Source organism: Aliiroseovarius sp. S1339 (assembly GCF_023195695.1).
GTDB lineage: Bacteria > Pseudomonadota > Alphaproteobacteria > Rhodobacterales > Rhodobacteraceae > Aliiroseovarius.
On the sequence record NZ_JALPQG010000008.1, the window covers coordinates 1 to 55,723 of the forward strand.

57 protein-coding genes, 3 tRNA genes and 1 pseudogene (1 of these 61 cut by a window edge) are annotated in these 55,723 nt (G+C 59.1%); 31 read left to right on the plus strand and 30 right to left on the minus strand.

What is annotated here, in order from left to right; genetic code table 11:
- Positions 1-152 precede the first annotated feature (152 nt).
- Positions 153-944, minus strand: coding sequence for a hypothetical protein (locus MUY35_RS12645; protein ID WP_248369061.1), 792 nt, complete (start codon positions 942-944; stop codon positions 153-155).
- Positions 945-1,117: 173 nt separating this feature from the next.
- Positions 1,118-1,538, minus strand: a pseudogene (locus MUY35_RS12650) (transposase); the annotation flags it as partial.
- A 102-nt stretch (positions 1,539-1,640) separates the two neighbouring features.
- Between MUY35_RS12650 and napF the strand changes: the two are divergent.
- Genes napF through MUY35_RS12685 form a run of 7 tightly spaced genes read left to right on the plus strand, consistent with a single transcriptional unit; the run spans position 1,641 to position 8,015 of the window.
- The gene (gene napF, locus MUY35_RS12655; RefSeq protein WP_248369063.1) at positions 1,641-2,231 is read left to right on the plus strand and encodes a ferredoxin-type protein NapF; all 591 of its coding nucleotides are present in this window, start codon (positions 1,641-1,643) and stop codon (positions 2,229-2,231) included.
- The gene (locus MUY35_RS12660) at positions 2,225-2,491 is read left to right on the plus strand and encodes a chaperone NapD (RefSeq protein WP_248369065.1); all 267 of its coding nucleotides are present in this window, start codon (positions 2,225-2,227) and stop codon (positions 2,489-2,491) included. Before napF ends, MUY35_RS12660 begins: the two co-directional genes overlap by 7 nt.
- A gap of 17 nt (positions 2,492-2,508) precedes the next feature.
- Positions 2,509-4,998, plus strand: a complete 2,490-nt coding sequence (gene napA / locus MUY35_RS12665) for a nitrate reductase catalytic subunit NapA (protein ID WP_248369067.1) — start codon at positions 2,509-2,511, stop codon at positions 4,996-4,998.
- Between the two features lie 29 nt (positions 4,999-5,027).
- Entirely contained in the window at positions 5,028-5,906 is an 879-nt protein-coding gene (napG, locus tag MUY35_RS12670) for a ferredoxin-type protein NapG (RefSeq protein WP_248369069.1), read from the plus strand.
- Entirely contained in the window at positions 5,903-6,829 is a 927-nt protein-coding gene (napH, locus tag MUY35_RS12675; RefSeq protein ID WP_248369071.1) for a quinol dehydrogenase ferredoxin subunit NapH, read from the plus strand. Before napG ends, napH begins: the two co-directional genes overlap by 4 nt.
- A gap of 23 nt (positions 6,830-6,852) precedes the next feature.
- Positions 6,853-7,272, plus strand: a complete 420-nt coding sequence (locus MUY35_RS12680; protein WP_248369074.1) for a nitrate reductase cytochrome c-type subunit — start codon at positions 6,853-6,855, stop codon at positions 7,270-7,272.
- Between the two features lie 29 nt (positions 7,273-7,301).
- Positions 7,302-8,015 (plus strand): NapC/NirT family cytochrome c, encoded by a 714-nt coding sequence (locus MUY35_RS12685; protein WP_248369076.1) that lies wholly within the window; start codon positions 7,302-7,304, stop codon positions 8,013-8,015.
- 101 nt (positions 8,016-8,116) lie between these two features.
- On the opposite strand, the gene MUY35_RS12690 is transcribed toward MUY35_RS12685, so the two are convergent.
- Genes MUY35_RS12690 through MUY35_RS12700 form a run of 3 tightly spaced genes read right to left on the minus strand, consistent with a single transcriptional unit; the run spans position 8,117 to position 10,322 of the window.
- Positions 8,117-8,911: a substrate-binding domain-containing protein gene (locus tag MUY35_RS12690; RefSeq protein WP_248369078.1), complete on the minus strand. Its 795-nt coding sequence runs from the start codon at positions 8,909-8,911 to the stop codon at positions 8,117-8,119.
- On the minus strand, positions 8,908-9,624 hold the full coding sequence (locus tag MUY35_RS12695; protein WP_248369081.1) for an ATP-binding cassette domain-containing protein: 717 nt from the start codon (positions 9,622-9,624) through the stop codon (positions 8,908-8,910). Before MUY35_RS12695 ends, MUY35_RS12690 begins: the two co-directional genes overlap by 4 nt.
- Complete coding sequence (locus tag MUY35_RS12700; protein WP_248369083.1) at positions 9,618-10,322, minus strand: ABC transporter permease; 705 nt, start codon at positions 10,320-10,322, stop codon at positions 9,618-9,620. Before MUY35_RS12700 ends, MUY35_RS12695 begins: the two co-directional genes overlap by 7 nt.
- Before the next feature lie 302 nt (positions 10,323-10,624).
- On the opposite strand from MUY35_RS12700, the gene hpaE reads away from it, so the two are divergent.
- The 5 genes from hpaE (at position 10,625) to MUY35_RS12725 (ending at position 15,888) form a co-directional block, all read left to right on the plus strand.
- Positions 10,625-12,133: a 5-carboxymethyl-2-hydroxymuconate semialdehyde dehydrogenase gene (gene hpaE, locus MUY35_RS12705; protein WP_248369085.1), complete on the plus strand. Its 1,509-nt coding sequence runs from the start codon at positions 10,625-10,627 to the stop codon at positions 12,131-12,133.
- A gap of 28 nt (positions 12,134-12,161) precedes the next feature.
- On the plus strand, positions 12,162-13,007 hold the full coding sequence (hpaD, locus tag MUY35_RS12710; protein WP_248369087.1) for a 3,4-dihydroxyphenylacetate 2,3-dioxygenase: 846 nt from the start codon (positions 12,162-12,164) through the stop codon (positions 13,005-13,007).
- A gap of 9 nt (positions 13,008-13,016) precedes the next feature.
- The gene (locus MUY35_RS12715; protein WP_248369090.1) at positions 13,017-13,871 is read left to right on the plus strand and encodes a fumarylacetoacetate hydrolase family protein; all 855 of its coding nucleotides are present in this window, start codon (positions 13,017-13,019) and stop codon (positions 13,869-13,871) included.
- Entirely contained in the window at positions 13,868-14,671 is an 804-nt protein-coding gene (gene hpaH / locus MUY35_RS12720; RefSeq protein ID WP_248369092.1) for a 2-oxo-hept-4-ene-1,7-dioate hydratase, read from the plus strand. The genes MUY35_RS12715 and hpaH overlap by 4 nt, the downstream gene beginning before the upstream one ends.
- A gap of 92 nt (positions 14,672-14,763) precedes the next feature.
- Entirely contained in the window at positions 14,764-15,888 is a 1,125-nt protein-coding gene (locus tag MUY35_RS12725) for an aminodeoxychorismate synthase component I (RefSeq protein WP_248369095.1), read from the plus strand.
- 99 nt (positions 15,889-15,987) lie between these two features.
- On the opposite strand, the gene MUY35_RS12730 is transcribed toward MUY35_RS12725, so the two are convergent.
- A tRNA-Tyr gene (locus MUY35_RS12730) sits at positions 15,988-16,071 on the minus strand.
- A 146-nt stretch (positions 16,072-16,217) separates the two neighbouring features.
- On the opposite strand from MUY35_RS12730, the gene rlmB reads away from it, so the two are divergent.
- From rlmB to MUY35_RS12745, 3 genes are all read left to right on the plus strand, one after another.
- Positions 16,218-17,003, plus strand: a complete 786-nt coding sequence (gene rlmB / locus MUY35_RS12735) for a 23S rRNA (guanosine(2251)-2'-O)-methyltransferase RlmB (protein WP_248369098.1) — start codon at positions 16,218-16,220, stop codon at positions 17,001-17,003.
- Positions 17,004-17,106: 103 nt separating this feature from the next.
- Positions 17,107-17,547: a YHS domain-containing (seleno)protein gene (locus tag MUY35_RS12740; RefSeq protein WP_248369102.1), complete on the plus strand. Its 441-nt coding sequence runs from the start codon at positions 17,107-17,109 to the stop codon at positions 17,545-17,547.
- A gap of 186 nt (positions 17,548-17,733) precedes the next feature.
- The gene (locus tag MUY35_RS12745) at positions 17,734-18,216 is read left to right on the plus strand and encodes a CoA-binding protein (RefSeq protein ID WP_248369105.1); all 483 of its coding nucleotides are present in this window, start codon (positions 17,734-17,736) and stop codon (positions 18,214-18,216) included.
- A 45-nt stretch (positions 18,217-18,261) separates the two neighbouring features.
- On the opposite strand, the gene MUY35_RS12750 is transcribed toward MUY35_RS12745, so the two are convergent.
- The 3 genes from MUY35_RS12750 to hisA are packed head-to-tail and all read right to left on the minus strand — an operon-like array spanning position 18,262 to position 20,058.
- A complete protein-coding gene (locus MUY35_RS12750; protein ID WP_248369108.1) occupies positions 18,262-18,576 on the minus strand; it encodes a phosphoribosyl-ATP diphosphatase in 315 nt (104 codons plus the stop codon).
- The gene (gene hisF, locus MUY35_RS12755; RefSeq protein ID WP_248369111.1) at positions 18,573-19,334 is read right to left on the minus strand and encodes an imidazole glycerol phosphate synthase subunit HisF; all 762 of its coding nucleotides are present in this window, start codon (positions 19,332-19,334) and stop codon (positions 18,573-18,575) included. The genes MUY35_RS12750 and hisF overlap by 4 nt, the downstream gene beginning before the upstream one ends.
- 1 nt (position 19,335) lies before the next feature.
- Positions 19,336-20,058: a 1-(5-phosphoribosyl)-5-[(5-phosphoribosylamino)methylideneamino]imidazole-4-carboxamide isomerase gene (gene hisA / locus MUY35_RS12760; RefSeq protein ID WP_248369115.1), complete on the minus strand. Its 723-nt coding sequence runs from the start codon at positions 20,056-20,058 to the stop codon at positions 19,336-19,338.
- 143 nt (positions 20,059-20,201) lie between these two features.
- Between hisA and MUY35_RS12765 the strand changes: the two genes are divergently transcribed.
- A complete protein-coding gene (locus MUY35_RS12765; RefSeq protein WP_248369118.1) occupies positions 20,202-20,585 on the plus strand; it encodes a DUF2147 domain-containing protein in 384 nt (127 codons plus the stop codon).
- Positions 20,586-20,632: 47 nt separating this feature from the next.
- On the opposite strand, the gene hisH is transcribed toward MUY35_RS12765, so the two are convergent.
- From hisH to MUY35_RS12785, 4 genes are all read right to left on the minus strand, one after another.
- The gene (gene hisH / locus MUY35_RS12770; RefSeq protein ID WP_248369120.1) at positions 20,633-21,271 is read right to left on the minus strand and encodes an imidazole glycerol phosphate synthase subunit HisH; all 639 of its coding nucleotides are present in this window, start codon (positions 21,269-21,271) and stop codon (positions 20,633-20,635) included.
- Positions 21,272-21,295: 24 nt separating this feature from the next.
- On the minus strand, positions 21,296-21,883 hold the full coding sequence (gene hisB / locus MUY35_RS12775) for an imidazoleglycerol-phosphate dehydratase HisB (protein WP_248369122.1): 588 nt from the start codon (positions 21,881-21,883) through the stop codon (positions 21,296-21,298).
- Positions 21,884-21,973: 90 nt separating this feature from the next.
- Positions 21,974-22,690 (minus strand): hypothetical protein, encoded by a 717-nt coding sequence (locus MUY35_RS12780; RefSeq protein ID WP_248369124.1) that lies wholly within the window; start codon positions 22,688-22,690, stop codon positions 21,974-21,976.
- Between the two features lie 165 nt (positions 22,691-22,855).
- Entirely contained in the window at positions 22,856-23,749 is an 894-nt protein-coding gene (locus MUY35_RS12785) for a LysR family transcriptional regulator (protein ID WP_248369126.1), read from the minus strand.
- A gap of 229 nt (positions 23,750-23,978) precedes the next feature.
- Between MUY35_RS12785 and MUY35_RS12790 the strand changes: the two genes are divergently transcribed.
- Positions 23,979-24,341, plus strand: a complete 363-nt coding sequence (locus MUY35_RS12790; protein WP_248369128.1) for a helix-turn-helix transcriptional regulator — start codon at positions 23,979-23,981, stop codon at positions 24,339-24,341.
- 141 nt (positions 24,342-24,482) lie between these two features.
- On the opposite strand, the gene MUY35_RS12795 is transcribed toward MUY35_RS12790, so the two are convergent.
- The 6 genes from MUY35_RS12795 to tldD all read right to left on the minus strand — a co-directional run bounded on the left by MUY35_RS12795 (position 24,483) and on the right by tldD (position 32,094).
- Positions 24,483-24,557, minus strand: a tRNA-Gly gene (locus MUY35_RS12795).
- 45 nt (positions 24,558-24,602) lie between these two features.
- A tRNA-Gly gene (locus MUY35_RS12800) sits at positions 24,603-24,677 on the minus strand.
- A 236-nt stretch (positions 24,678-24,913) separates the two neighbouring features.
- Positions 24,914-28,354 carry a pyruvate carboxylase gene (locus tag MUY35_RS12805; RefSeq protein ID WP_248369131.1) on the minus strand — a complete coding sequence of 1,147 codons (3,441 nt, stop codon included), beginning with the start codon at positions 28,352-28,354 and terminating at the stop codon, positions 24,914-24,916.
- Positions 28,355-28,509: 155 nt separating this feature from the next.
- A complete protein-coding gene (gene dprA, locus MUY35_RS12810; protein ID WP_248369524.1) occupies positions 28,510-29,679 on the minus strand; it encodes a DNA-processing protein DprA in 1,170 nt (389 codons plus the stop codon).
- Between the two features lie 55 nt (positions 29,680-29,734).
- The gene (locus MUY35_RS12815) at positions 29,735-30,673 is read right to left on the minus strand and encodes a hypothetical protein (protein WP_248369134.1); all 939 of its coding nucleotides are present in this window, start codon (positions 30,671-30,673) and stop codon (positions 29,735-29,737) included.
- The gene (gene tldD, locus MUY35_RS12820) at positions 30,670-32,094 is read right to left on the minus strand and encodes a metalloprotease TldD (protein ID WP_248369137.1); all 1,425 of its coding nucleotides are present in this window, start codon (positions 32,092-32,094) and stop codon (positions 30,670-30,672) included. Before tldD ends, MUY35_RS12815 begins: the two co-directional genes overlap by 4 nt.
- Before the next feature lie 211 nt (positions 32,095-32,305).
- Here tldD and coxB point away from each other — a divergent pair, with 211 nt between their 5' ends.
- The 10 genes from coxB (at position 32,306) to MUY35_RS12870 (ending at position 41,259) form a co-directional block, all read left to right on the plus strand.
- Positions 32,306-33,163 carry a cytochrome c oxidase subunit II gene (gene coxB, locus MUY35_RS12825; protein WP_248369526.1) on the plus strand — a complete coding sequence of 286 codons (858 nt, stop codon included), beginning with the start codon at positions 32,306-32,308 and terminating at the stop codon, positions 33,161-33,163.
- Between the two features lie 101 nt (positions 33,164-33,264).
- Positions 33,265-34,206, plus strand: a complete 942-nt coding sequence (gene cyoE / locus MUY35_RS12830; RefSeq protein ID WP_248369139.1) for a heme o synthase — start codon at positions 33,265-33,267, stop codon at positions 34,204-34,206.
- A complete protein-coding gene (locus MUY35_RS12835; RefSeq protein WP_248369142.1) occupies positions 34,206-34,370 on the plus strand; it encodes a hypothetical protein in 165 nt (54 codons plus the stop codon). The genes cyoE and MUY35_RS12835 overlap by 1 nt, the downstream gene beginning before the upstream one ends.
- Positions 34,367-34,942, plus strand: a complete 576-nt coding sequence (locus MUY35_RS12840) for a cytochrome c oxidase assembly protein (protein ID WP_248369144.1) — start codon at positions 34,367-34,369, stop codon at positions 34,940-34,942. Before MUY35_RS12835 ends, MUY35_RS12840 begins: the two co-directional genes overlap by 4 nt.
- A 26-nt stretch (positions 34,943-34,968) precedes the next feature.
- Entirely contained in the window at positions 34,969-35,769 is an 801-nt protein-coding gene (locus MUY35_RS12845; RefSeq protein WP_248369146.1) for a cytochrome c oxidase subunit 3, read from the plus strand.
- 83 nt (positions 35,770-35,852) lie between these two features.
- Positions 35,853-36,551 carry an SURF1 family protein gene (locus MUY35_RS12850; RefSeq protein ID WP_248369148.1) on the plus strand — a complete coding sequence of 233 codons (699 nt, stop codon included), beginning with the start codon at positions 35,853-35,855 and terminating at the stop codon, positions 36,549-36,551.
- A gap of 1 nt (position 36,552) precedes the next feature.
- Entirely contained in the window at positions 36,553-37,938 is a 1,386-nt protein-coding gene (gene thrC, locus MUY35_RS12855; RefSeq protein ID WP_248369150.1) for a threonine synthase, read from the plus strand.
- Positions 37,939-37,944: 6 nt separating this feature from the next.
- The gene (locus tag MUY35_RS12860; RefSeq protein ID WP_248369152.1) at positions 37,945-39,207 is read left to right on the plus strand and encodes a pitrilysin family protein; all 1,263 of its coding nucleotides are present in this window, start codon (positions 37,945-37,947) and stop codon (positions 39,205-39,207) included.
- A complete protein-coding gene (locus MUY35_RS12865; RefSeq protein ID WP_248369154.1) occupies positions 39,207-39,791 on the plus strand; it encodes a GNAT family protein in 585 nt (194 codons plus the stop codon). Before MUY35_RS12860 ends, MUY35_RS12865 begins: the two co-directional genes overlap by 1 nt.
- A gap of 64 nt (positions 39,792-39,855) precedes the next feature.
- Positions 39,856-41,259 (plus strand): FAD-binding oxidoreductase, encoded by a 1,404-nt coding sequence (locus MUY35_RS12870; RefSeq protein ID WP_248369156.1) that lies wholly within the window; start codon positions 39,856-39,858, stop codon positions 41,257-41,259.
- Between the two features lie 155 nt (positions 41,260-41,414).
- Here MUY35_RS12870 and MUY35_RS12875 read toward each other — a convergent pair whose 3' ends face one another.
- From MUY35_RS12875 to MUY35_RS12890, 4 genes are all read right to left on the minus strand, one after another.
- On the minus strand, positions 41,415-41,954 hold the full coding sequence (locus MUY35_RS12875; RefSeq protein WP_248369528.1) for an adenine phosphoribosyltransferase: 540 nt from the start codon (positions 41,952-41,954) through the stop codon (positions 41,415-41,417).
- 70 nt (positions 41,955-42,024) lie between these two features.
- On the minus strand, positions 42,025-42,894 hold the full coding sequence (locus tag MUY35_RS12880) for an S-methyl-5'-thioadenosine phosphorylase (RefSeq protein WP_248369158.1): 870 nt from the start codon (positions 42,892-42,894) through the stop codon (positions 42,025-42,027).
- Positions 42,895-43,002: 108 nt separating this feature from the next.
- The gene (locus tag MUY35_RS12885; RefSeq protein WP_248369160.1) at positions 43,003-43,671 is read right to left on the minus strand and encodes a CatB-related O-acetyltransferase; all 669 of its coding nucleotides are present in this window, start codon (positions 43,669-43,671) and stop codon (positions 43,003-43,005) included.
- Positions 43,672-43,770: 99 nt separating this feature from the next.
- On the minus strand, positions 43,771-44,376 hold the full coding sequence (locus MUY35_RS12890; RefSeq protein WP_248369162.1) for a flavin reductase family protein: 606 nt from the start codon (positions 44,374-44,376) through the stop codon (positions 43,771-43,773).
- A gap of 71 nt (positions 44,377-44,447) precedes the next feature.
- On the opposite strand from MUY35_RS12890, the gene MUY35_RS12895 reads away from it, so the two are divergent.
- Positions 44,448-44,966, plus strand: a complete 519-nt coding sequence (locus MUY35_RS12895; RefSeq protein WP_248369164.1) for an N-acetyltransferase — start codon at positions 44,448-44,450, stop codon at positions 44,964-44,966.
- Here the strand turns inward: MUY35_RS12895 and MUY35_RS12900 are convergent.
- The 7 genes from MUY35_RS12900 to MUY35_RS12930 form a co-directional block, all read right to left on the minus strand.
- Positions 44,938-45,243, minus strand: a complete 306-nt coding sequence (locus tag MUY35_RS12900; protein ID WP_248369167.1) for a hypothetical protein — start codon at positions 45,241-45,243, stop codon at positions 44,938-44,940. The two genes, MUY35_RS12895 and MUY35_RS12900, sit on opposite strands and share 29 nt — an antisense overlap.
- A 98-nt stretch (positions 45,244-45,341) precedes the next feature.
- A complete protein-coding gene (gene ptsP / locus MUY35_RS12905; protein WP_248369170.1) occupies positions 45,342-47,591 on the minus strand; it encodes a phosphoenolpyruvate--protein phosphotransferase in 2,250 nt (749 codons plus the stop codon).
- A gap of 304 nt (positions 47,592-47,895) precedes the next feature.
- Positions 47,896-49,131, minus strand: a complete 1,236-nt coding sequence (locus tag MUY35_RS12910) for an aspartate kinase (protein ID WP_248369173.1) — start codon at positions 49,129-49,131, stop codon at positions 47,896-47,898.
- Positions 49,132-49,239: 108 nt separating this feature from the next.
- Entirely contained in the window at positions 49,240-49,692 is a 453-nt protein-coding gene (locus tag MUY35_RS12915; protein WP_248369176.1) for a DUF1178 family protein, read from the minus strand.
- Between the two features lie 92 nt (positions 49,693-49,784).
- Positions 49,785-50,195: an NUDIX hydrolase gene (locus MUY35_RS12920; RefSeq protein WP_248369179.1), complete on the minus strand. Its 411-nt coding sequence runs from the start codon at positions 50,193-50,195 to the stop codon at positions 49,785-49,787.
- A 296-nt stretch (positions 50,196-50,491) separates the two neighbouring features.
- Positions 50,492-52,210, minus strand: a complete 1,719-nt coding sequence (metG, locus tag MUY35_RS12925; RefSeq protein WP_248369182.1) for a methionine--tRNA ligase — start codon at positions 52,208-52,210, stop codon at positions 50,492-50,494.
- A 104-nt stretch (positions 52,211-52,314) separates the two neighbouring features.
- Entirely contained in the window at positions 52,315-53,538 is a 1,224-nt protein-coding gene (locus MUY35_RS12930; RefSeq protein ID WP_248369529.1) for an MFS transporter, read from the minus strand.
- A 214-nt stretch (positions 53,539-53,752) separates the two neighbouring features.
- On the opposite strand from MUY35_RS12930, the gene MUY35_RS12935 reads away from it, so the two are divergent.
- The 3 genes from MUY35_RS12935 to tatB all read left to right on the plus strand — a co-directional run.
- The gene (locus MUY35_RS12935) at positions 53,753-54,874 is read left to right on the plus strand and encodes an ABC transporter ATP-binding protein (protein ID WP_248369531.1); all 1,122 of its coding nucleotides are present in this window, start codon (positions 53,753-53,755) and stop codon (positions 54,872-54,874) included.
- A 177-nt stretch (positions 54,875-55,051) separates the two neighbouring features.
- On the plus strand, positions 55,052-55,267 hold the full coding sequence (locus MUY35_RS12940; RefSeq protein WP_248369185.1) for a twin-arginine translocase TatA/TatE family subunit: 216 nt from the start codon (positions 55,052-55,054) through the stop codon (positions 55,265-55,267).
- A gap of 26 nt (positions 55,268-55,293) precedes the next feature.
- Positions 55,294-55,723, plus strand: partial view of a Sec-independent protein translocase protein TatB gene (gene tatB / locus MUY35_RS12945; protein WP_248369187.1) — the 5' portion only. It continues 254 nt past the right edge of the window; the window shows 430 of its 684 coding nt (coding positions 1-430); it begins with the start codon at positions 55,294-55,296; the stop codon falls past the right edge of the window.

Below are 55,723 nucleotides of genomic sequence, written 5' to 3' on the forward strand. Positions count from 1 at the left end.
GTCGCGCCAATGGTACTGCGTCTTAAGACGTGGGAGAGTAGGTCACCGCCAAACCTAGAAAAGAGCTAATTCTCTCAATACGATAACAATACAAAACAAACCGCCGCGCCCAGAAATGAGCGCGGCGGTTTTGTGTTGGGGAGGGGGGGGAGCTACTCAAACTCCGTCGCGCAGGACAGAAAGCGTTCCACGTCCTGCTTGATGGCGGCCCAGCGGGGCAGATACGGCAGTTGGAAGTTAACCTTCACATCAAGTTCAGAGGCTCTAAAGCGCATATTGCAGCTGGGATAGCGAATACGTTCATTCTGAGTTGAGCAGGCAATTGCAGTCTTTGGCTGGTTTGACTCATCCAAATCAAAATAGACATTCTGGTCCAGATAGCCCTGAGGAGGAACCACTTTGGTCAAACCGTATGGACCCGGTGTGACCGGGAACTCTTCCATCGGACGCCTCTCGTCAAAACGTCCACCCATCATCGAGATCATAAGCGAGACAATCTCTCGGAGTTCAATGTAGTCACCGACAAGAAGGCGCCCGTATTGTCGCGCATGGGCGTTGTAAGGTTGGGCGCGATGAATCGCTGATGTCTGAGAGCGTGTTACGGGCAAAAAGTTGTCGAGAATAATTCGAAATAGCTGGGCTGTGTGGTGCACACCTTCTTCATGATCCGGCCTGTCTTCCAGAAAGATCTTCGGCACCCGCATTGGTATCAGCTTGTTTTCAAGATCCATCTTGATGAACCATTCCACCATCGCGTTCTCGCCGCCGAAGAACTGGCAGGGATCAGATGGAGGGGTGTTTAACAGTTCATCGACGGTGAATGTGTTGCGCGATGATGTGGTGGCTTCTGGTTGATGCAGCGCCAGAGGAAGCGTCAGCGCCGATACAGCGAGGGCTGTGATCCACAAAGGGCCGGAAAGTCTCGTGAGGCGCGTGTTTGGCATGTGTCAATGCCTCCGGATACAATCAACTCGAACAAGCCATTGTTATCGTGACGTGCGCCCGATGTGAACGTGGCTTTGCACAACATCCTCACTCCCCCGTCGCACACCGTGCCGTCCTTCGTCAACCTCATCAACTCTTTCTGGAAAACGTGGCGGCCCGTTCCGACGCGGATGCCCCGTTCCATCAGGAAGCCGCGCCCCTGATTTATCGGGCGAGTCCTTTCGGTCACAAGACGCTCGCGGGCCCTGTGCAGGGCCTGAAGATCGAGCTGCTCTTCCGATTTGATCGCGACAAACGACATGGTCGCACGGCTAGCGGCCACGGCGATTGCTTCCGCATCGCGGTCATCGTTCTTGTGGACCTTGGCGTAGGGGCGGACATAGAGCGGCGACATTAGTCGAGGTTCATGCGTATGCTGAAGACAAAACCGTCCGATGTGATGCGCGCCACCACAGGCTTCCATCGCCACAACACATGGTGGCAATCCTTCCAGAAAGTCCAACAGGCGATGTCGCTGGATACGCCTGCGGAACACAACTGCCCCCCGTTACGTCCAGCCCCGCAAGGCTGCAAACGGTCTTGTCCAGATCAATTTATCCACCTATGCCCGCAACAATAGCTGCGATTTGGTCGGAAGGCAGTTCGTCCCATTGGGTCACGTCAACCCGATGCAATCTTGACTTAAGTCAAGTAAAATGGCGACGGTCTGGTTTAATTTTTTCAAGCAAACAACGGGTCCGAGTCTCTTCGACCCGAGATACATTGGCAGGCTGAGTTCCGTGACCAAGGTGGCATCCAGACGCGCTTTTCTAAAAGGAGCGGTCAATCGTGCGACAGCGCCCCGACCCCCCGGCGCAATCGCAGAGATCGCCTTTGTCGAAGCCTGCACACAATGTGGCGACTGCGCCAGAGCCTGCCCTGAACACATTGTCATCCGTGACGAGGCTGGATATCCGGCGCTCAACTTCCAGACCGATGGTTGCACCTTCTGCGGCAAATGTATTGCGGCCTGCGACGACGCCGCGTTGCGCGCTGATATGCCGTGGGCGTGGCAGGCGGTGGTGGCTCAAACCTGCCTGTCGCTCAATGCGGTGCAATGCCGGGCTTGCGAAGACCATTGCGACGCCGGCGCGATCCGCTTTCGGCTTTTGCCAGAGGGGCGCGCTGAGCCCAAGATCGACCCCGATACTTGTACCGGTTGCGGCGCCTGTATCGCCCCTTGCCCGGTGTCAGCGCTTGCCTTGCACCAGACTGATCATTCTTCAACGGAGACACGCCCATGCTGAATATCTGCGGCTGCCTTGTTCAAACTATGCCTGAAATGACAGGCGATGTTGCCGCCGCGATCAATGCGACGGAAGGCGGCGAAGTTCATGCCCATGAAGATGGCCGCATCGTGGTCACAGTCGAGGATACCGCAGAAAAACGCGCCTCGGATCAGATCATGGATATGCACCAAATTCCCGGCGTGATCACCATCACGCTGACCTATCACCATTTCGAAGAGCTTGACGATAACGAGCCTGCTTCGACCACGAAACACTGACCCTCGGGAGAATTATTATGACCGTGTCCTCATCCCGCCGCGCCTTCCTGAAGGCCAGCGCCGCAGCCGCCACCGCCTCGGCGGCTGGCATTACATTGCCCAACGCGGCTAGCGCACAGATCAAAGCCCCTGACATCCGTTGGGACAAGGCTGCTTGCAGGTTCTGTGGTACCGGCTGTTCGGTGCTTGTGGGCGTCAAGGATGGCCGCGTTGTGGCCACTCAGGGCGATCCCGAAGCGCCGGTGAACCGCGGTTTGAACTGCATCAAGGGCTATTTTCTCTCGAAGATCATGTATGGCTCTGATCGTCTGACCACGCCGTTGTTGCGCAAGTCGAATGGAGTGTATGACAAAGAAGGTGAATTCGAACCGGTTAGCTGGGACGAAGCCTTTGATATTATGGCGCAAAAATGGAAAGATTCCATCGCCAAAAAAGGGCCAACAGCGGTCTCGATGTTTGGCTCGGGTCAATGGACGGTCTGGGAGGGCTATGCCGCCGCCAAGCTGATGAAGGCGGGGTTTAGGTCGAACAATATCGACCCCAATGCGCGCCACTGCATGGCCTCGGCTGTGGCCAGCTTCATCCGCACCTTCGGCATTGACGAGCCGATGGGCTGTTATGACGACCTGGAACATGCCGATACGTTCGTTCTTTGGGGGTCTAACATGGCCGAGATGCACCCTATCCTGTGGTCGCGTCTGACCGATACGCGCCTGACCAAGCCGGGTGCCGAAGTGCATGTGCTTTCGACCTTTGAACATCGCAGCTTTGAGCTGGCCGATAATGGCATGATCTTCGTGCCGCAGACCGATTTGGCGATCCTCAACTATATCGCCAATTACATCATACAGAACGGCGCGGTGAACGAAGAGTTCGTCAAGAACCATGTCAACTTCACCAAGACCGCCACCGATATCGGCTATGGCCTGCGCGACAATCATCCGCTGCAGGAAGCTGCCGCGAACGCCAACTCTGGCAAGCTTGAACCCATGACGTTCGAGGAATATGCCGAGGCGGTTTCGAAATACACGCTCGACTATACGGCCGAGCTGTCGGGGGTTCCGGCCGCCAAGCTGGAACGTCTGGCCCAGCAATATGCTGATCCCAACCGCAAAGTGATGTCGCTTTGGACCATGGGGTTCAACCAGCACACCCGCGGGTCTTGGGTCAATTCGTTGATGTATAACGTCCACCTACTGGTCGGCAAGATTTCGGAGCCCGGCAACTCGCCGTTCTCGCTGACCGGTCAGCCGTCGGCCTGTGGCACGGCGCGCGAAGTGGGCACATTCGCCCACCGTCTGCCCGCAGACATGGTGGTGATGAACGAAAGGCACCGCGAGATCTGCGAGACCGCGTGGAATATCCCCGCAGGCACCATTCCGGAAAAACCGGGCTTTCATGCCGTGCTTCAGCACCGCAAACTAAAGGATGGCGATCTGAACTGCCACTGGGTTCAGTGTACCAACAACCTGCAAGCCGCGCCCAACATGAACGAAGAAGGCTTGCCCGGTTATCGCAATCCGGAAAACTTCATCACCGTCTCGGACCCTTACCCGACTGTCACGGCGTTGGCCGCCGATCTTATCCTGCCCACCGCGATGTGGGTCGAGAAGGAAGGCGCTTATGGCAATGCCGAACGTCGCACCCAGTTCTGGCGTGAGCAAGTCAGCGCGCCCGGCGAGGCCAAGTCGGATGTCTGGCAGGTCATGGAGTTCGCCAAGCGGTTCACGACCGAAGAGGTCTGGCCCGAAGAGCTGCTGGCCAAAAAGCCCGAGCTGCGCGGCAAGACCCTGTATGAGGTGCTGTTCACCAATGGCGTGGTCGACAAATTCCCGACCAGCGAGGTTGCCGAAGGCTTTGGTAACCACGAGTCGGAAGATTTCGGCTTTTACGTGCAGAAGGGCCTGTTCGAAGAATATGCCTCGTTCGGTCGTGGTCATGCCCATGACTTGGCGCCGTTTGAGACCTATCACAAGGCGCGCGGTTTGCGCTGGCCCGTCGTCGACGGCAAAGAAACGCTGTATCGGTTCCGTGAAGGCTATGACCCTTACGTGAAGGAAGGCGAGGGCGTGAAGTTCTATGGCAAGCCCGACGGTAAAGCCAACATCATCTTCGCACCTTACGAGCCCGCCGCAGAAGTGCCGGACGAGGAATTCGACCTGTGGTTCGTCACCGGTCGCGTGCTTGAACACTGGCACTCCGGCTCGATGACCCGCCGGGTGCCCGAGCTGCATCGTTCCTTCCCGACTGCCGTGGTGTTCATGCACCCCGACGATGCCAAGGATCGCGGTTTACGCCGGGGTCAGGACATCGAGATCAGCACCCGTCGCGGTGCGGTCCTCAGCCGGGTGGAAACACGGGGCCGCAACAAGATGCCGCGCGGTGTCGTATTCATGCCGTGGTTCGATGAAGGCCAGTTGACCAACAAGCTGACGCTGGACGCAACTTGCCCGATTTCCAAGGAAACCGACTTCAAGAAATGCGCCTGCAAGGTTCAACGCGCCTGATCTGACACTGCTAGACCGAGACCAAAGCCATGTCCGCTAACAAGCCAGCCAAAGCCAAGCCTAAGCCCATCGACCGTCGCCGTTTCCTTCAGGATACGGCACGGGCGGCGGCTGGGTGTGCGGTGGCGGGCATGGCAATCTCTCATCTGGCGACGGACGCGCGCGCCCTTCCGGCCCGCGCGATCCGCCCGCCGGGTGCCTTACCCGAAGACGACTTTCTGGCTGCCTGTATTCGCTGTGGCCTTTGCGCGCGCGATTGCCCCTATGACACGCTGAAACTGGCCGAACTGGGCTTTGATGGCCCGGCCACCGGCACGCCCTATTTTACCGCCCGCGATATTCCCTGCGAGATGTGCGATGACATTCCTTGTGTGGTTGCGTGCCCCACTGGTGCGCTTGACCATTCCCTGACCAACATTGACGATGCTGATATGGGCATTGCCGTGCTGATTGATCAGGAACGCTGCCTGAACGCGCTCGGCTTGCGCTGTGACGTGTGCTATCGCGTCTGCCCGGTGATCGACGAAGCCATCACGCTGGAACGGCGCCACAACGAGCGGTCGGGCCACCATGCGATCTTCATGCCCACGGTTCATTCCGATGCCTGTACCGGCTGCGGAAAATGCGAAAAATCCTGCGTTCTGCCCGGAGAATCCGCGATCAAGGTGCTGCCGCGCCGGATCGCCACCGCAGAGGCCGCCGAACATTACAAACTGGGCTGGGAAGACCGCAATCCACTGGTGGATGAGATTATAGACCTGCCAGACCGACTGCCAGGTCCGGGTACCGACAACCTTGTTGCGCCCGGCGGCTATCTGCCCGGCACCGAAGGCTTGCCTGATCCAAATATGGACGGCGGCTTTACCCCAACCTTCAAACTGCCCGGCACCGGAGGCACAGGCCAATGAGTGCGAAAACCAAGCTTCCCGTTGGTCAAGAGGCGATCCAAGACAAAGGGTGGCTCAAGGCGCATAAATACCTGCTGTTGCGCCGCGCCTCTCAGATGTTCTTCCTGGGGCTGTTCCTTCTTGGACCGTGGTTTGGTCTGTGGTGGGTCAAAGGCAATCTTGCCGGTTCGCTGACATTCGATGTGCTGCCGCTGACCGATCCGTTTGTCTTGGTGCAAATGCTGGTGGCCCAACACTGGCCCGAAATGACCGCCATTACAGGTGCCGTAATTGTCGCCGTGGCCTATGCGCTGATTGGTGGGCGGGTGTATTGTTCGTGGGTCTGCCCGATCAACCCGGTCACCGATGGTGCCCATTGGTTGCATGACAAGCTGGGGCTGGCCAAAGGCTGGCAGCCCAAGCGCAACACGCGCTACTGGGTGCTTGGCATGGTACTGGTCGTCTCTATGCTCACTGGCACAATCGCTTGGGAATTCGTCAACCCGATCAGCATGCTGCACCGCGGTTTAATCTTCGGCATGGGCTTTGCCTGGGCCTTCGTGCTGGCAGTGTTCCTGTTTGATCTGTTCGTGTCACGGCGCGGATGGTGTGGACATCTTTGCCCGGTGGGGGCGTTTTACGGCCTTCTGGGTGCGCGTCCCGTGCTTAGGGTCAGCGCCACCGAACGCGCCGCCTGCGACGATTGCATGGACTGCTTCGCCGTCTGCCCGGAAATGCACGTCATCACACCCGCCCTGCGTGGCAGTGAAGACGACACGCCAATCATCACCAGCCAGGACTGCACCAATTGTGGTCGCTGCATCGACGTCTGCGCGCCGCAGGTGTTCCGCTTTACCACTGCCTTCGACACGACGCCCGCGCCCGCCCGCGCGGCGCGACCCGCATCACCTAAAAAACCATCCAAGGCCAGTCGCGCGGCCTGAGATAAATCAACGGGAGACACCCCATGAAGAAAACCATTATCACTGCCCTTGTTGGCTCTGCCCTGCTTGTTGGGGCCGCCAATGCGCAAAGTTCGGTCGAAACCCTGCGGGACGGAACGCTGGATGAAGCGATCCCTGCAAACCGAAGTTATGGTCTGGATGAAAAGCGCTTCACGCGCAATTACCGCCAGCAGCCGCCGCTCATCCCGCATGCGGTCGATCAGTATCAGGTCGACCTAAAGACCAACCGCTGCCTGAGCTGTCATGACTGGACAACTGCAGGCGAGCGCAGCTCGCCGACCCTGTCGATGACCCACTATCTTGATCGCGACGGCAATCAGCTTGACACGGTCGCAGGCACCCGCTGGTTCTGCAGCCAATGCCATGTGCCCCAGGTTGATGCCCCCGCGTTGGTCGACAACACGTTTAAAGCGTCGAACTAAGCGGCTGAAAGAGAAAAAGGATTACCGACATGTCTGCATCAAACCCCGGTTTTATCCGCCGCTTCTGGCGGGCTCTCTGGAGCCGCTTGGGGGCACTTTCACTGGGCTCTCTCATGATCTTGGGCTTTGCCGTTGGGGTGTTCTTCTGGGGCGGTTTCCATTGGGCGCTCGAAGCCACCAACACTGAGAAGTTCTGCATTACCTGCCACGAGATGCGCGACAACGTTTATGCCGAATATCAGGGTACGGTGCACCAGAACAACAGTTCAGGTGTGCGCGCCACTTGCCCGGATTGCCACGTGCCCAAGGAATGGGGCCCGAAAATGGTGCGCAAGATCAAGGCCAGCCAGGAACTTTACGGCCATTTCATCACCGGCGTCATCGATACACCCGAGAAGTTTGAAGATCATCGCCTGTATCTTGCGGGGCGGGTCTGGACTGCCATGAAAAAGACCGACAGCCGCGAATGCCGCAATTGTCACAATTTCGAGTTCATGGACTTCACCCAGCAACAAACCCGCGCCGGGGACAATCACCAAAAGGCGCTGGACGAAGGCAAGACCTGCATCGACTGCCATCAGGGCATCGCGCATGAATTGCCCGAAGGTTGGATGGATCGCTATGGTGAGATTGAAGAGGAATTCGCAAGCCGCAACCTATTGCCTGGCGCGGACGGATCCAAATCTGCGCCTAATGGCAGCAGCGAAATCGCCAGCTATCTGAGCTCCGAACCAGCTCATTGATCGTCAAATCAGAGATGGGGTGAGCGCCAAAACGGTGCTCACCCCTATCGGTTTGGAAACCTCTGGCGCGCGATACCAGTGTTGGCTAGGTCAAAGTCGCGCTATTCGGCATTGAAAACAAACAAGGTTTCGCCGTTGATCTTATAGCCATTGATCAGGTCTTTCGCGACGTCGGACACCAGCCAGGCCTCTAATTCAGCGGCCAGATCAGTTTTTACGTGCGGATGCTTTTGCGGGTTCACCGGCAAAAAGGCATACTGATTGAAAAGCGCGGGGTCACCAGCATAGACAAGCGCCAGATCGGCCTTGTTTCCGAAATTCAGCCAGCTCGCGCGATCTGACATGATATAGGCATTCATGCCCGCCGCCGTGTTCAGAGCCGCCCCCATTCCTGCGCCGACGGCGTTATACCAATCTCCCGCTGGCTCGACATCGACAGCGGCCCAAAGGCTTCGTTCTTTCTTGTGGGTTCCACTGTCGTCGCCACGGCTAACAAAGGGGGCTGACGCCGCTTCGATGCGCCTCAGGGCATCTGCGGCGCTTGTTGCGTCGGCCAGTTTGGCCTCATCCGTACTGGGGCCAATGAAAACAAAATCGTTATACATGATCTCGCGGCGATGGGTGCCAAAGCCACCTGCCAGAAATTTTTCCTCGGCCTTCAGAGAATGCACAAGGATTGCGTCCACATCGCCCGCTTCACCCAGCTTGATCGCCTGACCAGTCCCGACGACCAGAAGCTGAACTTCGATGCCTGTGTCTTCTTTGATCTGCGGCAGCAAGATATCTGCCAGACCCGAGTTGTGGAACGACGTCGTCACCGCGAGCTTCATGTCATCGGAAAGGGCTGCACCTGTCATAGCCAACGATGCAATGGCCGATATGATAATCCGTTTCATTCGACAATGTCTCCTTTCAGAAATGCATTCGCTTGCGCAGTTTCTGGCCCTGCAAAAAACTGTTCCGCGCTGCCGTGCTCATGGATTTTTCCGTTGAGCAGAAACAGGACTTCAGTTGCAAGTCGGCGTGCTTGGCCCATGTCATGGGTCGACATGATCAACCGTGTGCCCGCCGCTGATGTGCGGATCAGGATGGCTTCGATCTCGCGTGTGGCGCGCCCGTCAAGCGATGCGCAGGGCTCGTCAAGAAACAGCAGTTCCGGCTTGGTGATCAAAGCGCGGGCCAGCGCAAGTTTCTGCCGCTCTCCGCCCGACAGAAACGGCGCGGGGCGTGCAAGCATATCGCCCAGCCCAACCTCGTGCGCGGCGGCGGTGGCGCGCGCATTGGCGTCGGTGCGCGACATCCCGGTCAAACGCAGCGGATAGGCCAGATTGCCCAGAACAGAACGGCGCATGATGATCGGAGACTGAAAGACGAAGGCCTGACGCCGCCGTGCCTCTATGTCGTCGCAAGCCCAATTTATTGAACCGCTGCCCAGCCGGGCAATCCCGTGCAACATCCTCAGAAGTGAGGTTTTCCCGGCACCGTTTGGGCCAATCACAATTGTCACGCCCTGACCCTCTTGGATCAGATCGACAGGACCCACCAGCACCTTTCGACCACGGCGCACAGATGCGCCTTCGACAACCAGAGGAAACAGTTTGCTTACCATCGGCCTTCCTGCTCTGTGCGGCTGATATAGTGGATGGCCAAATTTACAGCGATCGCCATGAAGATCAGAACGAAACCAAGGCCCAAGGCCAGCGCGAAGTCACCTTTGCCGGTTTCCAGGGCGATTGCGGTGGTCAACACGCGGGTGTGGTGATCGATATTTCCGCCCACCACCATGATCGCCCCGACTTCACCAATGGCGCGACCAAACCCGGCCAAAGCCGCCGTCAGCAACGCCCGGCGACCGTCCCACAACAGCGCCTGAATGCGCTGGCGCTGTGTTGTGTTCATCGAGATCAGAAGGTCGTGATAGTCCGACCAAAGTTCGCGCAAGGCCTGATGCGCAATCGACGCGATAAGCGGTGTGATGATGATAACTTGCGCGATGATCATCGCCGTGGGGGTAAACAACAGCCCCAATACCCCGAATGGACCAGAGCGGCTGAAGAAAACGTAAACGATCAAGCCAACCACCACCGGCGGCAGCCCCATAAGCGCGTTCAGCACTGCAATGGTGACCCGACGTGCGCGAAACCGACGCACGGCCAGAAACGCGCCAAGGGGCAAGGCAATTGCGCATGCAATTACCAGCGCAGTCATCGTGACGCGCAGAGACCTGAGCGTAATTTCAACGAGATCCGCATCCAATGTCACCAACAGCCAGAACGCTTGGGACAAGCCCGACCAGATATCAATCATGCCTTTCCCCCTGAGTCTTGACCAGACAGGTCTGTTGCGGTGTTCGGCCTTCAGAAGATCAACCACACAAAACGAAACAAAAAAACCCGATTTTTGGGTCGGAAAGGTAAATGTGGACATTTTGAACGAGACTTTGTTGGTTTGACCTGTGGACCGGACCCATTGTTGAGGGCTCGCGCTTCTTGTGATGCTTTCCTCAGACACCGCTCGTGCCGGGTTGACAATGGTTCTTGCAGATAGTTAACATGTGAAGCAAGTAGCAAGCGCGGCCCACCATCTCGCGTTTAGTAACAGGGGGCGACATGGCCGCGTTAGACGAAAACCTTAAGAAGCTGGGCGGTTATCTGGCGCAATTTCGCGTTGGCGGCATCCAGAACCGCATCGGTGGTGTTGACTGCGTAGGTGCAGGCGGCACATTCGCCAACCACTCGCCCGTCGACAAAAGCTTGATTTGTGACGTGGCGCACGGCACGGCTACCGATATCGACGCCGCCGCACAGGCCGCCCATGCAGCCTTTGCCAATTGGCGCGATATGCCAGCGGTTGAGCGGCGCAAGATCCTTTTGAATGTCGCAGACGGGATCGAAGCGCGCGCCGAGGAAATCGCCCTGTGCGAATGCTGGGACACCGGGCAAACCCTGCGTTTCATGTCCAAAGCTGCACTGCGCGGGGCCGAGAACTTTCGCTATTTTGCCGATCAGGTGGTGCAATCGCGTGACGGCCAGCATCTGAAGTCTCCGACCCTGATGAACGTGACGACGCGCGTGCCCATTGGCCCTGTCGGCGTTATCACCCCGTGGAACACGCCCTTCATGCTGTCGACCTGGAAGATCGCGCCTGCGCTGGCGGCAGGATGCACCGTCGTTCACAAACCGGCCGAAGCGTCCCCGCTGTCCGCCCGCCTGCTGGTCGAGATTGCCGAAGACGCTGGCCTGCCCCCTGGTGTGCTGAACACGGTGAACGGGTTTGGCGAGGGTGCGGGCAAAGCCCTGTGCGAACACCCGCTGATCCGTGCGATTGCGTTCGTGGGCGAAAGCCGCACGGGGTCGCTGATCACAAAGCAGGGGGCGGATACGCTGAAGCGTAACCATCTGGAATTGGGCGGTAAAAACCCGGTGATCGTCTTTGACGACGCCGATCTGGATCGAGCGCTGGATGCGGTGATCTTCATGATCTATTCGATCAACGGCGAACGCTGCACGTCGTCCTCTCGCCTGTTCGTTCAGGACACCATTCGCGAGGCATTCGAGGCGAAGTTGGTGGAGCGGGTGAACAACATCAAGGTCGGCCACCCTCTGGACCCGGCCACCGAAATCGGGCCGCTCGTCACAGAAGAGCATTTCAACAAGGTCACCTCCTATTTCGACATCGCGCGCGAAGATGGCGCGACCGTGGCGGCCGGGGGAAAGACAGTCGGTGATCAGGGCTATTTCGTGCGCCCCACGCTGTTCACCAATGCCACCAACGACATGCGCATCGCGCGCGAGGAAATCTTTGGCCCCGTCCTGACCTCGATCCCGTTTTCGACAGAGAACGAGGCGCTTTCCATGGCCAACGACACCCAATACGGGCTGACCGGCTATCTGTGGACCAACGACCTGACCCGCGCACTGCGCTTCACGGACAAGTTGGAAGCGGGTATGATCTGGGTGAACTCGGAAAACGTGCGCCACCTGCCGACGCCGTTTGGCGGGGTGAAAGCCTCGGGCATCGGGCGCGATGGTGGCGATTGGTCTTTCGAGTTCTATATGGAACAAAAGCACATCGGTTTCGCCACCGGGGATCACAAGATCATGCGACTGGGTGCCTGACACGGCCCCGACAGAAGGAAACGACCCAATGGGACAGATTGTCCAAGCTGCCAAAATCACCCACGTGCCCAGCATCTGGATGTCGCACACGATGGAGCAATACAAAGGCATTCGCCAGCCCGCCATAGATGGCTATGCCAAGCTGCGCCAAGACGCGATTAATCGCGGGGTCGAGACCTTCATCATCTTCGACACCCACTGGATCACCAACCAAGGCTTTCACCTGAACGCCAAGCCGCATCACAAGGGGCGCTTCATCAGCCACGAACTGCCCCACATGCTGGCGGATATGGAGTTCGACTATCAGGGCGATAGCGAATTGGCGGCGTCGATCCTGTCGGTGCTGGAGGAACGGGGCGAACGGGCCATGGGCCATGCGCAGCCCGATCTGGGTATGGAATACGGCACGCTTCTGCCGATGCATTTCATCAACGAGGGCGTGAATGCCCGCGTGCTGCCGGTGGCGGTGAACCAGTTTTCGTCCATCGAGGAAAACCGCCGTTGGGGCGCTGCGATTGCCGAAGGTATCCGCCGGTCGGACCGCAAAGTCTCGGTGCTTGCGTCTGGCTCGCTGAGCCACGATTTCACGCCGAATGAACGCTCGGTTGACGGGCTGAACTCCGTCAATGGCGAGTTCAATCGCCAGATGGATTTGCGCGTGCTGGAGCTGTGGGAGAAAGGTAAGTGGGCAGAGTTCCTCGACCTGCTGCCGGACTATGCTGTCAAATGCACCGGCGAGTGTGCGATGAACGACACGGCGCTGTTGTTCGGCGCGCTGGGCTGGAAGGATTACGAGGGCGAGATCGACATCTACACCCCGTATTTTGGCAGTTCCGGCACCGGTCAGGCCAATATCAGCTTCTCGGTTCAATAGGATTTCACCATGAAATTTGCGACCTTTACCGCCGATGGCGAAAGCTTCTACGGCGCGGTCATGGATGCAGGCGCGGTGGCGTTGTCGCCCGACTTTCCGCACTGGCCCACGCTTTACGACGCGATTGCAGCGGGCGGGCTGGATGATCTGGCGCAGGCTGCGCAGGGCCGGGCGGTGACGCATAACGACTTCGCCTATGACATGGTGATGCCCAACGCGCCCCGCATCCTGTGCGTCGGCGTGAACTTCCCCGACCGCAATGCAGAATACAAAGACGGCAGCGCGCAGCCGAAATACATGTCGCTGTTTCCCCGCTTTGCCAGCGGCTTCACCGGCCACAACCAACCACTCATCCGCCCGCCGGAAAACCATACGTTGGATTATGAAGGCGAGGTGGCGATTGTCATTGGCAAGGCGGGCAGGCGCATTCCGGCGGTGGATGCCTACGACCATATCGCGGCGCTGACACTCTGCAACGAAGGCACCATCCGCGATTGGGTGCGGCACGCGAAGTTCAACGTGACCCAAGGCAAAAACTGGGACCGTTCTGGTGCCATCGGGCCATGGCTGGTTCCGTTCACCGACGCCGACCAATTGGACAAAGCGCGCATTCAGACGCATGTGAACGGAGAGCTTCGCCAAGACGACACGCTTGACCGCATGATGTTCCCGATCCGCGAGGAAATCGCCTATATCTCGACCTTCATGACGCTTCAACCCGGCGATATCATCGTGACCGGCACGCCCACCGGGGCAGGGGCGCGGTTCGATCCGCCGCGCTATCTGGTGCCCGGCGATGTGGTCGAAGTTTCGGTGGAAGGTATCGGCACCCTGCGCAATACAGTTGAGGACGAAGCGGTATGACGCCGGACGACCACGCCACCGCAGCTGCCGATTTGCTGAACGCCGAACGGACGGGCCGACAGATTGGCCTGCTGTCCCTGCGCCACCCGGATATGGGCATGGACGACGCCTATGCGGTGCAAAACGCGATCTATCGCCAGAAACTGGCCGAGGGGCGGCGCGTGATCGGGTGGAAGATCGGCCTGACCTCGAAAGCCATGCAATACGCCTTGAACATCGACATCCCGGACAGTGGGATATTGTTCGATGACATGCTGTTTGACCATGGCGGGTCTATTCCCAAAGGCCGCTTCATCCAACCTCGCATTGAAGTCGAGATTGCCTTTGTGATGAAGGTCGCGCTGGGTGGTGCGAAGGTGACGCGCGATGACGTGATTGCGGCCACGGACTATGTCGCCCCGTCGCTCGAAATCCTCGACACGCGGATCAGGCGGGTGGACCCGGACACAGGCAAGGCCCGGACCGTCTTCGACACGATCAGTGACAATGCAGCCAATGCGGGCGTCGTGTTGGGTGCGGACCGTCACCCGGTTGAAGCCTTTGATCTGCGCTGGGTCGGCGCGCTGACCTTCCGCAATGGCGAGATTGAAGAGACTGGATTAGGCGCGGGCGTGCTGAATGACCCGGTCGAAAGCGTTGTCTGGTTGGCCCGCCGCATGGCGCAATACGGCCAAAGCATCGAGCCGGGGCAGGTGATCTTGTCGGGCAGCTTCATCCGCCCTGTCGAATGCCCACCCGGCACCGATATTCACGCCGATTTCGGGTCGTTCGGGTCGGTTGATATCCGCTTCGACGGTTAGACGCCGCATTTGCACGCGCGGTTGGCGCTTCTGGTTGCGCGGCGCTGTCCGTGGCAGGATAGTTCAGGTCCGACGCCACCGGAGAGACACTCGTGAAGCTGCGCTTTGATCATGGGCCGGACGATACGCCCTGCCAGTTCGACACGCCCCAGCGGCTGATCGTGGCGCAGAACGCCTGCGACGTTGCCCGCGCGTTGGTTGAACTGGACGCGGCGCGTGCGCAAGGGGCTTGGGTGGCAGGGTTTGCGAGCTATGAGCTTGGCTATGCTCTGGAACCACGACTTGCCCCTTTGATGCCCAAGACCCGACGCCTGCCGCTTCTGCAGTTTGGCGTCTATGACGACCCGTGCCTGCCCGTGGCCGTCGCGCCCGGCCCTGCGCAACTGTTGGATTTGCGGCCCGACTGGTCAGACGCGCGCTATGCGACCGCGTTCCAGCGCGTGCATGACTATATCTGTGCGGGCGATACCTATCAGGTGAACCTGACCTTTCCGATGCACTGCACTGCGTCAGGCCGGCCGCAAGCGATCTACGCGGCACTGGCGGGTCTGCAACCCGTGCGCCACGGCGTGTTGGTCGAGGCCGAGGGTCTGCCCACGATCCTGTCGCGCTCGCCCGAACTGTTTTTCCGCACAAACGCGATTGGCCAGATCGAGACGCGCCCGATGAAGGGTACCCAGCCGCGCAGTGCCGACCCGATCGAGGATGCGCGCCGGGTGCAATTCCTGCGCAGTGACGAGAAAAACCAGGCCGAAAACTTGATGATCGTGGACCTTCTGCGCAACGACATCTCGCGGATTTGCGAGGCCGGAAGCGTTTGCGTGCCGGAGCTTTTCACGGTGGAAAGCTATGAAACCGTGCATCAAATGACCTCGCTTGTGCGTGGACAGATGCAGCCGGGTAGGGGACTGAGCGATATCTTCCGGGCGCTGTTTCCCTGTGGGTCGATCACCGGCGCACCCAAACCGCGGGCGATGGAGATCATTGCGGAACTGGAAGACACGCCGCGCGACATCTACTGCGGCACCATCGGCTGGGCCGCCCCCGATGGGCGGTCTGACTTCAACGTGGCGATCCGCACGTTGATGGTGGAAAATGGCGACGTGACCCTGAATGTGGGCGGCGGCGTGGTCTATGACAGCACGTCCGCGTCGGAATACGAGGAAGCCTTGTGGAAAGTGCGCTTTGCAATGCAGTTGACGAAGACACCAACCTGAACGGGCGTCTCTGTTGCACCGGATAAGAGTGTGCATCGGTGCGCACGGCGCTGATCAAACCTGCCGCGGAAGTCATTGAAGAAAGTGGAGGGGGGGAAGTGGTGGGCGACCCTGGAATCGAACCAGGCGTGCGTCTCCGCGAGGGAGTTACAGTCCCCTGCCACACCTTGCGGCCTGTCGCCCACTAAGCCCCGCGCGTACTGCGCCGAACGTGGGGCTGATTATCCCGCCCGCGCCGAAGGGTCAATACGAAAATTCGCCCAATTGCCCTTGTCTCGCCGCAGCAATCGCCGCATTGTCCGGGCCTTGCGAAAAGAAGGGCGAACGGCATGACGAAAAAGCCGAAATGGGTGGTTCAGAAGGAAAAGACGCGGCGCGATGCGGCGTTGGAAACAGTGTGGCTGTTTGGGCTTCACGCGGTGCGCGATGCTTTGATGAACCCGAACCGCGAACGGTTGCGCCTTGTCGTCACCAAAAACGCTGCCGATAAACTGGCCGAGGCGATTGCGACATCTGACATGGAACCCGAGATGGCGGATGCGCGAAAGTTTCCCGCGCCGCTCGACCCGAATTCGGTGCATCAGGGGGCCGCTCTCGAGGTTAAGCCGCTGGCGTGGGGCAATTTTGCTGAACGCGTGATGGGCGGTGCGGGTGGTTTACCCATTGTGGTGTTGCTGGACCGGGTGACCGACCCGCATAACGTCGGCGCGATCCTGCGCTCAGCTGAGGTGTTCGGCGCAAGCGCCGTCATCGGAACCGCGCGCGGGTCAGCGCCTGAAACCGGTGCGCTGGCGAAAACAGCGTCGGGCGCATTGGAGCGGCAACCCTATCTGCGCATCCGCAATCTGGCCGACACGATGGTCGAGCTGCGCGAAATGGGCTTTGTTATTCTGGGTCTGGATGGCGAGGCAGACGAAACACTGGAGGCCGCGCTGAGTGCGCGCCCGGATCGGCCTGTTGCGCTGGTTTTGGGCGCAGAAGGTCCGGGGTTGCGCGACAAGACAAAAGCCACCTGCGATCAGCTGGTCAAAATCCCATATGCCCGCGATTTCGGATCGTTGAACGTGTCGAACGCGGCGGCGGTGGCGCTTTCTTGCACACGGGCGACCCGGTGATCACTTCCGCTTGAGGGGGGCTGCTTTTTTCTGCAGATAATGGTTTGATGCGAATGTGGAGGGGTGCCACTTGACGACCAAACGATTTACACGACGCATAATTGTGTCTGGACTGCTTGCTGCACCGATTGCGGCAGGCTTTCGGGTGACGCGTGCAAATGCGGCGACCTCTGCTGTCTACATTGAAGATGGCGTGGCTTGGGACGGTCACGATCCTGTTGCCTATTTCACCACGGATGGGCCCTTGGCGGGCAGTCAAGATTTTGCCTATGATCACAACGGGGTCACGGTGCTGTTTGCCAACGAGGAACATCGCGCGATGTTTGCCGATGACCCGATGCGATATTCGCCCCAATATGGCGGTTATTGCGCCTATGCCATGAGCAAAGGACAAATTGCGCCGACCATTCCCGAGGCGTGGACCGTTTATGACGGCAAGCTTTATCTGAATTTCAGCCTTCAGGCGCGTGAGCTGTGGTTAGCGGATATTCCGGGCCATATTGAGAAAGCCGACGCATTTTGGCCCGATGTGCTCAGCGGCTAGGCGGTGGCCAGCTTTCACAACCACTTCACAAGTTCTTGACAACATCTTCCCATATCGTGGCTTGCGCATATGTATTTAGCGAGAGCGGGCTGTGGAACGCCCGGTTTCTCAATTCACTGTCCCTCGTTCCACCAACTTGCGCCCGGCCTTTTGGTTTCGGGCGCATTTTTCTGTCTGGGGATTGGAATGGGTCGCGTGCAAGGTTATCAGTCGCATATGACACAAGAAAACACAGACACCCGCCTGAGATCCATCCTAACCTCGACCCGCGTGATCGGGCTGGTGGGATTGTCCCATAAACCGGAACGCGCGAGCCACGAGGTGGCCGGTTTTCTGGTGCGGAAGGGATATCGCGTGATTGGCGTCAATCCGGGGTTGGCGGGGCGCGAGATGTTCGGCGAAACCGTGGTGGCGACGGTCAGCGAACTGCCACCAGAGACGGATATGATCGACCTGTTCCGCCGATCAGACGCGGTTGAGCCAGTTGTTGACGAGGCACTGGAGGCTTTGCCAGGGCTCAAGACGGTCTGGATGCAATTGGGTGTTCAGAATGCCGCCGCGCGCGCAAAGGCAGAGGCCAGAGGAATAGCCGTGATCGAGAACCGGTGCCCGAAGATCGAATATCCGCGCCTGTTAGGCGACGCCGTGCTGGGTGATCTGGTGGGCTAGCCGCTCACCCCGGGATGTTTTAACCAAAAGAAGCGGGCGGGCGTCTCAGCTTTTACGACCAGCTTTTTCGGCGATGCCAGAGGTGCCTTCGCGCCGTTCCAGTTCGGCCAGCACATCGGACAGGGCGACATCGCGGGCGGCAAGCATGACCAGCAGGTGATAGAGAACGTCGGCAGCCTCTGCGGTCAGGTTTTCACGGTCGTTTTTGACGGCGGCGATGATGGCCTCAACAGCCTCTTCCCCGAATTTTTCGGCACATTTTTCCGGCCCCTTGGACAGGAGCTTTGCGGTCCACGAGGTGTCGGGGTCAGCGCCCTTGCGCGCCTCAATCGTGGAGGCAAGTTGGTCGAGAATGGTCATGACAACCTCATTGGGATACCGGCCGCTTGCATGTGTTCCTTGGCTTCGCGGATTGTGTAGTCGCCGAAATGGAAGATGGAGGCGGCAAGCACGGCGGACGCGCCGCCTTCGGTGACGCCTTCGACCAAGTGATCCAGCGTGCCGACGCCGCCTGAGGCGATCACCGGCACGTGCACCGCGTCTGATATGGCGCGGGTCAGCGACAGATTGAAGCCCGCACGCGTGCCGTCGCGATCCATCGAGGTCAGCAGGATTTCACCCGCGCCTTTGGCTGTGACTGTTTTCGCGAATTCAACTGCGTCGATGCCGGTGGCTTTGCGCCCGCCATGGGTGAAGATTTCCCACTTTCCTGGGGCAACGGTTTTGGCGTCGATGGCCACAACAATGCACTGGCTGCCGAACCGGTCGGCGGCCCGCGCGATCACGTCAGGGTCCGCCACGGCGGCAGAGTTGAAGCTGACCTTGTCGGCCCCAGCGAGCAGCAGATCACGCACATCGTCAGGGCTGCGCACGCCGCCACCGATCGTCAGCGGCATGAAGCATTGTTCCGCCGTGCGGGTGGCCAGATCATACATCGTGCCGCGGTTTTCATGGGTTGCTTTGATATCAAGGAAGCAAAGCTCATCGGCCCCGGCGGCATCATAGGCGCGCGCCTGTTCCACCGGGTCGCCCGCGTCGATCAGGTCGACAAAGTTGACGCCTTTCACGGTGCGACCTTCGGCCACGTCAAGGCAGGGAATGATGCGCGTTTTGAGCATATCAGGCCTTTAGCACGTTCAGGGCGTCGTTCAAATCAATCGCGCCGTCATAAAGGGCACGGCCAGAGATTGCGCCATCCAGTTTTGCGCCGCAGTTTTTCAGGGCGCGCAGGTCGTCAAGCGAGCTAACGCCGCCCGATGCGATCACCGGAATCGACACGGCGCGGGCCAGATCAGCCGTCGCCTGAACATTCGGGCCTTGCATCGCGCCGTCGCGGTTGATGTCGGTATAGATGATGGCGGCAACGCCTGCGTCTTCGAACGATTTGGCAAGGTCGGTGACCATCACGTCGGTTTCTTCGGCCCAGCCTTTCGTGGCAACGCGGCCGTTGCGCGCGTCGATCCCCACGGCAACCTTGCCGGGGAAAGCGCGCGCAGCTTCGCGCACCAGATCGGGGTTTTCGACAGCGACTGTGCCAAGGATCACGCGGGCAAGGCCCTTTTCGATCCAGCCTTCGATGGTGGCCATATCGCGGATGCCGCCACCCAGTTGGGCGGGGACGTCGATGGCGGCAAGGATGGCCTCGACTGCCGCGCCGTTCACGGGTTCGCCTGCGAAAGCACCGTTCAGGTCGACGAGGTGAATCCATTCGCAGCCCGCATCCTGAAACACGCGCGCCTGTGCGGCAGGGTCGTCGTTGAAGACGGTGGCCGCCTCCATCTCGCCGCGCAGAAGGCGCACGCATTGGCCGTCTTTAAGGTCGATGGCGGGGTAAAGGATCATGGCGCGGCTCCGGGATCATGGGCATGGCTTTTCACCGCTTTTGGCATGGTCTGTTGGGAATGCCAAGCCGCCCCTCCCGTCACGTCACACTTGCCATAAACGCTTTCTCGGGGTCAGGATATTTCAAATTTAGGGAGGATTGTATGAAACGTATAGTAATGGCGCTTGCGCTGAGTGTTGGCATGGCGGCTCCGGCTTGGGCAGATGCGGTAGAGGGCGTGTGGAAAACACAGGTGGACGACGGGGCCTATGCCCACGTGACCGTTTCGCAATGCGGGGCGGCGCTGTGTGGTGTGATCTCGCGCACCTTCAATGCCAGCGGCGAATACAAGTCCGAGAATATAGGCAAGAAGCTGGTCTGGGACATGCAGCCCAATGGTGGCGGCAAGTATTCGGGCGGCAAGATCTGGCAGCCATCGACCGGCAAGGTCTTCAAATCCAAAATGACGCTTTCAGGCAGCTCGTTGAAGGTTGAAGGCTGCGTCGCGGTTTTCTGCAAGAAACAAACGTGGTCGCGTGTGAAGTAAGCGGACGATGCAAAGTTGACGAAGGGCGCCGCTATCGGCGCCCTTTTTTATGGTTTCCAGCCGAGGAAATTCGCGATCATCTGAAGTCCCGCCGCCTGACTTTTTTCCGGGTGGAACTGCATACCGATCAGGTTGTCACGCCCGATGATTGCAGTGATGTCGCCCGCATAGTCGCAATGGGCCAGACGGTGCGCGCCATCATCCACCACGAAGTGATAGGAGTGCACAAAATAGGCGTGATCGCCCGTCTTAACGCCCTCTAACACAGGGTGGGGTTGGTCAATCACCAGATCGTTCCACCCCATATGCGGCACTTTCAACGAGGGGTCCGCTGGAGTGATCTTGCGCACATGGCCGCCGATCCAGTCGAACCCGGCTGTATCCTGGTATTCGTGGCTAACCGTGGCCAGCATCTGCATGCCGACGCAAATCCCCATGAAGGGGCGGGCTTGCCGGATCACGGCCTCTTCCAGCGCCTCATAGATGCCGCGATGGTCGGACAATTGCTGACGGCACGCCGGGAACGCGCCGTCGCCGGGCAGCACGATGCGGTCGGCGCGGGCCACGTCCTCGGGCTTCGTCGTGACAATAACCTCGCCTGCATTCGTTTCCGCCGCCATGCGTTGAAACGCTTTTTCGGCCGAGTGCAGGTTGCCGCTGTCATAGTCGATGATCACGGTCAGCATGGGATGCTCCGGGGATATAGCGGCTTAAAGCGCGCCTTTGGTCGAGGGGATGGCGTCCGCTTTGCGCGGGTCGGTTTCAACGGCCAAACGCAACGCTCGGGCGACGGCCTTGAAGCCTGCCTCGGCCACGTGGTGGGCGTTGAAGCCGTGCAACTGGTCCACATGCAGCGTGATGCCGCCATGGGTCGCCAGCGCCTGAAAGAACTCGCGCACCAGCTCGGTGTCGAACGTGCCGATCTTCGGGGCGGTGAAGTCCATGTTCCACACCAGATAAGGACGGCCCGACAGGTCGAGTGCTGCCCGCACCTGCGCGTCATCCATCGGCAAGTGGCATTCACCATAGCGGCGGATACCTTTTTTGTCGCCAAGCGCTTGCGTCAGGGCTTGTCCCAATGCAATGCCAGTATCTTCAACCGTGTGGTGGTCGTCGATGTGTAAATCGCCCTTGGCACGCACGGTCATGTCGATCAGTGAATGGCGCGACAGTTGGTCCAGCATGTGGTCAAAAAACCCCACGCCGGTCTGGTTGTCATAGCTGCCGGTTCCATCAAGATTGACCTCAACCGAGATATCCGTTTCCGCAGTTTTGCGGGTGATCGTTGCGCGCCGCATCGGGTCGTCCTTCTTCTGCCTGCGCCCCTTATAGGGGGGCAAGGGGGCGCAGGAAAGGCGGCAAATACCGTCCCCGTCGTGGTGTGGTAATCACGCGGCCTGCGACAGCATGAAGTCACGCGGACATAGCGTGATCAGATGGCTCAGATCATCGCGACCCATATAGGTCATGAAGCCTTTCAATGCCGAATTGCTGCCATTGGGATACCACGCCAGCGCGCCGGGGTCGGTGTGCATGTAGCCTTCGCGTTCTGCCAACCCGCGAAACGCATAGCGTTCGGGCATGAAGCCGAAGATGTAGTCGGGCGACCAGCGCAGCACGCAGGTGGCAAGCGCAAATCGGGCCAGCAATCCGGGCAGCCCCGTTCCGCGATAACGGTCATCTCCTTTCACCCACAATTCGCCGTGATAGACCGTTTTACCGCTGATGCGTTTTGCGCCGGGACCGGGTTTGTAACAGCTGCGCTCAAGGTCCAGATCAAGGCCCGTGGGTGGGAAATCGACGAACCGTTGATCCAGATAGTCCGACAACGCAAGCCCACCAAGGTTGAAAAGGCGCATGGCCTGCGTGTGAACCAGCTCGCCTTTTTCGTTCCAGCCGACAATCCAGAAGCCGGTATCTTCGTTCAGATCGTGGCGCTTGGGGTCAAACGGCGCACCGAGCGGTTGATGGGTGCGATGCGCATTGATGTGGCGTTCGTAGAGGTCGAAATCCGACCCCATTTCAATCGTCATGCCATGTTCATGGGCCATATCGCGGATCGCGGTCACAAATTGTGCCCCGGCAAAGGTGTCGTGAATGGTCATTATGATCTCCCATGCGTACGTGTTTCATGGGAATTTTAACCGATGCGGGAATATTATCGAATCGTTTCGGCAAAATTCGCGATATGGGGAGAAATCGAGCGATTATATGTGCAAACCGTGGCACATAGCGTGTCATTGTGCGGCATTTTTGCGCCGCCGGAGCCGCTAATCTAAGGTGTCACGTCCCGGCGGCGCGACATTCATGGTGAATTGCTCCTCCATCGCATCTCGATTCTCGTCGCTCAGATTTGCGATCTTCACGTTGCGGGTGCGGTCGATCAGTGTGGCAAGGGCGAATTCCCCGTCGGCAAATCGACAGGCCATCGCCAACCGTTGATAGCTGATTGCTTTCAGGTCGTCGTTTTCGCCATGGCCGATGCGTGTGTGGATATGGTCCAGCCGTATGCCACGGGTTGTCGCCACATCATGGAAGGGTTTGGCCAGCAGGTTAGCAAACCCTGGGCCGCCGGGCAGGTTGGCGATGCCTTTGCCGACCGAGGATCGGTATTTCTGCCACCCAAACCACGTCGCATAAGAGGATTTTTCGCCCACTTCAGTGCAGATCCAGTCGCCATTGTCTTCGTTGAAGCGAAACACCATCAGATACGGGCGCAGCGGGGCCAGCGCTGGGCTTTCAAGTGCCCCTTCCGACTGGGCCCAAGCATGAAACCCAAACTGGATCAGCGGCGAGCCCATGTCCCAAATGGCGGTCAACGGATGTTGTTGCAGGTAATAGGGAACCTGACCGATTTGCATGCCCAGATAGAACAGCTCGTTAACGTGTTTGCTTTCATCGTGCAGCCAAGCTTCGCTGCGCGCGATCAGTTCTTCCGCTTCGCGCAACGCGTTTTTGCCATCCTCGGTCAGGCCGTATTGGCGGTTGTCGAAGGTAAAGAGCGGACTGCCCTTATACTCTTCCAACAACGCGATGTGGCGCCGGACTGTTTGTCGGGTGCTTCCAAGCTCGCGCACGGATTCGGAAAGGTTCAATGTGCGCGCCAAAGATGCAAACGAACGCAGCATCTCGAACAAAAGCGACGGGCTGTTCCGATGGCTCATATTTGCACCTTGCCGGGGTTCACCAAACTGTTTCCGCAATGGAATTGGAATAATTCCATTCAGCTTAGCGCAGAAAAAATCGTTTTTAAATAGATATTTGGCAAGTTGGGTAAATAAATCATCCATTATGGGTAAATTAATGTACCCATCCTGTGCATGACTCACCACTTGGGTCAGGCGACCAAACCTGACATTCTCCTTTAACGGGAAGCAATTAAATGGTGAGAAAATGGTCCATCCAGTCGATGTCCATGTGGGTAAGAAAATAAGAGAAGTCCGTCTGCTGCGCGGCCTGACTCAGGTAAAAGTAGCGGAGCAGTTGGGACTGTCGTTCCAGCAGCTTCAAAAGTACGAAACGGGATACAATCGTGTCTCGGCCAGCAAAATGTTCGAGATTGCGCAGCTTCTGAATGTTCAACCGGGGTATTTCTTTGAGGGGCTGGCAGATGCCGGCACCTCGGAAGACGAAGCCATGGATGAACGCACAGCAAAGGCTGCACAGGCTTTGTCCTCGATTTCGGATGTGAAGGTGCGAAACCAGATCCAATCTATGATCCACGAACTGGCAAATCGTCAGTCGTTGAGCGCCTGAATTAGCACTACCTTTCTGAGGGGGAAGGGACGTGGTGGAGAGGGGACGTGCCATGCGCGTCCCTTTTTCGTTAGTTTACGCAAAACAGGGTCCGCTGACGCCGATAATCGTGTGCAGTCACATCTGTCCGAGAAGTCCCATTGGAGCGGGCGAGGCGATTCGAACGCCCGACCCTAACCTTGGCAAGGTTATGCTCTACCCCTGAGCTACGCCCGCATCCTGATGGGTTTGTTCAGCCAATGGCCGAACCGGGGAACCGAATGGAGCGGGCGAGGCGATTCGAACGCCCGACCCTAACCTTGGCAAGGTTATGCTCTACCCCTGAGCTACGCCCGCATCCTTCGGTGTGCCGTGAGATATGAAATCCACAGCAAGGCTGCAAGGGGAAAATCGCCAACGGTGCGGTTTTTTACCAATGCGCGCCCTCAACTTTGCCATTCTGACACTAGCGCGGCGTGAAACTATGCTCTGGACTTGTTTTGCGGCTCACATGTTCTGAACCGATTGGTGCGATCAACAAAAAAAGGCCGCCGATGTTTTAACGGCCTTCGGTATTTTTCTAGGCGAAGGTTCTATTCCAGCTCGACCATAAGGTCTTTGGCGTCGATCTGCCCCCCCACCTGAACGTGGACGGCTTTGACGATAGCATCCCGTTCGGCGTGAATGCCGGTTTCCATCTTCATCGCCTCAATGGTCAGCAGAAGATCACCTTCATGCACCGGCTGGCCCGCGCTGACCGCGACCGTTGCCACAACGCCGGGCATGGGCGCGCCGATATGATCTGCGTTGTCCTCCTCGGCCTTGGGGCGTTTGACGGTGGTGGCTTTGATAATCCGGTTGGGCACGCGGATCACGCGTGGCTGGCCGTTGAGTTCAAAGAACACTTTGACGTCGCCATCTTCATTGGTTTCACCCACGGTTTGAAGGCGGATTTCAAGGGTTTTGCCCGGGTCGATCTCGGTCGAAATCTCTTCACCCGGCTCCATACCATAGAAAAAGGTTCTGGTGGGCAAGGTGCGCACTGGGCCATACAGCCGGTGACGGCCCATGTAATCAAGGAAAACCTTAGGATACATCAGGTATCCGTTTAAGTCCTCGTCGTCGATGGTCAGCCCGCCAAGTTCTTCCGACAAACTGGCGCGAGCGGCTTCCAGATCGACCGGCTTGAGGTGCTTGCCGGGGCGGTCCCGGTTGGGTTTTTCGCCCTTCAGCACCTTATGAACAATGGAGTCGGGGAAGCCGCCCGGAGGTTGACCCAGATTGCCGCGCATCATGTCGACCACGCTGTCGGGGAATGCCACGTCGGTTTCGGGGTCTTCGACCTGCGCACGGGTCAAGCCTTGGCTGACCATCATCAGCGCCATGTCCCCAACCACTTTTGAGGATGGCGTGACCTTCACGATATCGCCGAACATCTGGTTCACGTCAGCATAGGTCTGCGCAACCTCGTGCCACCGATCCTCAAGGCCGAGTGAACGCGCCTGCGCCTTCAGGTTGGTAAACTGCCCGCCGGGCATTTCGTGCAGGTAAACTTCCGACGCGGGCGCGGCCAGACCGCTTTCGAAAGCGGCATATTGCGCGCGCACACCTTCCCAATAGTTTGAGATTTCGCGGATCGCCGAGATATCCAGCCCGGTGTCGCGATCGGTGTTGCGAAGTGCTTCGACCACGGACCCCAAACAAGCTTGCGAGGTGCCACCGCTGAACGCATCCATTGCCGCGTCCACAGCGTCGACGCCCGCGTCGGCAGCCGCCAGTATCGTTGCGCCTGCAATGCCGGAAGTGTCGTGGGTGTGGAAATGGATCGGCAACCCGACCTCGTCTTTCAAGGCCTTGACCAAGACGCGCGCGGCTGCGGGTTTCAGAAGGCCCGCCATGTCTTTCAAGCCCAGAACGTGCGCGCCTGCGGCCTCAAGCTCTTTCGCCATGCCGACATAGTATTTCAGGTCATACTTGGCGCGGTCCGCGTCAAGAATATCGCCGGTATAGCAAATGGTGCCTTCGCAGACCTTGTTGGCCTCGATCACCGCGTCCATTGCGACGCGCATGTTTTCAACCCAGTTCAAGCTGTCGAAAACACGGAATACATCGACGCCGGTCAATGCGGCTTGATGCACGAAGGCTTGCACCACGTTGTCGGGGTAGTTGGTATATCCCACGCCGTTAGAGGCCCGCAGTAGCATTTGGGTCATCACGTTTGGCATCGCCTCGCGCAGGTTGCGCAGGCGTTGCCACGGACATTCCTGCAAGAACCGATAAGCCACATCAAACGTTGCGCCACCCCAGCATTCGACCGAGAAAAGGCCGGGCAGGTTGGCGGCATAGGCCGGAGCCGCCTCGATCATGTCGATCGAGCGCATCCGGGTCGCCAACAGCGATTGGTGCCCATCGCGCATCGTCGTGTCGGTGATCAACAGTTTTTTCTGCGCTTTCATCCAATCGGCCACGGCTTGCGGGCCTTTTGCGTCCAGCAGGGTGCGGGTGCCTGCGGCCGGTTCGGTTCGTGGGGCAGGGCGTTTCGGGGGTTTCAGATCTTCGGCTGGCGCAACGCGGCCTTCGGTTTCTGGGTGCCCGTTCACGGTGATATCCGCGATATAGGTCAGAACCTTCGTGCCCCGGTCGCGACGCTTAATGAACTGGAACAGCTCGGGCGTCTCGTCGATGAACGTCGTGGTGTATTGGTTGTTCAGGAAGGCCGGGTGTTTCAGCAGGTTTTCAACAAACGCGATGTTGGTGGATACGCCGCGCACACGGAATTCACGCAGGGCGCGGTCCATCCGGGCGATCGCCTTCTCGGGCGTCTGCGCCCAAGCGGTGACCTTGGTCAAAAGGCTGTCGTAATAGCGCGTGATGACGCCGCCCGCATAGGCGGTGCCGCCATCCAGCCGAATACCCATACCAGTCGCTGAGCGATAGGCGGTAATGCGGCCATAATCGGGGATGAAGTTGTTTTGCGGATCTTCTGTGGTGACGCGCGTTTGCAGCGCGTGGCCGTTCAGGCGAATGTCATATTGGCTGGCCTTGCCGGTTGCCTCGGCCAGTGATTTGCCTTCCGCGATCAAGATCTGAGCCTGAACGATGTCGATGCCGGTCACTTCCTCGGTGACGGTGTGTTCGACCTGCACGCGGGGGTTCACTTCGATGAAGAAAAACTTGCCGGATTCCATATCCATCAGAAATTCGACTGTGCCCGCGCATTCATAATTCACATGGGCGCAGATTTTGCGGCCAAGTTCGCAAATCTCTTCGCGCTGGGCTTCGGACAGATAGGGCGCAGGCGCGCGTTCGACGACCTTCTGATTGCGGCGCTGAACCGAGCAGTCGCGTTCATAAAGGTGATAGATATTGCCGTGGCTGTCACCTAGGATTTGCACCTCAACGTGGCGGGCGCGGGTGATCATCTTTTCCAGATAGCCTTCACCATTGCCGAATGCTGCCTCGGCCTCGCGACGGCCTTCCAGCACCTTTTCTTCCAATTCGTCAGGGCCGTGGATCGGGCGCATGCCGCGTCCGCCGCCGCCCCAGCTGGCTTTTAGCATCAGCGGATAGCCAACCTGCTCGGCTTCCTTGCGGACCGCGTCCATGTCATCGCCCAGAACGTCTGTGGCGGGAATGACGGGCACCCCCGCTTCGATGGCAACCCTACGGGCGGACGCTTTGTCGCCAAGCGCGCGCATCGTGGCGGCCTTGGGGCCGATGAAGGTGATGTTATTTGCTTCGCACGCATCCACGAAATCCGGGTTTTCGGACAGCAGGCCATAGCCGGGGTGGATCGCGTCGGCGCCGCATTCCTTTGCCACGCGAATGATCTCGTCGATAGACAGGTAGGCTGCGACCGGCCCCATGCCTTCGCCGATGCGGTAGGCTTCATCAGACTTGAACCGGTGCAGGCTCAACTTGTCTTCTTCGGCATAGACTGCGACGGTTTTCTTGCCCATCTCGTTGGCAGCACGCATCACGCGAATGGCGATCTCGCCCCGGTTGGCAATCAGGATTTTCTGAAAGTCCCTCATCTTACTCTCCCCCGTTTTTGGCCGATGAGCCAATTTGGGTGAAAGTCGTAGGCGGTGCTGCATTGCAGCGCAATAGGGTTTGTGGGGATTGCGCAAGGATTATGTCAAAATTGGTAATATTTCTTTACCAGAATGACTCATGCTTGTTTCTTGGTTCACTGGGCCTTGGACAGCAAGCCGCCGGGCTGACGCATGATTCGCCCCTCAAGCTCCAGACTGACAAGCTCGGGCAGGATGTCGCCAGACCCCGCGCCGGTCAGGTCGCCCATATCCCGGATCAACTGGTCCTCGGCCAAGGGGCTGGGGCCAAGTCGGGACAGGATCTGGCTGTGCAGTTTTGATGTCTCAGACTGGGTTCGTTTGTTGCGCGGCGTGGGTGCGTCCATGTCGCTGTGGGTGGGGTGATCTGTGGTTTCCTGTTCCACGGTCGCAGGAATGGCAGGGCCAATCGCTTCAATCACATCCTGTGCGCCGCGCACCAAGGCCGCGCCGTCGCGGATCAGGAAATTGCAGCCAGAAGCGCGCGCGTCGAACGGGTGGCCCGGCACTGCCAGCACATCGCGTCCCTGATCCAGCGCGTTGCGCGCGGTGATCAATGACCCCGACTTGGCGGCCGCTTCGACCACCACGACCGCGCGGGCCAAGCCCGAGATCAGCCGGTTGCGGCGCGGGAAATGGCGGGCCTGCGGGGCCAGACCGGGCGGTTGTTCGGACAGGCGCAGGCCTTGGTGCGCAATCTCTTCGCCCAAAACCGTGTTGTCTTTGGGATAGATTACATCGACGCCGCCCGCCATCACGGCAACGGTGTTGCCAGCCTCAAGCGCGACTTCGTGCGCCACGGTGTCGACGCCACGCGCCAGCCCGGACACGATTGTAAAACCAGCCTCGCTTAATTCGCGCGACAATTTGCGGGCCATCCTAAGCCCGATTGATGACGCGTTGCGCGCGCCAATCAATGCAATCATCGGGCGGTGCAACAAAGATACGTCGCCCATCGCCCAGAAAAACGGGGGGGGATCGGGAATTTCTGACAATAGCTCCGGGTAGTCCGGCGTGCCCCATGCCACCATTTTGGCACCCGCGAAACGCGCGCGGCGGTGTTCGTCCTCTGCGACCTCGACCGGGCAGGGGGCATAGCCTTTTACGCCCGCTTCTGCGGCCACGTCAGGCAGCGCCCGAAGCGCTTCTTGCGCGGATCCGTGTTCTGCCAGCAGCCGAAAGAATGTTGCCACGCCGACCCGGCGCGATCGCAAGAGACGGATCCAAGCCAGTTCATCTTCCTCTGACTGAGGGGAGGGTGTGGGGTGAGTTAGGGAAGGTGACATTTCCATGGGCATGATTGATTCCGTCTCTTGCGGATTAACCATGCGACGGCATTGGTTAACGGGTGGTGAACGCGCGCCAGATGGCCCAAAAAAAGACCAAGGCCCCCGCAATCATTGCCAGCCCGGCAACCTCCTCGATCGGGATGTGCCAGCCGTTTGTCCAAACAAGCCAATAGGTTACGCTTGCTGTGGCCGGGACGATAAGCGTTAAGCCGTAGGTGGTCAGCCTCACCGGGCCAGACGGCAAGCGCCAGTCGGACTCGCTAAGGCGTTCTGATTTTCGGACGAGCAGCCACCAAGTTGCGCCTGCGATCACCATGATACCGACCGAAAACGGCAAGCCAGCCGTCGCCATCAGCAGCCCGAGCGCAACGGTTACACCTGCGATGCCCCATTTTTCCGGGCGGGTCGCCTGCCATGGCCCGCTACGATCCAGAAGAGCCATTCCCCCAAGCCAGATCGCGGCGCTGGTACAGGCGAAAAACAAGAAAACTGCTGGGGATAATCGTGGCATGGTTGGCTCGCCCCATGTCCACGTTGCCCACACGCCCCACGCAATGCCCATAGTGGTGAACAGCAAAGCCAATGCAACACAGCCGAGTCGCCGCATCGCAAACCGCACGATGAACAGCCCCAGCAACACATCAACCATCGCGTGCCAGCTGATCGAGGGCCAGACCCAGGAAATCGGCGGAGCCTCGTACACGATCGGGATGATTGTGCCTTCGGTCACCCAGCCGAAAATGCATCCGGCCAAGATGATTCCGGCCAGCCCAAGCCGTTCAGCATAGGGCAGAACCAGCAAAAGCCCCCACGCGAAGAATGCGTAATAGGTGGTCAACTCCAGCAGTTCCACAGCCGCAGCGCTGGGCCGGGTCAGGATGTCGGTGACGGTTTTGGTTGGGCCGTCGTTCAGAAAGAACAGTTCTGAATAGAACATCAACACCAAAGCTGCGCCCACAATCGATAAAGATCGCGCGCGCAGGTCACTCACGCAGCCGAACCGCCCACGGTTAGCCCGCCGATCAGCAGCGACGGCTGGCCCACGCCCACGGGAACGGATTGCCCGGCCTTGCCGCAGGTGCCGACGCCGGGGTCCATTGCCATGTCATTGCCAATGGCGCGGATCTGTTTCATTGCCGCAGGGCCGTCGCCGATCAGGGTCGCGCCCTTGACCGGCGCGCCCACCTTGCCGTCCTCGACGCGGTAAGCCTCGGTGCAGCTGAACACGAACTTGCCGTTGGTGATGTCGACCTGCCCGCCGCCGAAACCAACCGCATAGATGCCGTCTTTCAACTCGCCCAGCACGTCCTCGGGTGTGGCGGTTCCGCTTTCCATGATGGTATTGGTCATGCGCGGCATAGGGGCATGGGCATAGCTTTGTCGCCGCCCGTTGCCGGTGGGTGCGACGCCCATCAGGCGGGCGTTCTGGCGGTCTTGCATGTAACCGACCAGCACACCGTCCTCGATCAACACCGCACGGCCCGTTGGCGTGCCTTCGTCATCGACGGTCAGTGACCCACGTCGATCAGGAATTGTGCCATCATCGACAACCGTGACACCCTTCGCCGCAACTTGCGTGCCAATAAGGCCCGAGAATGCGGACGTGCCTTTTCGATTGAAATCACCCTCAAGCCCGTGGCCCACGGCCTCGTGTAACAGGATGCCGGGCCAACCATTGCCAAGCACCACGTCCATCACGCCGGCGGGGGCGGGGACGGCTTCGAGATTGACCAAAGCAATACGCAGCGCCTCGCGGGCCGAGGCTTGCCACGTTGCAGGTTCCATTAATCCCGTCAGACCTGCGCGCCCACCGCCGCCAGACGAACCGCTTTCGCGCCGCCCGTCCTTTTCAACAATGACCGAGACATTAAGTCGCGTCATGGGCCGGGTGTCCGACACCAAAGCGCCGTCGGGGCGCAGGATATGCACCTCCTGCAAGCTGGCCGCGATGGTGGCCGAGACCTGCACGACGCGTTCATCAAGGTCGCGGGTGAAGGCGTCGATTTCGCGCAGGGCCTCGACCTTCAGGCCGAAGCCTGCGTCAGCCATGGGATCGGCGTCGGTATAGAGCTTCTGGTTGGTGCGTGCGGGCGCGTTAGCCCATGTGCCGCCGCCGTCGCCAACCGCAAGACGCGCGGTCGCTGCTGCACGCTGCAAGGCTGCTTCGCTGATTTCAGTGGAATGAGCATAGCCCGCTGTTTCGTCCTTGATCGCGCGCAGTCCGAAGCCTTCGGATGCGTCATAGCTGGCCGTTTTCAATCGGCCATCGTCAAAAACAAGCGCCTCGGATCGCATCCGTTCTAGAAAAAGTTCGCCGTCATCGGCACCAGCTGTCGCCTCGGCCAGTATGGATCGGGCGCGTTCGGCGTCCAGATGGGTCTCAAACGGGCGAAACGGTGTGGCGTCTGACATTGGGGGACCTCGAAATAGCGCTAATCGTGCGAATTGATGCTTAACCTGAGAAGATTTTTCCTTGTTCCCAGCTTTCTAATATGGTTTCTCACCAAAGAGAAACAAGGATTCCCGCGCCAGCGCCCGGGAGAGGTATGAGCGAGCGATTGCCGCGCCGACCGATGGGTCAGCACACAGGCCGCGCCGCACAGGGAAGAGAAAGACGAACATGATGCGTTTCAGCAGCCTTTTCGCCACTGCAACTGCCATTCTGACCGCCGGTCAGGCGATGGCTCAGGAAAATCTGGAAATCATCGGTAAGCCGGTCGACGGCTCCATGAGCTTCCAGCCATCCGCGACCAGCGTGGCGCAGGCGGCGCAGGGGCTGGATGACATGATCAACTATATCATCTTTGCCATCACAATTTTCGTGACTTTGCTGCTGGCCATTGTGATTGTGCGCTTCAATCGTCGGGCGAACCCTGAACCGTCAACTTTCACCCACAACACCCCGATCGAAATCATCTGGACGTTGGTTCCGGTCGTCATTCTGGTGTTCATCGGTGCATTCTCACTGCCGGTTCTGTTCCAACAACAGGTCATTCCCAAAGGGGATGTGGTGATCAAGGCAACCGGATATCAGTGGTATTGGGGCTATGAATACCCCGAGCACGAATTTGGCTTTGACAGCTTCCTTCTGGCGCGTGAGGAGCTTGAAGACCATGGCTACAGCCAAGCTGAATATCTTCTCGCGACTGACACCGCCATGGTTGTTCCCACCGGCAAGAAAGTCGTTGTGCAGGTTACTGGCGCTGACGTGATCCATTCGTGGACCATTCCGGCCTTTGGCGTGAAGCAAGACGCCGTTCCGGGCCGACTGGCCGAGCTGTGGTTTGAAGTCGATGAAGGCAAAGAAGGCATCTATTTCGGTCAATGTTCCGAGCTGTGCGGCAAAGACCACGCCTATATGCCGATCACCGTCAAAGCCGTCACCCAAGCCGAATATGACGCTTGGCTGAAAGGTGCCGTCGACGAATATGCAGGCGACCTGCAATCGCTGCCGACCGTTCAGGTCGCGACCGCCGAGTAAATCTTTCCGGGGTGGCAGGCTTGTGCCCGCGCCCTGATCCTGCCGCCCCGCCGGGGCGGTTTTCGTAAGTCAAACACCCTAGCCAGACTGCATAGAAAACAATGAGCGACGCCAGCATCCAAACCAACACCGACACCCGCGAAGCCGGGTTTGGCGACTATTTCGCGCTGCTGAAGCCGCGCGTTATGTCGCTTGTCGTGTTTACGGCCTTTGTGGGTCTGCTGGTCGCACCGGTTGGTGTGAACCCCGTGGTTGGGCTGGCCGCGATCCTGTTCATCGCCGTGGGTGGCGGTGCCTCGGGTGCCCTAAATATGTGGTGGGACGCGGATATCGACCGCAAGATGCGCCGCACGCAATCACGCCCGATCCCGTCCGGTAAAGTGACCGAAGGCGACGCGTTTGCCATCGGCATGACTTTGTCGGTCATGGCTGTCGTGATGCTGGGCTTGGCGGCAAATGTTGTGGCCGCAGCCCTTCTGGCCTTCACGATTTTCTTCTACGTCGTGATTTATACCATGTGGCTAAAGCGTTGGACGCCGCAAAACATCGTCATTGGTGGCGCAGCTGGCGCGTTCCCTCCGATGATTGGCTGGGCCGTTGCGACCGGCGGCATCAGCGTTGAAAGCGTTTTGATGTTCGCCCTGACCTTCGCCTGGACGCCGCCCCATTTCTGGGCGCTGGCACTGTTCACCAAGGGTGATTATGCCAATGCTGGCGTGCCGATGCTGACCGTGACCCACGGACGCCCTGCGACCCGCGCGCACATTCTGGGCTATTCGCTTGTGCTGGCTGTGGTAGCGATTGCGCTGGGCCTGACCTCGATCGGTGGGCCGGTCTATATGGCCGTGGCTGTGGTTCTGAACGCGATGTTCATCAAAGGCGCGTGGGACGTGTTCCGCCGCGATGACGCGCAGTCCGATGCCGACAAGCACAAGGCTGAACGCGGCTTGTTCAAGCTGTCGCTGGCCTATCTGTTCCTGCACTACGGCGCCCTTCTGATCGAAGCGTCACTGAAACCGTTTGGTTTGGGGGGCTGGGGCTGATGGCGATCAAGGTTGATCACGAACTGCATAAACGCCGCCTGAGCCGAAATGTCGGTGTCGGCGTCGCATTGATCCTGTTTGTCGGGCTGGTCTATGGGCTGACCGTCGCCAAGGTCAGCGATATTTACAAACCCGAGCCGACAAGCACCGAGGTTAGCCAATGAGCCTGTCGCGCCCCCAGAAAACCGCCGCCAAGATGGTCGGTGTGGTGGTCCTGATGGGGTCGCTGTCTTGGGCGTCGGTGCCGTTTTATGACTGGTTCTGCCGGGTCACGGGCTTTGGCGGCGAAACCGCTGTTGCGACGCGCGGCTCGGATGTGGTGCTGGACCAAACGGTTCTGGTGCGGTTTGACGCCTCGAAAGAACGCGGAATGCCGTGGGAATTCAAACCCATGCAGCATGAAATGGAGATCAAACTGGGCGAAACGGGCTTGGCCTTTTACGAGGCGTACAACCCCACCGACCGCCCCGTGGCGGGCACCGCCAGCTATAACGTCGCGCCTTTTTCGGCCGGCGGATACTTCACCAAGATCGACTGCTTCTGCTTTGAAGAGCAGGTGTTGCAGCCGGGCGAACGCGTGACCATGCCGGTCACCTTCTATGTGGACCCGGAAATCCTTGATGATCGCGAGGCGAAATACCTCAAAGCCATCACGCTGTCTTACACATTCCATGAAACAGAATTGCCCGAAGAGGTCGCGCAGCTTGCGCCAACCGCGACGGCAGTGCAAAACTGAGCCAGAAGAACAGGGACTATACGCTTATGGCACATGCAAAGAACCACGATTATCACATTCTGCCGCCTTCGGTTAACCCGTTTCTTGGGGCTGTGGCAGGCTTCATCATGCTTTTCGGGGCAGTCCAATGGATGGCCAATGGCGTTCCGTGGATTTTCTTCATCGGCTTGGCCGGGGTGCTTTACGTGATGTACGCGTGGTGGTCGGACGTGGTCCACGAAGGCGAAACCGGCGATCACACATCGGTTGTGAAAATCGGCCTGCGCTACGGCGTGATCCTGTTCATCATGTCCGAAGTCATGTTCTTCGTGGCGTGGTTCTGGAGCTTCTTCAAACACGCGCTTTACCCGATGACCGAAGGCTCGCCCGCCATTGACGGTGTCTGGCCGCCTGAAGGGATCGAGACTTTTGATCCCTGGCATCTGCCGCTGATCAACACGCTGATCCTGCTATTGTCCGGTGCGGCAGTGACATGGGCGCACCACGCGATTGCGCATGAAAACAACCGCAAGGATCTGGTTACAGGGCTGGCGTTGGCCGTGCTTCTTGGTGCGATCTTCACGGTGTTCCAAGCCTATGAATACAGCCACGCGGCTTTCGACTTTGCAGGCAATATCTATGGCGTAAACTTCTTCATGGCGACGGGCTTTCACGGCTTTCACGTGATTGTCGGCACGATCTTCTTGTTCGTCTGCCTTGTGCGGGCAATGCAGGGCCAATTCACCCCTGAAAGTCATGTCGGGTTCGAAGCCGCAGCTTGGTACTGGCACTTCGTTGATGTCGTGTGGCTGTTCCTGTTCGCCGCCGTCTATATCTGGGGCGGTTGAACCTAACCCGCAAATAGTCCTATTGCGGGGCGCAGGGGGCAACCTCTGCGCCCCTTTCGCTTGAAGCGCTTTTGGAAACCGGCATGAACCTTCGCCTGATCCTGACTGCCAGCCTTAGCATCGCCATCTTGGCGGTGTTTCTGGGCCTTGGAAAATGGCAGCTGGATCGGTTGCAATGGAAACAAGACGTGTTGGCCGACATCGAAGCGCGGATCGGTGCGGACCCGGTGGATTTGCCCGCACAGCCCGATCCTGCCCGTGACAAATACCTGCCGGTGAAGGTTACGGGCACAATGGGCAACGAAACGCTGCGGGTGTTGGTCAGCAGCCGGGATGCGGGCGCTGGATACCGCCTGATCTCGGCACTTACGACGTCTGATGGCGCGGTCCTTATTGACCGTGGCTTCATCCGCGTGGCCGACACAATGCCTGCGAGGCCTGCGGGCGAGATCACGGTCGAAGGCAACCTGCATTGGCCGGATGACCGCAACAATGCCACGCCTGACAATCAACCGACGGATAACATATGGTTTGCCCGCGATATCGGCCAGATGGCCGCGGCTTTGAGCACACGCCCCATCTTGATCACCGCCCGCCAGACAACCCCGCCCGAAGCTGCGATCACCCCAATGCCCGTGACCAGTGCTGGCATTCCCAACGACCATCTGGAATACGCGATGACGTGGTTTTTGATGGCCGCGACATGGGTGATGATGACAGGCTTTGCGCTTTGGCGTATGAAGCGGCGAACACGTGACACTCGCATCCCAAGGAACGACTGAAATGCGCTATATCTCTACCCGTGGTGACGCCCCGGACCTCGGCTTTGAAGATGCCATGCTGACGGGTCTTGCCCGCGACGGCGGCCTTTACGTGCCCGAGACCGTGCCAACCATGAGCGCAGGCGACATCGCCGCCTTGGCCGGGTTGCCGTATGAAGAGGTCGCCTTTCGCGTGATGCGCCCCTTCGTGTCCGACACCTTCACTGACGAGGAATTCGCCGACATCATTGCCAAAGCCTATGCAGGGTTCAATCACGACGCCCGCGCGCCTCTGGTGCAACTTGGTGCGAACCATTTCTTGCTGGAACTGTTCCACGGCCCCACGCTGGCGTTTAAAGACTTCGCGATGCAGCTGATTGGCCAGCTTTTCCAAGTGGCGCTCAGCCGCCGGGGCGAAAAAGTGACCATCGTGGGGGCGACGTCGGGCGATACTGGGTCTGCTGCCATTGAGGCATTCAAGGGGCTGGATGCGGTCGATGTGTTCATCCTGTTCCCACATGGCCGCGTCTCGGACGTGCAGCGCCGTCAGATGACCACGCCGACCGAGGCCAACGTCCACGCGCTGGCCATGGATGGTGATTTCGACGATTGCCAAGCCCGCCTGAAAGACATGTTCAACGATTTCGAGTTTCGCGATGCGGTGAAACTGGCCGGCGTGAACTCGATCAACTGGGCGCGGGTGCTGGCGCAGGTTGTGTATTACTTCACCTCGGCCGTTGCCTTGGGTGCGCCGCACCGCAAGGTCAGCTTCACGGTCCCCACCGGCAATTTCGGGGATATCTTTGCAGGCTATATCGCCAAGAAGATGGGCCTGCCCATTGACCAACTGGTGATCGCCACCAATCAAAATGACATTCTACACCGCACGATGGAAACCGGCGCCTATACCAAGGCGGGGGTCACGCCCTCGATCAGCCCGTCGATGGACATTCAGGTGTCGTCGAATTTTGAGCGCGTGCTGTTTGACGCCTATGGGCGCGACGGCAAAGTGGTCGCGGACCAGATGGCAGACCTGTCAAACGGCGGTTTCAAAATCAGCCAAGGCGCGATGGAGTTTCTGCGCGAAACCTTCGACAGCGGGCGCGCGTCCGAGGACGAAACCATGGCGCAAATCAAAACCTCGTTCGCGCGCACGGGCGAAGTTCTGTGTCCGCATTCCGCAGTTGGAGTGAAAGTGGCCGAGGACCATCTGGGCGACAGTCCGATGATCACGCTGGCCACAGCGCATCCGGCGAAATTCCCCGCAGCGGTCAAAGATGCCTGCGGTCAGGACGCGCCGCTGCCCCCCCGCATGTCCGGTCTGTTTGACCGCGACGAACGCATGACGCGGGTGGCCAATGATCTGGGCGCGCTGGAAGCTTTGATCCGTGAACGGACGGGACGGTAACGCCACATGACTGTGAAACTGGACAGATTGCCGAATGGCGTGCGCGTGGTGACCGAAGCGATGCCGGGGCTGGAAAGCGCCTCGATCGGGGTGTGGGTGACGGCAGGGGGGCGCCACGAGACGCCCGCCCAGAACGGCATCGCACATTTCCTTGAGCACATGGCCTTCAAAGGCACCCAAAAACGCTCAGCCCTTGAGATTGCCGAGGCGATCGAGGACGTGGGTGGCTATATCAACGCCTATACCTCGCGCGAGGTAACGGCCTATTACGTGCGCGTTCTGAAGAACGACGTGGCGCTGGCGCTGGACGTGATATCGGACATCGTCTTGAACCCGGTGTTCGATGAAAACGAGATCGAGATCGAACGCGGCGTGATCTTGCAGGAAATCGGCCAAGCGCTGGATACACCCGACGATGTGGTGTTTGACTGGCTGCAAGAGGTCGCCTTCCCCGATCAACCCATAGGGCGAACTATTCTTGGCCCGGCGGAACGCGTGCAATCGTTCGGGCGCGGTGATTTGTCGTCCTTCGTTGACCAGCATTATGGGCCGGATCAGTTGATCCTGTCGGCCGCTGGTGCGGTCGATCACGACCAAATCCTGCGTTTGGCCGAAGCCGCGTTTGGGCATCTGCGCCCAAGCAAGTCGCGCGCGATAGATGGTGCACGTTGGTCCAGCGGCGAACGGGTCGAGGTACGTAATGGGCTGGAGCAGGTCCATTTCACCCTGGCCCTCGAAGCTCCCAGCTATCGTGACGATGCGTTTTACGCGGCGCAACTGTTCAGCTCCGCCTTGGGCGGCGGCATGTCCTCGCGTTTGTTTCAGGAAGTGCGCGAAAAGCGCGGGCTGTGCTATTCGATCTTCTCGCAACTTGGCGCCTATGATGACACCGGAATGATGACGATCTACGCGGGCACGTCGGGCGATGACATCGCCGACCTGTCCACGCTGTGCATCGACGAGATGAAGCGCGCTGCAAGCGATATGACGGAACGCGAGTTGGAGCGCGCGCGTGTCCAGATGAAAGCGGGACTGCTGATGGGGTTGGAAAGCCCCTCGGCGCGGGCAGAACGAATGGCGCGACTGGTCGCCATCTGGGATCGCGTGCCCCCCTTGTCTGAAGCTGTCGAAAAGATTGATGCGGTAACGCTTGCCGATATGCGCGGCTTCGGGGCCAGCCTGACCACGGGCAAGATGGCGATGGCTGTCTATGGCCCGGCTGAAAAGGCCCTGAGCCTTGAGGCGCTGCAAGACAGGCGCGCGGCCTGATGCTGGGGCGATCCAAGAAGGTTAGGCTCGACACAGAACGGTTGACCCTCCGCCCGCCTGCGCATGGCGATTTCCGCGCGTGGTCGGCGTTGCGCGCGGCCGGGCGCGAGTTTCTAACCCCGTGGGAGCCGACATGGGCGAAAGATCACCTGAGCCGCAAAAGTTTCACCAACCGGGTCTATTGGGCCAACCGCGCGATCCAAGGGGGGACGGCGCTTCCGCTGTTTATGTTTCGCCGCGCTGACAACGTGCTGGTTGGTGCGGTCACGCTGGATCACATCCGGCGTGGCCCCGCCCAAGCTGGAACGACTGGCTATTGGGTGGGCGAACGGTTTGCGCGCCAGGGCTATATGCGCGAAGGGCTGGAAGCCATGGTGCATTACGCGTTCAATGAGCTTGACCTGTCGCGGCTAGAGGCAGGGTGCTTGCCGGAAAACGCCGCCTCGCGCGGGGTGCTGGAAAAGGTCGGCTACAAATATGAAGGCGTGGCGCAAAGCTACCTGCAAATCAACGGACGCTGGCGAAACCACGTGCTTTATGCCAACCTTCGATCAGACCGGCGCGGACGCACGCAGGCGGGCTAGGGCGACCGGTTTCCTGACAGGAGCGCTCGCCGGATATTAGTGATCAGAGAATGAGGGCGCGGGCGTGAATTCTGCCGATGGTGTTTTTGAAGCAAGTTTACGGACAAAGCTGCCGGAAGCGGTGTTTCGACCCCTGGAGCCCCGCTATCTGGAAGAGCCGCGCGGGCTGTTTCACGGCGGCGGTGGTCTTCTTCTCGCCCCTTCATCCACCGACCAAGTAGCCACCATCATTCGTGCCTGTGCCGACGTTCAAGTTCCGGTCGTGCCTTATGGCGGCGGCACTGGACTTGTGGGTGGGCAAATCATGCCGGACGCGCAGCCTGTGATACTAAGCCTCGAACGGATGACCCGTATTCGCGCCGTTCATGAAGCCGAGAATGTTCTGGTGGCAGAAGCGGGTGCGGTGCTCGCGGATGTTCAGGCCGCAGCAGAGGAAGCCGGGCGTCTGTTCCCCTTGTCGCTGGCGTCCGAAGGGTCATGCCGGATCGGCGGGTGCCTGTCGACCAATGCAGGCGGGGTTAATGTGCTGCGCTATGGATCGGCGCGCGACCTGTGCCTTGGGGTCGAGGCCGTGTTGCCCGACGGGTCGGTGCACCACGGTTTGAAACGGTTGCGCAAGGACAATACGGGGTTTGACCTGCGGGCCCTGTTATGTGGGGCCGAAGGCTCTCTGGGCGTGATAACTGCCGCCAGCCTGCGGCTTTTTCCACAACCCGCCCGTCAAGGCACGGCGCTTTTGACGGTGCGCGATCCCTCTACAGCGTTGGAGCTTCTGTCACTGACGCAGGCACAATTGGGGCAAGCAATCAGTGCGTTTGAGTTGATCAAGGGCACCGGATTGGACTTTCTGGTGGCTGCCGGATTGGGCGGCGCGCAGCCATTTGCCGACAGACCCAACTGGTCAGTTTTGATCGAGCTTGGCTTGGGACCGACGCAAGATCCCGACGCCGAACTGACCAGCCTTTTTGAGGCCGCTGTATCAGCCGGGCTGGCCTATGACGGTGTGATCGCGCAAAGTGATGGCCAGCGTGCGGCCCTTTGGAAGCTGCGCGAAGAGATTCCGTTGGCCAACAAAGTCATTGGTGCGATCAGCTCACACGACATCTCGCTGCCCCTGTCCGCCATCACCGCCTTTTTAGCCGCGGCTGACGATGCCCTGCTGCAACGCGCCCCGTTTCGCGTCAACGCATTCGGACATCTGGGTGACGGCAATCTGCATTACAACGTGTTTCCACCAGATGGTCAGTCTGCGGCCGATTTTATCCATGTGCGTCAAGAGGTGCGGGATATCGTTTATGGTCTGGTGCAGAGCCATGAGGGATCATTCAGCGCCGAGCATGGAATTGGTCGACTCAAGCCCACCGAGTTGAAACGCTACGGCGACCCAGCGCGCCTTGTTGCGATGCGCAAAATCAAAGATGCGCTTGATCCGGTGGGTATCATGAATCCGGGCGTCATCTTCGACTGAACAGCCGATTAGTTGTAAAATATCACTACGTAATCGCAAAAGAAAACGCCCCGCCAGGGTGGGACGGGGCGTTGCACGAAATGTCATGCTAGCAAGCAGCGCCTGAAATAATCTCAGGCAAGAACTGGTTTAGGGCATCGAAGTTAACGCAAAGTTCACAGGCCGTCGAATTCGCACAGAACATGGACATCCATGCCCATTTCTTCGATCAGCTTGCGCCCGCCCAATTCCGGCAGGTCAACGATGAACGCGCAGCCAACAATCTCGCCGCCCAGCCGTTCGATCAATTTGATGCCAGCCTCGGCGGTGCCGCCCGTCGCAAGCAGGTCATCGACCAGCAAGATCTTCTCGCCGGGTTGGATCGCGTCATCATGGATTTCCACCACCGCTTCGCCATATTCCAGCGTATAGGATTGTGACAGCGTGGCGCCGGGCAGTTTCCCTTTTTTGCGGATAGGCACGAAGCCAAGGGTCAATTGGTGGGCAATCGCGCCACCCAGAATGAAACCGCGTGCCTCGAGCCCGATCACCTTGTCGATCTGCATACCCGCATAGGGATGCAGCATCTGATCGACCGCCATACGAAACCCGCGCGGGTCGGCGAAAAGCGTCGTCACATCGCGAAACAGGATGCCTTCATGCGGGAAGTCGACGATGGTGCGGATATAGTCCTTGACGGTCTTGCCCTTGTTCATGCGGACGCCTTTCAAAAAATAGTCGGCCTTGGTGTGGCGCAAAGCGATGAATGACGCAAGGGGCGCATGGTCATAGAACACGCCCCGCGACCGCATCCAGTTTGGCCAAAAGCGCCGGGTCGCGTTTGTCAGGTGCGGTCATGATCGCCATGTCCAGCGCGCGATCACACCCATGTGGGCAGGGCGCGCGATCCGAACCAAGAAGCGCAGGCAGACCAGCGACCATCCGGCGCGCCTTGTCGCCATTGCCAGTGAGCGTTGCAATCACTTGCGCCACGTCAACCTCGTCATGGTCCGGGTGCCAGCAGTCATAGTCGGTGACCATCGCGACCGAGGCGTAGCAAAGCTCGGCCTCGCGGGCCAGTTTGGCCTCGGGCATATTGGTCATGCCGATCACATGTGCGCCCCATTGGTCGCGATACATCCGGCTTTCGGCGAGGGTCGAAAACTGCGGGCCTTCCATCGCCAGATAGGTGCCGCCCTCGTGGACTGTGACACCCGCCTCACGCGCTGATGAGGCACAAGCAGCCGACAAGCGCGGGCAGGTCGGATGGGCAAAGCCAACATGGGCCACACAACCCGACCCGAAAAAGCTTTTCGCTCGCGCGAAAGTGCGGTCAATAAATTGATCTACAATGACAAAATCGCCCGGCGCCATGTCTTCGCGAAACGAGCCACAGGCGGAAACGCTGATTACATCTGTCACACCCAAGCGTTTGAGGGCGTCGATATTGGCACGATAGGGCACGTCGGACGGGCCATGCACATGGCCGCGCCCGTGACGTGGCAGGAAGGCCATCTTCACCCCGTCAAGCGAGCCTGTTAGAATCAGATCGGACGGGTCGCCCCATGGGCTGTCCACTTTTGTCCATGTCGCGTCGCTTAGACCGTCTATGTCGTAGACGCCAGATCCGCCGATGATGCCGATGACCGTGTCCATAAATGCCTCCGCTTTGCTATTTTGCGGTATCTTACGGTGCGTTTGGATTACGCGCCATGTGCATCGCGCGTTCGCGCCGCGCTTGGCATTACCAATGGGCTGTTGATCTTAGAGTTTGTCTGCGATCTGATGGGATAACGCCTCCAATGAAGCCAGATCGCCCGCATCTAATGCCACACGTGCGCGGGCGATCTGATCCGTTGGCCAATCCCACCACGCAAGCTGATTTACCCGGTCAATGTCGGCGGCAGGGAGGCGCATCTTGACCACTTGGGCCGGATTGCCTGCCACGATGGCATAATCCGGCACATCCTCGCGCACGACCGATCCCGCGCCGATAATTGCGCCGTTTCCGATCGTCACCGCGGGGCAGATGATCGCGCCATAGCCCAGCCACACGTCATGGCCGATGCGCGTGTCGCGGCAATCGGGTTGTGCCATAACCTCCTGATCAAGCGCAAAAATACCAAAAGGGAAGCTGGTCAGCCCAGCATAGGCGTGGTTGGCCGACGCTGTGATGAGCCGGACACCGTGGGCGATCTGGCAGAACTTGCCGATGATCAAACGACCTTCGGACATAGGGAACAAGTATGGCGCTAAGCGGGCCGCCCAGCCGTCCGGCGGGGGAGGGTCGAAATCCGAGGCGTAGGTGAAGTCGCCAACCTCGATATTTGCTTGGTCGATCACATTGGACAGAAAAACTGTGCCGTCATGGGTGGAACCATCGGGCAGGGTGACGGGGTGGACGTGCGCGGCGTCGGGCATGACAAACGGCATGGGATCTCCTTTAGAAATAGAAATGTGGAAATCAGGCCGCTTTGTTCATGACACCCTCCATGGCTGCTTCTTTACCTTAGCAGGCCGGGACAAAGGCGTCTATTCACCGGGGCGTTTCAGGGCAAACTTGTCCGTCACAACCGTGTAGTCGCGATAGCCAAGCCGCGCCAAAGGGCGCGCGAGGGTTATGTCGAAGATGCCATCCACAAGGCAATCATCGCGTAGATGAATACCTGTTACCTCGCCAAAGCAGACCAGGTTTTCATCGCCGGGCAGACGGGTAATCTGTGTCAGTTTGCATTCCAATGCAGCGGGTGCGGCAGGCAGGCGAGACGCCGCAATTGTCGAACACTCGACCCGCTGCAACCCGGCCGTCGCGATTTCGTCCTCGGTGCGGGGATAGCCGCCAGCCGAAATATTCATCGCCTCGGTCAATTCTTCCCCCACCATATGGACGCAAAAGACACCTGTCGCGTTGATGTTGTCGATCGTATCCTTGCCCAGTTCGCGATCTTCCTTGCGCGAGGTGGTGGCGAACATGACCTGTGGCGGATCATAGGCGACCCCATTGAAAAACGAATAGGGCGCAAGGTTTTCCGACCCATCCGCGCCGCGGGTTGTAATCCAAGCGATGGGGCGCGGGACAATCAACGCGTTGAATGGGTTATGTGGCAACCCGTGCCCATTTTTCGGCTTATAGAACACCCGCTTCTCCCTTCCTTTTTGACGTTCTGCCGTGATAGCAGCAATGAACGGCAGAAGACGAGGGGCAGCAGGTGTATCACCTGACAGAAGAAACCGAAGAGGATTGGTGGGAGGTCGAGGCGCTTTACGATCTTTGCTTTGCGCCGGGGCGCGAGGCGTTGTCGTCGTATCGGTTGCGCGACGGTATTGCGCCTGTGGCTCACATGTCGTTGGTCGCACGCGATGATGCCGGTATCTTGTCGGGCGCGATCCGCTATTGGCCAGTGACAATTGTCGGGGACGCCGGACGACATGCGGCGTTACTTCTTGGGCCCGTCGCCGTGCACCCAACTCGTCAGGGCGAGGGGCTGGGCGGTCACCTGATCCGCGAAAGCCTTCTGGTGGCGCAAGGCCTTGGCATTGCGCGGGTGATGCTGGTCGGCGATGCGCCTTATTACGCACGGTTCGGGTTTTCCAAACTGGACGGCATCGTTATGCCGCCCCCAACCAACCCGGACCGCGTGCTGGGCTACCGGCTTCAGGACGGCGCTTGGGCGGGAGTCACAGGGAACGTCACGCGGGTTACATCCGAACCTGTGGGTTCCGCTTGACCGCTGTAAACAGGCCGACCTGTGCTGCGCCGCCGGATTGGCGCGCCATCTGGTCCAACCGCGCGTGCCAACCTGTCCGTCGTGACATGAACCACCAACCTTTGCGCGGCCAAAGGTTGCGGCGGATCGAAATGATAAGCCCGGCCCCGAACAAGGCAAGAGCGCCGGACATAGAGTAAGACAACATGGCCCACATGGCCCCGCTGTCGAGGCTAATGGCAAATGCGGCGGCGAGGGTTCCCGTGAAGATTCCGGTGATGACAATACTGAACGGCATAGGCAGTCTCCTTTATACCGTTCCAGTTTTGTTCTAAACCTATGAAAAAAGTGATAAGCACTTAAAATTTTCTTGAATGGCGAAAGCGCCGCGTCGGGTCAGGCGTGTTTTTTCCGGGTCAAAAACTCTAACACCGCGGGACGCACAGATTGCGCGCCGGACAGTCGTGCCTCGTTTATTACATCACCTAGCTCAAGGATGTTTGTCCGCCTTATCAAATGTTTAACTGGACCGATCGAGGCGGGGCGCATGGAAAGTTGCCGCATACCCAAAGCTGCGAAACACACAGCTTCGATGGGTCGCCCGGCGTCTTCGCCACAGAAACTCAGCGGCGTGCGGGCCGCGCTGCAACGGGTCACAATTTCTTCGATCAGGTTCAGGAATGAGACGTTCAGCGTATCATATCGACGCCGCACACGTTCGTTTTCACGGTCAGCTGCATAAAAAAACTGCTTCAGATCGTTGCCACCGATCGAGATGAAATCGGCCATTTCAAAAAACTGCTGCGGCGCAAAAACCATCGACGGGGTTTCCAGCATCGCGCCGATCTCGGTATTCTCGGGCAGGATATGACCCAGCGCGCGTTCGCGTTCGATCTCGGCCAGGACCATTTCGCGGGCATCGCGAAATTCATCCATCTGCGCGATGAACGGAAACATCACGCTCAGATTGCGACCTGCGGCGGCCCGGATCAGGGCTTGCAATTGCATCCGCATGACGCCGGGTTTGTCCAGCCCGACACGGATCGCACGCCAACCCAGCGCCGGGTTCGGTTCGTCCAGCGGGTTCATATAGGGCAGCACCTTGTCCGACCCGATATCGAGCGTTCGAAATACCACGCGCTTGCCTTTGGCGGCGTCCAGCACGCGGGCATAGGTGGCGGCGAGATCGCCGCGACGTGGCACCCGATCAACGGTCAGGAACTGAAGCTCGGTGCGAAACAGCCCGACGCCTGCCGCGCCTGAGTTTTCAAGTGAGGGCAGATCAGCCATCAGACCGGCGTTCATGTGCAGCTTGATCTCGGTGCCGCACAAACCTTGCGCGGGCTTGTCGCGAAGGCTGCGATAGCGTTCCTGCTGCGCGGCCTCCATCGCCATTTTGTCGCGGAACGCATTCACGATTGTTTCTTCGGGGCGCAGATGGATGATGCCGTTTTCGCCGTCCACAAGGATGTGGTCGCCGTTCAAAGCCTCGGTCGAGATACGGCCAGCTTGTACGATCAGGGGAATAGCCAAAGCGCGCGCGACAATTGCCGCATGGCTTGCGATCGAGCCCTCTTCAAGCACAATGCCACGCAGCCCGCGTCCGTACTCCAGCAATTCACCCGGACCAATGTTGGTGGCAATCAGGATCGGGTTTTCGGGCATTTCCGCGCCGGTTTCCTTTCCCTGACCCGTGAGGATGCGCAAAAGTCGGTTGGACAGGTCATCCAGATCGTGCAAGCGCTCGCGCAGATAGGCGTCGGGCACTTGGCTCATCCGGGCACGGGCGGCGGATTGTTCTTTCTCGACCGCCGCTTCGGCAGACAAGCCAAGATTGATGTCGCTTTCCATCCGACGCAGCCAACCTTTGGAGTTGGCAAACATCCGATAGGCTTCAAGGACCTGCATCTGGTCTTTGTCTTTGGTCAGGGTGTTCGCCAAAAGCTCGTCCACCGAAACGCGCAACGTCTCGATCCCGTCATGCAGGCGCACCAGCTCGACCTCGGGGTCGTCGGCGACGGGGTTGGTCACAACAACGCGCGGTTCGTGCAGCCAAACATGACCCTCGGCCGCGCCTTCCTGCCCGATGCCTCCGGTGAAGGTGCTGGGGCGTTGATGCAGAGCGCCCATCGCCTCGCCTTCGCCAACAAAAGCGCCCAGCTCGGTCATTTCGGCCAACACCATAGCAACGACTTCAAGGCCATATAGTTCGTCGGCAGAGTATTCGCGTTCATCTTTGGACTGAATGACCAGAACGCCAAGGTTTTCGCCCAGACGCTGGATTGGCACACCTAGGAAGCTGGAATAAATTTCTTCGCCGGTTTCGGGCATATAACGAAAGCCGCGTTCGGATGGCGCGTTTATGGTGTTGATCGGGCGGCCCCGGCGCGCAACGCGCCCCACCAAGCCTTCGCCAACACGCAGTCGGGTCTTGTGTACGGCGGCTGCGTTCAACCCTTCGGTCGCGCAAAGCTCCAACGTTTCGCTGTCGCGAAACAGATAGATCGAACACACTTCTACGCCAAGGCTTTCGGCGATCAACGTGGTAATTCTGTCCAGACGCTCCTGACCCTGCGACGCCGAGGCGAGCGTTTCGCGCAGCTTGACCAGAAGTTTGCGACTGTCACTTTGCTGGCTTTCTGCCATTCTTACCGTTCCCTGTTCCTGTGGGCGTTATCGAGCCACCCACGATTGGGCAATCCGTCGAACCACTTGGACCAAAGCCACCGTAAAGCGAGCGCGGCAGATATTCCAGAAACTCCTTACGGTGTTTTGACTGAAAACTATTAACCCCGGCGGCATCTTGCGCAATCGCCGCGCATTTGGGCGTTATGCCGTTTGGGGCGACGCCAATTGCGTGTCGCCCGCCAGCATGCCGGGCTGCGTGGTTTTATCTAGGCCTCGACGTGATCCTGAGCGGCTTGGCGCAGGATCTTGGGTCGGACAGCGCTTAAGCTTTCTCCAACTCGAACGCATCATGCAGCGCCTGCACAGCCAGTTCCATATATTTGCGGTCGATCAGAACCGAGATCTTGATCTCGGAGGTGGTGATGACCTTGATGTTGATGCCCTCGTTCGACAGCACCTGAAACATCTTGGCGGCAATGCCCGTGTGGCTGCGCATCCCGATCCCAACGACCGAGATTTTGGCCACATCCTTGTCGGCCACGATGTCGTGGAAGTTGATGTCGCCCTTCGTCTTCGCATCCATCATCGCCTTTTCCGCACGTGCAACCTGATCAACGGGGCACGAGAAAGTCATGTCCGTGCGACCTTCTTCCGAGATGTTCTGAACGATCATGTCCACGTTCACGCCGGCCTCAGCCAGCGGGGTGAAGATGGCGGATGCGATGCCGGGGCGGTCGGCCACCGAAATCAGGGTCATCTTGGCCTCGTCGCGCTGATAGGCGACACCGGCAACAACTTTACTTTCCATGATATCCTCCTCGTCGCAGACCAACGTGCCTGCTTCCGGGTCATATTCTTCGAAGCTCGACAAGACGCGCAGCTTCACCTTATAGCGCATCGCCAGCTCGACCGAGCGGGTTTGCAGGACCTTTGCGCCCAGCGATGCAAGCTCCAACATCTCTTCGAATGCGATACGGTCCAGCTTGCGGGCCTTGTCCGAGATGCGCGGGTCTGTCGTGTAAACGCCGTCCACATCGGTATAGATATCGCAGCGCTCCGCGCCAAAGGCCGCCGCAAAGGCCACGGCTGTGGTGTCTGACCCACCGCGTCCTAGCGTGGTGATGCGCCCCTCTGGGCTGATCCCCTGAAAGCCTGCGATCACAGCCACTTTCATGCCTTCGCTGAACTTGGCTTTGATGTTTGCGGGCGGAATGTCTTCGATGCGCGCTGTTGAATGGGCACTGGTGGTCTGAACCGGCACTTGCCAGCCCTGCCAACTGCGTGCGGGGACGTCCATTTCCTGCAGACGCAGGGCCATCAGACCAGCGGTCACGTTCTCGCCCGAACTGACCACCGCGTCATATTCACGGGCGTCAAACAGCGGCGAGGTTTCTTCGACCCAGCCCACCAGCTCGTTTGTGCGCCCCGACATGGCCGACACGATGACGATCACGTCATAGCCGTTCGCCACCTCACGTGCGACCCGTTTCGAGGCCCGGTGGATCCGGTCCAGCGTGGCGACCGAGGTGCCGCCGAATTTCATCACCAGAATAGGCATCTTAGCCCCAAACCCCGTCTGTGTTTTTGTGTCCGGGCGTGTTTAGGGCGTGGGGGGGGAAAGCGCAAGTCTGCGCGCGCTTGGGCGCGGCGTGACCGTTGATCGCGGTCAGTTAGATTTGCGTGTTGGGGTGAAGGGCAGAGGCATCACAGGGACGCCATCTTCCAACAACTCTTTGGCGTCCGCCAGCTTAGCCTCGCCATAGATTGACCGCTCAGGCGTGTCGCCAAGATGCATCGCGCGGGCTTCTTCGGTGAAGGACTTGCCGACATATTCGCTTTCGGCTTCAACCTTGGCGCGCAGTTTTGCAATCTCGGCCTCAAGTTCTGAATTAGGCGCGGCGAGCGGTGTTGACGCGGCGGGGTCGGCTGGCACCGGCGCACTTGCGGCGGCCCTTGCCGGGCGCACTTTGGGGGCCATCAGGCTTTTTTCGACCTTGATGGATCCGCATTCGGGACAGTTGACATGCCCCGCCGCAAGCAGCCCGTCATAGGCTGCGGCGTTCTGAAACCAGCTTTCAAATGCATGGTTCTGGTCGCATTTCAGTGCATAGCGGATCATGTTTGGTCCCAAAATAACCTGATCAACTGAATATGGCGATCCGGCCTCACAGGTGCAACCCACGGCGACAAAACGAGTATAGGTGTTGACAGTTACTTGGCCTCAGACGGGTCAAAATCCCTGATAATGCGGCGCAGTTCAGGCTCCCACACCAACTGCGCGGCTTTTCTTTGAGAGACCCATTTGCGCCGCCTTTGCCCCTTTTCCGGGAAAGATTTGTGCTGTTTCTTGACCTTCAGGGGAAAGACTGCGACGACGCAGGGCAAGCGACCACCATCATGCGCTTTGTTATAGGCATAAAAGCCAAGCACGTTGTGGCTAAGCTTGCCTTCGACCCCGGCTTCTTCATAAGCCTCGGTGGCGGCTGATCCGGCGGGCGTTTCGCCATCCATCGGCCAACCTTTCGGAAGAATCCAGCGACCAGAGCCGCGGGTGGTGATCAACAAGATTTCCACCTTGCCGTCCTTCAAACGGTAAGGAAGTGCGCCAAACTGCGTGCGCACAGATCGCTTGTCACTTAGCGAAAGCCGTATCGGCCGTGGCTTACCCTTCGCGATCGTCAACTTCTTGCCGCCCTTGATACCCATCTGTCCGGTAAATAATCCGGTTATCGTTATGTTTCATTAAAGATAGCTCGTTTCGACGGAAAATAAAGCGAAAAGCCAGATGTGGTGTGAAATGGGAGCGTAAGTGCCATATCGGGTGTTGATGGGATCGGTGATGGGGTCGTTTGTCAGATGAAACATAAAACGCCCCTTCCGATGGAAAGGGCGTTTTGAGATCGTCATTGACGATTTGATCAGTCGCGACTTCCAGCAAATCGTTCTTGCCAGCTTTCGCGATCTTCATCTGAAATCTTGGCGAACACGTTTTCAGGCACCGTGAACGCGTGGCCGGGGTGCAGCACGCCGAGCGCTGCGGGGACGTCATCGGGCCAAGTGTCGTCTTGGGCATTCATTGCCTCAAGCATCGTTTTCGACGCATCCGGTATGAAGGGCGCCGACAGCACAGCATAAAAACGGATCAGGTTTAGCGCCAAACGGATCTGCGCCGCCGCCTGTTCCGGGTCGGTCTTGAAGGTCGTCCACGGGGCCGCCGTTTGCAGGTATTCGTTGCCCGCGACCCAGATGCCGCGAAGTTCCTGCGCGGCTTTGCGCACGTCTATCGCTTCCATATGGGCCTCATAGGCGCGGGTCTTGGCGGTCAGGTCTGCGATCAGAGCCTGTTCCAGATCGCCATAGGTGCCACCGTCCGGCACGGCTTCCGAGAATTTCGAGCGGCAGAACTTGGTCACGCGGCTGACGAAGTTGCCCAGCACGTCTGACAGGTCTTTGTTCACGCTGACCTGAAAATTCTCCCAAGTGAATTCACTGTCTGAGTTTTCGGGTGCGTGGCTCAAGAGCCACCAGCGCCAGTAATCTGCAGGCAGGATCGACAGGGCCTGATCCATGAACACGCCGCGCCCCCTGGAGGTCGAGAATTGCCCGCCGTCATAGTTCAAATAGTTGAACGATTTGATGTAATCGACCAGCTTCCACGGCTCGCCCGACCCCATGATCGTCGCGGGGAAGCTGAGCGTGTGGAAGGGCACGTTGTCCTTGCCCATGAACTGCACGTACCGCACGTCGTCGGCGCCCTTGTCGGGGCGCCACCAGCGGTGCCAGAAGGCGTCAGGCTCGCCCAGCTTGTCAGCCAGCTCGGCGGTGGCGGCGATATATTCGATGGGCGCATCGAACCAGACATAGAAGACCTTGCCTTCCATGCCCGGCCAGTCTTCATCGCCCTTCTTGACCGGGACGCCCCAGTCCAGATCGCGGGTGATGCCCCGGTCTTGCAGCCCGTCCCCGTCATGCAGCCATTTCTTGGCAATGGAGGTGGTCAAGACCGGCCAATCTGTCTTGGTATCAATCCAAGCGTCCAGCTTGTCCTTCAGCTTGGACTGGCGCAGGTACAGGTGCTTGGTCTCGCGCACCTCAAGGTCGGTCGACCCGGAAATGGCCGAACGTGGTTCGATCAGGTCGGTTGGGTCCAGTTGCTTGGTGCAGTTTTCGCATTGATCGCCGCGCGCGCCGTCATAGCCGCAATTGGGGCAGGTGCCCTCGATATACCGATCAGGCAGGAAGCGGCCATCGGTGTGGGAATAGACCTGTTTCTCCGACACCTCCTCTATCAAACCGTTCTCGGCCAGCTTGCCTGCGAAATGCTGGGTCAGCTTATGGTTCCGCTCGGACGATGAACGCCCGAAATTGTCGAACGAAAGCCGGAAACCGTCAGCGATTTCGGACTGAACCGCGTGCATTTCGGCGCAGAACTCGGCCACCGGTTTGCCAGCCTTGGCGGCGGCCAACTCGGCGGGCGTCCCGTGTTCATCGGTGGCGCAGATGAACATGACCTCGCGACCCCGGCCACGGTTATAGCGCGCATAAAGATCAGCGGGCAGTTGCGAGCCGACCAGATTGCCGAGGTGCTTGATCCCGTTGATATAGGGGATCGCCGAGGTGATAAGGACGCGGTTCATGTGTGCTCCGGTTCTGCGGGGTGTTTTTCGGTTTCGGGCCGTATACGCGATGCCCATCGCCATTGCCAGAGTTTCGGATCACATGCAGGTCGCAGCACTGTCGCCTAGTCGCGATCGCGCAGCTTGCCAAACAATCGACCCATCGAAAACGACGTGCGCGGCGTATAGGTATAGGGCGTGCGGATGGTGCGCGTCGGGCGTTGCCGGCTTCGCGCCAGACCGAACACGATCAAGCCCAGATGCCCGACCGCGATGAAGGCGAACAGGGCGGAGGGGCCGAAATGTTCGATCAGACCCGAGGCCACCAAGGGCGACGCGATGGCCCCGACGGCGTAAAAGAACATCAGCGCGGCCGACAGTTCGACCCGTTCTTCGCTGGTGGCAAAGTCGTTGGCGTGGGCGGCGGAGACCGAAAAGATCGGAAAGGTGGTGAAGCCGAAAAGCCCTGCGGTTAGGAACGCCACGCTTTGGCCCATGCTGGATGCCATGACGGTTACGCTGCAGCTTAGGATCGCTGCAATGGACAGACCGATCAGCACCGCGCGACGGTCATATCGGTCGGCCAGCCAGCCCACCGGAAGCTGGGCGAGCGCGCCGCCCAGAACGAAGCTGGCCAGAAACCAAGCCAGTTGCCCGGTGGCAAGGCCGACCTCTTGTCCATAGATCGGGCCGACCATCCGAAATGCGGCCGATGTGATGCCCGCGACGATGACGCCCGCGACGGCCAGGGGCGATCGCACCCAAGCAAGCGCGGGGCGCAGGCGGGGGGTGCTGGGGGTCACGGGTTGCGGCGTGCGGGTCAGGGCAAGGGGCAGGATGGCTGCACAGCAAGTCAGGGCCAGCACGTTGTAAGACACGTAATGCGCAGGCTCCAACACGCCGATCAGAAGTTGTGCGGCAAGCGATCCGCCAAGATCGACCGCCCGGTAGCCGCCCATTGCGCGGCCTCGGGTCTCGTTCGTGATGCTCGCGTTCATCCACGCCTCGATCACCGTGTATGCGCCCGCGACGCTAAGCCCGGTCGCGATGCGCATGACGGCCCACGGCACAGGATCAACCCACAGCATATGCGCCAGCAGCCCAATGGCCCCCATCGCGGTAAACCCGGCAAAGGCGCGGGCGTGACCAACTGTGCCCATCAAGCGCGGCGCCCACCAGCAGCCGACAAAGAAGCCGACGAAATGCGCCGATCCCAACATCCCGATTTCGGCCTTGGTGAAGCCAAGCTTCAGCCCCGACAACGCGTCCAACGGACCAACCCCGCCCGAGCTGAGTTGCAGCAGGACAACGGATAATAGAAGCGGTGCAAATGTAATAAGAAAGCGCATCAAGACCTCGGGGTATTTGGCCAGCATCGGGGTTTCGTGTGGCAACGCTAGGCTGAAAGCGACAATACCGCCAAGTGCTGTGTCGTATCGACGACAGATCAGGCGTGGGGCTTGCGGGGCAAAAGGGGGGCTGATATGCCCCAATGAAAGCCTGATGGAATTCATCGGATATCCACCCGCGCCTGCGGATTATGCAAAGGACCAGCCCGCGACCATGGATGGTGCCACCCTGAATAAAGCACGGTTGGAAATCCGAGACCTTCATCGGGAGTTCGGCGGACGCCCGGTTGTCAGTGGCGTGTCGCTATCGTTGCAGGCAGGGCAGGTTACTGGATTGTTGGGGCCGTCGGGCTGCGGCAAGTCCACGACGCTGCGGATCATTGCGGGCGTGGATCGCCAGACCTCGGGCGAGGTGTGGATCGACGGTCAACAAGTGGCGGGTCCGGGTGTGTTCCTGCCGCCTGAAAAGCGCCACATTGGTTTGATGTTTCAGGATTTTGCGCTGTTTCCGCATTTGTCAGTCGCGGACAACGTGGCGTTTGGTCTGAGTGGATCGCGCACCCAAAAGCGGCTGCGCGTACGCGAATTGCTTGAAAAAGTCGGGCTGGCGCGTTTCATCGACAGCTTTCCGCATGAATTGTCCGGCGGTGAACAACAACGTGTGGCGTTGGCCCGCGCGTTGGCGCCGCGTCCATCAATCATGTTGATGGACGAGCCATTTTCTGGCCTTGATAACCGACTTCGTGACGGTATTCGGGACGAAACACTGGGCATTTTGAAAGACGAAGGCGCTGCGGTTCTGCTGGTGACCCACGAACCCGAAGAAGCCATGCGCATGGCGGACGAGATTGCGTTGATGCGCGACGGGCGGATCGTTCAATGTGGCGCGCCTTATAACCTTTATAACTCACCGGTGGATTTGAAGGCTGCGGCCTTTTTCTCGGACGTTAATGTGATTCCCGGGCGAGTGCAGGGGGCGTTGACCGATACCGCTTTTGGACAATTTCTTGCCCCCGGCGTGCCAGATGGCGCGAAGGTGGATATCGTCATTCGCCCACAGCACCTTAAGATCGACTTTGATCGAGGCGGCAAAGGCCCAAGCCCCACGCATGACCACGGTGTTTGGGCGCGTGCTTTGGTGGATCGCGCGCGCTTCATCGGCAAAGAAAGCCTTGTTGATTTCCGGATGGAGGACAACGGATCAATCCTGACCGCCTCGGTCCCATCCGTGTTTTTACCAAAACATGGCACGCCCCTATGGATTGCGATTCGGCGCGACCGTTGTTTTGTTTTTCGCCACGATGACGTGCCCGGTGTGGATGCGCCCAGCGTCTGACGCATTGGCGCGCTGCTCCACTTAGAATGGCACCAAAACGGCGCTGCGCGCATTTCGCACATCATTTTCCCGATAGTTTTTCGCTTTGGGGCTTTGAACTTGGCGCGCAAAGCCATAAATGTTGCAGGCGTTATACATGTGGACGGGCGTCGCGCCCTTCCAATGAGGGAGAATAACATGCTCAACAATATCGGCCTTCCGGGCCTTCTTCTGATCGCTGTCGTGGTGCTGGTTCTGTTCGGCCGCGGCAAGATCTCGTCGCTGATGGGCGAAGTTGGCAAAGGCATCACCGCGTTCAAAAAAGGCGTTGATGACGGCAAACAAGAGATCGAAGATCAAGCCGCAGATGTCGCCAAGGACGTCACCCCCGAGAAAGACAAGGAAAAGGCGTAAGCCGCGACCGTTAGGGGGCGCTGCCCATGTTTGATATCGGGTTTACCGAGCTTTTGGTGATCGGGGTTGTCGCCCTGATCGTGGTCGGTCCTAAGGACTTGCCGGGCATGTTCCGCACGCTGGGCCGGTTTACGGCGCGCGCGCGCCAGATGGGCCGCGAGTTTAGCCAAGCGATGAACGAAGCTGCTGACGAGTCCGGGGCCAAGGACATTGCTGATACGTTCAAATCCGCGACGTCGTCCAAGGCGATGGGGTTGGATGCTCTGAACAAAGCTGCGGACGGGTTCGAAAAATGGGACCCTTCAAAAACCTTGCGTGATCAGAAGACTGGCGATGCCGCGACCAAATCTGGTGCCAAGGATGGCAAGACCGAGTTGGACAAAGCAGGCGACGAAGCTGCGCGCAAAATTCAAGACACGACCACGAAGGCAACCGCTGATCGAAAGGCCGCAGATG

Excerpts from the sequence above, each read along its gene's own strand:
- MUY35_RS12645 (WP_248369061.1), bottom strand. The coding sequence starts at position 944 with ATGCCAAACACGCGCCTCACGAGACTTTCCGGCCCTTTGTGGATCACA.
- napF (WP_248369063.1), top strand. The coding sequence starts at position 1,641 with ATGGCGACGGTCTGGTTTAATTTTTTCAAGCAAACAACGGGTCCGAGT.
- MUY35_RS12660 (WP_248369065.1), top strand. The coding sequence starts at position 2,225 with ATGCTGAATATCTGCGGCTGCCTTGTTCAAACTATGCCTGAAATGACA.
- napA (WP_248369067.1), top strand. The coding sequence starts at position 2,509 with ATGACCGTGTCCTCATCCCGCCGCGCCTTCCTGAAGGCCAGCGCCGCA.
- napG (WP_248369069.1), top strand. The coding sequence starts at position 5,028 with ATGTCCGCTAACAAGCCAGCCAAAGCCAAGCCTAAGCCCATCGACCGT.
- napH (WP_248369071.1), top strand. The coding sequence starts at position 5,903 with ATGAGTGCGAAAACCAAGCTTCCCGTTGGTCAAGAGGCGATCCAAGAC.
- MUY35_RS12680 (WP_248369074.1), top strand. The coding sequence starts at position 6,853 with ATGAAGAAAACCATTATCACTGCCCTTGTTGGCTCTGCCCTGCTTGTT.
- MUY35_RS12685 (WP_248369076.1), top strand. The coding sequence starts at position 7,302 with ATGTCTGCATCAAACCCCGGTTTTATCCGCCGCTTCTGGCGGGCTCTC.
- MUY35_RS12690 (WP_248369078.1), bottom strand. The coding sequence starts at position 8,911 with ATGAAACGGATTATCATATCGGCCATTGCATCGTTGGCTATGACAGGT.
- MUY35_RS12695 (WP_248369081.1), bottom strand. The coding sequence starts at position 9,624 with ATGGTAAGCAAACTGTTTCCTCTGGTTGTCGAAGGCGCATCTGTGCGC.
- MUY35_RS12700 (WP_248369083.1), bottom strand. The coding sequence starts at position 10,322 with ATGATTGATATCTGGTCGGGCTTGTCCCAAGCGTTCTGGCTGTTGGTG.
- hpaE (WP_248369085.1), top strand. The coding sequence starts at position 10,625 with ATGGCCGCGTTAGACGAAAACCTTAAGAAGCTGGGCGGTTATCTGGCG.
- hpaD (WP_248369087.1), top strand. The coding sequence starts at position 12,162 with ATGGGACAGATTGTCCAAGCTGCCAAAATCACCCACGTGCCCAGCATC.
- MUY35_RS12715 (WP_248369090.1), top strand. The coding sequence starts at position 13,017 with ATGAAATTTGCGACCTTTACCGCCGATGGCGAAAGCTTCTACGGCGCG.
- hpaH (WP_248369092.1), top strand. The coding sequence starts at position 13,868 with ATGACGCCGGACGACCACGCCACCGCAGCTGCCGATTTGCTGAACGCC.
- rlmB (WP_248369098.1), top strand. The coding sequence starts at position 16,218 with ATGACGAAAAAGCCGAAATGGGTGGTTCAGAAGGAAAAGACGCGGCGC.
- MUY35_RS12745 (WP_248369105.1), top strand. The coding sequence starts at position 17,734 with ATGGGTCGCGTGCAAGGTTATCAGTCGCATATGACACAAGAAAACACA.
- MUY35_RS12750 (WP_248369108.1), bottom strand. The coding sequence starts at position 18,576 with ATGACCATTCTCGACCAACTTGCCTCCACGATTGAGGCGCGCAAGGGC.
- hisF (WP_248369111.1), bottom strand. The coding sequence starts at position 19,334 with ATGCTCAAAACGCGCATCATTCCCTGCCTTGACGTGGCCGAAGGTCGC.
- hisA (WP_248369115.1), bottom strand. The coding sequence starts at position 20,058 with ATGATCCTTTACCCCGCCATCGACCTTAAAGACGGCCAATGCGTGCGC.
- MUY35_RS12765 (WP_248369118.1), top strand. The coding sequence starts at position 20,202 with ATGAAACGTATAGTAATGGCGCTTGCGCTGAGTGTTGGCATGGCGGCT.
- hisH (WP_248369120.1), bottom strand. The coding sequence starts at position 21,271 with ATGCTGACCGTGATCATCGACTATGACAGCGGCAACCTGCACTCGGCC.
- hisB (WP_248369122.1), bottom strand. The coding sequence starts at position 21,883 with ATGCGGCGCGCAACGATCACCCGCAAAACTGCGGAAACGGATATCTCG.
- MUY35_RS12780 (WP_248369124.1), bottom strand. The coding sequence starts at position 22,690 with ATGACCATTCACGACACCTTTGCCGGGGCACAATTTGTGACCGCGATC.
- MUY35_RS12785 (WP_248369126.1), bottom strand. The coding sequence starts at position 23,749 with ATGAGCCATCGGAACAGCCCGTCGCTTTTGTTCGAGATGCTGCGTTCG.
- MUY35_RS12790 (WP_248369128.1), top strand. The coding sequence starts at position 23,979 with ATGGTCCATCCAGTCGATGTCCATGTGGGTAAGAAAATAAGAGAAGTC.
- MUY35_RS12805 (WP_248369131.1), bottom strand. The coding sequence starts at position 28,354 with ATGAGGGACTTTCAGAAAATCCTGATTGCCAACCGGGGCGAGATCGCC.
- dprA (WP_248369524.1), bottom strand. The coding sequence starts at position 29,679 with ATGTCACCTTCCCTAACTCACCCCACACCCTCCCCTCAGTCAGAGGAA.
- tldD (WP_248369137.1), bottom strand. The coding sequence starts at position 32,094 with ATGTCAGACGCCACACCGTTTCGCCCGTTTGAGACCCATCTGGACGCC.
- coxB (WP_248369526.1), top strand. The coding sequence starts at position 32,306 with ATGCGTTTCAGCAGCCTTTTCGCCACTGCAACTGCCATTCTGACCGCC.
- cyoE (WP_248369139.1), top strand. The coding sequence starts at position 33,265 with ATGAGCGACGCCAGCATCCAAACCAACACCGACACCCGCGAAGCCGGG.
- MUY35_RS12835 (WP_248369142.1), top strand. The coding sequence starts at position 34,206 with ATGGCGATCAAGGTTGATCACGAACTGCATAAACGCCGCCTGAGCCGA.
- MUY35_RS12840 (WP_248369144.1), top strand. The coding sequence starts at position 34,367 with ATGAGCCTGTCGCGCCCCCAGAAAACCGCCGCCAAGATGGTCGGTGTG.
- MUY35_RS12845 (WP_248369146.1), top strand. The coding sequence starts at position 34,969 with ATGGCACATGCAAAGAACCACGATTATCACATTCTGCCGCCTTCGGTT.
- MUY35_RS12850 (WP_248369148.1), top strand. The coding sequence starts at position 35,853 with ATGAACCTTCGCCTGATCCTGACTGCCAGCCTTAGCATCGCCATCTTG.
- thrC (WP_248369150.1), top strand. The coding sequence starts at position 36,553 with ATGCGCTATATCTCTACCCGTGGTGACGCCCCGGACCTCGGCTTTGAA.
- MUY35_RS12860 (WP_248369152.1), top strand. The coding sequence starts at position 37,945 with ATGACTGTGAAACTGGACAGATTGCCGAATGGCGTGCGCGTGGTGACC.
- MUY35_RS12865 (WP_248369154.1), top strand. The coding sequence starts at position 39,207 with ATGCTGGGGCGATCCAAGAAGGTTAGGCTCGACACAGAACGGTTGACC.
- MUY35_RS12875 (WP_248369528.1), bottom strand. The coding sequence starts at position 41,954 with ATGAACAAGGGCAAGACCGTCAAGGACTATATCCGCACCATCGTCGAC.
- MUY35_RS12880 (WP_248369158.1), bottom strand. The coding sequence starts at position 42,894 with ATGGACACGGTCATCGGCATCATCGGCGGATCTGGCGTCTACGACATA.
- MUY35_RS12885 (WP_248369160.1), bottom strand. The coding sequence starts at position 43,671 with ATGCCGTTTGTCATGCCCGACGCCGCGCACGTCCACCCCGTCACCCTG.
- MUY35_RS12900 (WP_248369167.1), bottom strand. The coding sequence starts at position 45,243 with ATGCCGTTCAGTATTGTCATCACCGGAATCTTCACGGGAACCCTCGCC.
- ptsP (WP_248369170.1), bottom strand. The coding sequence starts at position 47,591 with ATGGCAGAAAGCCAGCAAAGTGACAGTCGCAAACTTCTGGTCAAGCTG.
- MUY35_RS12910 (WP_248369173.1), bottom strand. The coding sequence starts at position 49,131 with ATGCCTATTCTGGTGATGAAATTCGGCGGCACCTCGGTCGCCACGCTG.
- MUY35_RS12915 (WP_248369176.1), bottom strand. The coding sequence starts at position 49,692 with ATGATCCGCTATGCACTGAAATGCGACCAGAACCATGCATTTGAAAGC.
- metG (WP_248369182.1), bottom strand. The coding sequence starts at position 52,210 with ATGAACCGCGTCCTTATCACCTCGGCGATCCCCTATATCAACGGGATC.
- MUY35_RS12930 (WP_248369529.1), bottom strand. The coding sequence starts at position 53,538 with ATGCGCTTTCTTATTACATTTGCACCGCTTCTATTATCCGTTGTCCTG.
- MUY35_RS12935 (WP_248369531.1), top strand. The coding sequence starts at position 53,753 with ATGGATGGTGCCACCCTGAATAAAGCACGGTTGGAAATCCGAGACCTT.
- MUY35_RS12940 (WP_248369185.1), top strand. The coding sequence starts at position 55,052 with ATGCTCAACAATATCGGCCTTCCGGGCCTTCTTCTGATCGCTGTCGTG.